We start from the raw sequence: 57,671 nt of genomic DNA, 5'->3' as shown, positions 1-57,671 counted from the left end.
CGTACGGCCCAGGTACTCCAGGTTCCCGTCGCCCGCCCAGCGGGCCAGGTCGCCCGTGCGGTACATCCGCGCACCGGCCGCCCCGAACGGATCGGCCACGAACCGCTCCGCCGACAGACCCGGACGGTTCAGATAACCCCGCGCCACACCCGCACCCGCGAGATAGAGCTCTCCCGCCACACCCGGGGCCACCGGCCGCAGCCGCGCATCCAGCACATACGCACGCGTGTTGTGGACCGGCCGGCCGATGGGCGCGGTGGCGGGCCACTCGTCGGTGTCGGCGGGCAGGGTGCAGCCGGTCACCACGTGGGTCTCGGTGGGCCCGTAGTGGTTGTGCAGCCGCCAGCCGCCGCGCCGGTGCGCGGCCCGGAGCCGGTCGCCGAGCACCAGGGCCTCGCCGGCCTGCGACACATGGGTGAGCGCGGGCAGTTCGCCGTCCGGTCCGAGGGCGTCGAAGAGCGCGTCGATGACCAGGTTGGGCGCGTACAGCTCCTGCACCCGGTGCCGGCCGAGCCAGTCGGCGAAACCGGCCGGGTCGCGGCGCACCGCCTCGTCGGGGACGACCAGGCACTTGCCGTGCAGCAGCGTGGAGAGGATCTCCTGCGCCGACACGTCGAAGCTGAGCGCGGTGAACTGCGCCGTCCTGGTGCCCTCGCCGCCCGGCACCGCCCCGGTGTGCCAGGCCATCAGGTTGACCATGGCCGAGCCGGGCATGACGACGCCCTTGGGGCGGCCGGTGGAGCCGGAGGTGTAGATGACGTACGCGGGGTGCTCCGGCCGCAGCGGGCGGGTCCGCTCGTCGTCGGTCAGGTCGCTCCCGTCGTACGCGTCGAGCCCGTACAGCTCGTCGAGCAGCACCGGGGTGGTGGCCGATGTGCACGCGTCCGGCAGCCGGCCGGCCGTCGCGGACGTGGTCAGCAGCAGTGCGGGCGCCGCGTCGGTGACCATGTGGGCCAGCCGTTCGGCGGGGTAGTCCGGGTCGAGCGGCAGGTAGGCGGCACCGGCCTTGAGCACCGCGAGGAGCGCGACGATCTGGTCCGTCGAGCGCGGTACGGCGAGGGCGACCAGGCTCTCCGGTCCGGCCCTCCGCCCGGCCAGCAGCCGGGCCAGCCGGTTGGCGCGGGCGTTGAGCTCGCGGTAGTCCAGCGCGCCGTCCTCGGCGAGCACCGCGGTGGCGTCCGGGGTGCGGGCCGCCTGTGCCTCGAAGAGCGCGGGCAGGGTGACCGGTGCGAGCGGGCGGGCGGTGTCGTTCCACCCCTCCAGCACCTGGTGGCGCTCCTCGGGGGTGAGGATCTCGATCCTGCCGATGGACCGGTCCGGGTCGCCGGCCGCCCCTTCCAGCAGGCGGATCAGCCTGGCCAGCAGGGTGTCGACCGTCGACCGGTCGTACAGGTCCGTGCTGAACTCGACGGTGCCCTCCAGGCCGGCCGCCCGGCCGTCCGCCGCCCGCTCCTCCGCGAACGCGAAGAACAGGTCGAACTTGGCGACGCCGGTGCCGACCTCCACCGGGCGTGCGGTGAGGGCGGGCAGCCGGAGTTCGGCCGTCTCGTTGTTCTGGAGGGTGACCATCACCTGGAACAGCGGGTGACGGGAGAGCGAGCGGGCCGGGTTGAGGACCTCGACCAGCCGCTCGAACGGCACGTCCTGGTGGGCGTACGCGGCGAGGTCGGTCTCCCGGACCTGCTCCAGGAGCTTGCGGAAGGTGGGGTCGCCGGAGGTGTCGGTGCGCAGCACCAGGGTGTTGACGAAGAAGCCGACCAGGTCCGCCGTGGCGTCGTCGGACCGGCCGACGACAGGGCTGCCCAGCGGGATGTCGGTGCCCGCGCCGAGCCGGGTCAGCAGGGCCGCGACGGCGGACTGGAGCACCATGAACAGGCTGACGTTGGCCTCCCGGGCCAGCTCGGTGAGCCGCTGGTGCAGCTCCGGGCCGAGCCGGAAGGACAGGGTGTCCCCGCCGAGCCCGGCCACGGCGGGCCGCGGCCGGTCGGTGGGCAGGTCCAGCTGGTCCGGGAGACCGGCCAGGGTGGTGCGCCAGAACTCCAGCTGACCGGAGATCAGGCTCTCCGGGTCGTCCTCGTCGCCCAGGAGTTCCTGCTGCCACAGGGTGTAGTCGGCGTACTGCACCGGCAGCGGCTGCCACTGCGGGGCGGCGCCGTCCAGCCGGGCCCGGTACGCGGCCGACAGGTCCCGGCCCAGCGGGGCGAGCGACCAGCCGTCGGTGGCGATGTGGTGGAACAGCAGCAGCAGGACGTGCGCGTCGGGGCCGGTGCGGAACAGGGTGGCGCGCAGCGGGGCCGCGGACGCCAGGTCGAAGCCGCGGGCCGCCTCGGCGGTCATCGCGGCCGTGAGCCCGTCCTCGGTGATGTCCACGACCGGCAGGGCGGGCCGGGCCCCGTCCGCGTCGAGGACCCGCTGGTACGGGGTGCCGTCCTCGGCCGGGAAGAGGGTGCGCAGCGTCTCGTGGCGTTCGACGACGTCACCGAGCGCGGCGTGCAGGGCCTCGGTGTCCAGGTCGCCGGTGAGCCGTACGGCGAGCGGCACGGTGTACGCGCCGCCCGGTCCGTCGACCTCGTTGATGAACCAGAGCCGCCGCTGGGCCAGGGACAGGGGTATCCGGTCGGGGCGGGGCTGCGGGACGAGCGGCGGGCGGGCGGTCTCGGCGCCGTCCAGCCGGGCGGCGAGTCCCGCCACGGTCGGGGTCTCGAACAGGGCGCGCATGGGCAGTTCGGCGCCCATGACCGAGCGGATCCGGCCGACCAGCCGGGTGACCAGCAGCGAGTGGCCGCCGAGGTCGAAGAAGCTCTCGTCGATGCCGACCTGCGGGACGCCGAGCACCTCGGCGAACAGCCCGCACATCAGCTCCTCGCGGGGCCCGCGCGGGGCCCGGCCGCCGGTGCCGGCGCCGAGTTCGGGGGCGGGCAGCGCGGCCCGGTCCAGCTTGCCGTTGGGGGTGCGCGGGAAGTCGTCCACGACGACGAAGGCCGCGGGCACCATGTAGTCGGGCAGCGCCCGGGCGGCGTGGGCGCGCAGGTCCTCGGCGCGGGGGGCGGGGCGCCCCTCGGCGGGCACCGGGTAGGCGACGATCCGCCGGTCCCCGGGCCGGTCCTCGCGCACCACGGCCAGGGTGCGGGCCACGTCGGGGTGGGCGGTGAGGACGGTCTCGATCTCGCCCAGCTCGATGCGGTAGCCGCGCACCTTGACCTGGTCGTCGACGCGGGCGACGAAGCGCAGTTCGCCGTCGGTGCCCCAGCGGGCCAGGTCGCCGGTGCGGTACATGCGGGAGCCGTCGGCGGCGAACGGGTCGGCCACGAAGCGGCTCGCGGTGAGTCCGGGCCGGTTCAGGTAGCCCCGGGTCACATGGGTGCCGCTGATGTACACCTCGCCGGGGACGTCCGGGCCCACCGGGCGCAGGGCGCTGTCCAGGACGAGGATGCCGGTGTTCCACGAGGGGCGGCCGATGGGGACGGCGGCCTCCGGGAGGTCGTCGTCGGGGCCGACCCGGAACTCGGTGCAGCCGACGGTCGTCTCGGTCGGGCCGTACTCGTTGACGATCGTGATGCCGGGCCGGGCCGCGCGCCACAGCCGTACGGCGTCCGCGGTCAGCAGCTCGCCGCCGACGACGAGCTGCCCGGTCGGCGAGAACTCCTCGGGCAGTTCGGTGAGGATCGGGATGTGGCTGGGCGTGCCCTTGACCAGGGCCGGGCGCCGGGTGGGCGGCCCGTCGGGGGCGCCTTCGCGCAGCTCGACCAGGTGGGCGCAGCCACCCGTGGTCAGGGGGACGAAGAGGCCGGTCACCGTCAGGTCGAAGGAGATCGGCGAGTGGACCAGCCAGCGGCCGTCGCCCGCGTCGTAGTGTTCCCGCGCCCAGGCCAGGTAGGCGCTGAGGGAGGCGTGGTCGACGACGACGCCCTTGGGGCGGCCGGTGGAGCCGGAGGTGTAGATGACGTACACCGCGTGGTCGGTGCGCAGCGGGGAGAGGCGGTCGGCGTCGGTGGGCGCGCCGGCCCCGGCGGCGTCGCGGGCGGCCACGGTCGCCGGGTCGTCGAGGACCAGCACGGGCAGGTCCCCGGCGGGCAGCCGGCCGGCGGTCGCGGCGGTGGCGAGCAGCAGCGTCGGCGCGGCGTCGCCGAGCACGAACTCCAGTCGTTCCGCGGGCTGTTCGACGTCGATCGGGAGGTAGGCGGCGCCGGTCTTGACGACGGCGAGGACGGCGGCGACCAGGTCCACCGAGCGTTCCACGGCCACGGCGACCAGCTGCTCGGGGCCGGCGCCGCGTTCGATCAGCAGCCGGGCCAGGCGGTTCACCCGGTCGTCGAGTTCGGCGAAGGTCAGCTCGGTGTCCTCGAACGCCACGGCGGGCGCGTCGGGCGTGCGCGCGACCTGGGCCTCGAAGAGGTCGGGCAGCGTCGCGGCCGGCACGTCGCGGCGCGGGCCCGTGCTGCGGGCCAGCGCGGCCCGGTGCTCGTCGTCGGTCAGCAGGGCCAGCTGTCCGACCGGCCGGCCGGCGTCGTCCGCGGCCTGCTCGAAGAGCTGCCGCATCCGGGCTCCCAGGCGCTCCACGAGCTCCGCGTCGAAGACGTCGGGCCGGTAGTCGAGCTTGAGCAGGATGCGGGCGCCGGGGGCCACGGTCAGGCCGAGCGGGTAGTGGTTGGCGTCCCGGCCCTCGACGTCGCGGATGCGCAGCCCGCCGATGGGCGCGTCCACCGCGTCCGGGTCGACCGGGTAGTTCTCGAAGACGACGGAGGTGTCGAAGAGCGTTCCGGCGCCGGTCAGCGCCTGGATCTCGGCCAGTCCCAGGTGCTGGTGGGGCATGAGCGAGACCTGTTCGTCCTGCACCCGGCGGAGCAGTGCGGACAGCGGCTCGGCCGGGTCGATGCGCAGCCGCAGGGGCAGCGTGTTGAGGAGCAGGCCGACCATGCTGCGGACGCCGTCGAGGTCCGGCGGGCGCACCGAGACGGTGGTGCCGGTGATGACGTCGTCGCGGCCGGTGATCGTGGAGAGCAGCAGCCCCCACACGGTCTGCACGACGGTGTTCAGGGTGACGTCGTGCCGGCGGGCGGCGGCGTTGAGCCGGGCGGTCAGTTCCTCGTCCAGCTCGAAGAGGAAGCGGTCGGGGCGGACCGCGGCGGCCGTCGCGTCCACGGGCGCGACCAGGGTCGGTTCGTCGACCCCGGCCAGCGCGTGGCGCCAGGCCTCCTCGGCGGCGCCGCGGTCCTGGCCCGCGAGCCAGCCGAGGTAGTCGCGGTACGGGGTGACGCGCGGCAGGGCGCTGTCGTCGCCGCGGCTCAGGTAGAGCGCGAACAGCTCCGAGAACAGCAGCGGGGTGGACCAGCCGTCGAGCAGGATGTGGTGGTTGCTCACCACGAACCGGTAGCGGTCGTCGCCGAGCCTGATCAGCAGGAAGCGGATCAGCGGGGCCTTGCCGAGGTCGAACTTCCGGGACCGGTCGAGCTCCAGGATGCGGGCGAGTTCGCCCTCCCGGTCCTCGTCCGTGCGCTCGCGCAGGTCGAACTCGTACCAGGGCAGCCTGATCTTGCGCCGGATGACCTGCACCGGCCGGTCGAGGCCCTCGTAGCGGAACGCGGCACGCAGGTTGGCGTGGCGGCGCAGGAGCGTCTCGGCGGCGGCGCGCAGGGCCGCCGCGTCGACCTCGCCCTCGATGTCGAGGACGATCTGGACGGTGTAGACGTCAGGAGCCTGGTGGTCGTAGAGAGCGTGGAAGAGCAGCCCCTCCTGGAGGGGTGAGAGCGGCAGGATGTCCTCGATCCGAGCGTTCACCGTGCGTCCCCCCAGAATGAGTCCATGTCGTCCTCTTCATCCTCTTCGTCGTCCTCGTCGTCCGCGGCGAGGACTTGATCGATCTGACTCTGCGTCAGTGATGTCAGTGCGACGTCCGACGGGGTCCACCCGCCGGCGTCGGGGTTCTCCGCGTGCGTGGCGATGGCCTCCAGGGCCCGGAGCCAGGTCTCGGCGAGATCCTGGACCTCGGCCTCGGACAGCAGTCCGTCCGGCCAGGCCAGGGTCGCCGAGAGCAGGGTTCCCGCATCGCTCTCGTGGGCAGCGGCGTTGATCTCCAGGGCGTGCGGGAGCCGCGCGCCCGGTTCGGCGTGTCCGGGCAGCGCACCGGTCTCCGGTGCCGCCGCCCACTGGCCGGCCGGGGCCGACGCCCCGAACCTGCCCAGGTAGTTGAATCCGATCTGTGGGGCCGGCCGGCCGCTCAGCTCGGCGGCCGTCTCCGCGTTGAGGTGGCGCAGCAGCCCGTAGCCGATGCCGTGGTCGGGCACGGCCCGCAGTTGTTCCTTGATCCGCTTGAGCGCGCGTCCGGCGGCCTGGCCGGCGGCCAGCGCCTCGGCCACGTCCACCGGGCCCGGGTCCAGCCGCACGGGGTGGCTGCTGGTGAACCAGCCGACGGTGCGGGACAGGTCCACGCCCTCGACGATGTCCTCCCGGCCGTGGCTCTCCAGGTCCAGCAGCACACCGGTGTCCCGGCCGCGGCCGGTGCGGCGGCGCCAGTCGGCCAGGGCCAGGGCCAGCCCGGTGAGCAGGACGTCGTTCACCCCGGCGTGGAAGGCCGCGGGGACCGTCGTCAGCAGGGCCTCGGCCCGCCCGGCGGGCAGTTCGACCGTCACCGAGCGCAGCGCGCCCACGGTGTCCCGCTCCGGGTCCATCGGGCGGCTGCCCAGCTCCGGGTCGGGGCCGGTCAGCATCTGCTGCCAGAAGGGGAGTTCGGCCCGGCGCAGCGGCTCGTGGGCGAGCCGGGCCAGGTGCTGCGTCCAGCGCCGGAAGGAGGTGCCCTCCGGGGCCAGGGCGGCCGGTTCGCCCGCCCCCGCGGCCCGCCACGCCTCGACCAGGTCGGGGACCAGGATGCGCCAGGACACGCCGTCCACCGCGAGGTGGTGCAGGACGAGCAGCAGCCTGCCGGACTCCTGCGGGCCGGCGTCGAACCAGACCGCCTGCGCCATGACGCCCGCCTCGGGGTCGAGCCGGTCGCGGGCCGCCTCGCCCTCCGTGCGGATCAGTGCGGCCAGCCGGTCGCCGCCCGCCCCGGCCGCGTCGACGCGGCGCACCGCTCGCGCGGCGTCGACCGTGCCGGGGGCGGCCACCTCCAGCCGCCAGCTCCCGCCCCGTTCGAGCCGCAGGCGCAGCGCGCCGTGGTGGTCGAACAGGGTCTGCAGGGCGGTGACGAGCCGCTGCTCGCCGAGGTCCGCCGGGACGGTGAGCAGCGTCGCCTGGTTGACGCCGTCGCTCGGGCCGCCGCGTTCGCGCAGTTCCTCGACGATCGGCAGGGTCACCACCTCGCCGACGGCCACGTCCTGCGGGTCCTTCGCCCCTTCGCCGCCGCGTTCCTCGGCCGCCGCGGCGAGGGCCGCGACGGTCTTGTGCCGGAACACGTCCCGGGGGCTGAAGACCAGGCCGCGGGCGCGGGCCCGGCTGACCAGTTCGATGGAGACGATGCTGTCGCCGCCCAGGTCGAAGAAGCTGCTGTCCACGCCGACCTCGTCCAGTCCGAGCACCTCGGCGAAGAGTTCGGTCAGCAGTTCCTCGCGCCGGGTCTGCGGGGTCCGTCCGGCGGCGCCGCCGGAGAGGTCCGGGGCCGGCAGGGCGCGCCGGTCCACCTTTCCGCTCGGGGTGAGCGGGAAGGCGTCCAGCACCACCACGGCGACCGGCACCATGTAGTCGGGCAGGTCGGCCGCGAGCCGGTCCCGCAGCTCGCCGGCGTCGGGGTGGCCGCCGGGCGCGGGCACGGTGTAGGCGACCAGCTGGCGCACCCCGGGCCGGTCCTCGCGCACGACGACGGCCGCCTGGGCGACGCCCGGCTGTCCGGACAGCGCCGACTCGATCTCGCCGAGTTCGATGCGGAAGCCGCGGATCTTCACCTGGTCGTCGGTCCGGCCGAGGTACTCCAGCACGCCGTCGCGCCAGCGCACCAGGTCCCCGGTGCGGTACATCCGGGTGCCGGGCGGGCCGTAGGGGTCCGCCACGAACCGGCCGGCCGTCAGCGCGGAGTCGGCCACGTAGCCGCGGGCCAGCGCGGGCCCGGACAGGTGGAGTTCGCCGGGCACGCCGGGCAGGACCGGCCGCAGCCGCTCGTCGAGCACCCGGGCGGTGGTGCCGGGCACCGGGCGGCCGATGACCGGGCGGCCCGGACCGATCCGTACGACGACGGAGTCGACCGTGCACTCGGTGGGGCCGTACAGGTTGAACGCGGCCAGGCCGGGGGTCTCGGCGAGCTGCCGCCACAGCGGTTCCGGCACCGCCTCGGCGCCCAGGGCGAGCGCCCGCAGCCGGTGCGGGCCGTCCAGCAGGCCGCGGGCCACGAGCTGCGCCGCGTACGACGGCGTGGTGCTCAGGGCGTCCACGCGCCGTTCGGCGAGGTAGCGCAGCAGCGCGTCCGGGTCGGTCCGGGTCTCGTCGTCCAGGACGTGCAGCTCGTGCCCGTCGAACAGCCACAGCAGCTGGTCGACGGAGGCGTCGAAGGAGAACGAGGCGAAGTGCGCGGCGCGCAGCCGGTCCCCGTCCGCCGCCGGTGCGTACACCCGCTCGCGCATGGCGCGGAACAGTCCGGCCATGGAGCCGTGGCTCACCAGGACGCCCTTGGGGCGGCCGGTGGAGCCGGAGGTGTGGATCACGTAGGCGGGCGCGCCCGGGACCTGCGCCGTCCGTGGCGCGTGGTCGGGGGCGGTGGCCGCGGCCGCGGCCAGCTCGTCCGGTCCGAGGACCTCGCTGCCGGCCGTGTCCACGCCGGGCAGGCCGTCGGCGCCGGTGAGCACCAGGGCCGGGCGGGTGCGGCCGAGCATGTACGTCAGCCGGCCGGCCGGGTACGACGGGTCGAGCGGCACGTAGCCGCCGCCCGTCTTGAGCACCGCGAGGAGGGCCGTCACCAGCGCCGCGGACCGGGGCATGGCCAGCCCCACCAGGGACTCGGCGCCGATTCCGCGCGCGGTCAGCACCTGGGCCAGCCGGTTGGCGCGGGCGTCGAGCTCGGCGAAGGTGAGGGTGTCGTCCGCCGCGACGACGGCCGTGGCGCCGGGGGTCCGGGCGGCCTGTTCCGCGAACAGCTCCGCGGGGGTCGGGGCCCCGGCGGGTCCGCCGCGTCCCCGGCCCCAGTCGTCCAGCACCCGTTCGAGTTCGCCGGGCACGGCGATGGCGAGGTCGCCGATGGGCCGGTCGGGGCCGGCCACGGCGGCGTCCAGCAGCCGGGCCAGGCGGTCCGCGATCATCTCGGCCGTCGCCGGGTCGAACAGGTCGACGGCGTACTCGATCATGCCGGTGATGCCGTCCGGTTCCCCGTCGGCGGTCTGCCGCTCCTCCAGGTTGAACGACAGGTCGAACTTGGCGGCGTCCAGACCGATCCGGAGCGTGGTGACGTCCAGGCCCGGCAGCGTCAGTTCGGTCGACTCGGCGTTCTGGAACGACAGCATCACCTGGAACAGCGGGTGCCGGGCCAGCGAACGCGTCGGGTTGAGGACCTCCACCAGTCGCTCGAACGGCACGTCCTGGTGGGCGTACGCGGCGAGGTCGGTCTCCCGGACCCGGTCCAGGAGTTCGGTGAAGGCCGGGTCGCCGGAGGTGTCCGTGCGCAGCACCAGGGTGTTCACGAAGAAGCCGACCAGTTCGTCGAGCGCCTCGTCGGTGCGGCCCGCGATCAGCGAGCCGACCGGGATGTCGGTGCCCGCCCCGAGCCGGGTCAGCAGGGCGGCGACACCGGCCTGCATGACCATGAAGAGGCTGACGTTCGCCTCCTTGGCCAGTGCGGCCAGGTCCCGGTGGAGCGCGGCGGGGATGTGCACGGCGGCACTCTCGCCGCGACGGCTCGGCAGCTGCGGGCGCGGCCGGTCGACGGGCAGCGTGATCTCGTCGGGCAGTTCGGCCAGCGCCTCGTGCCAGTAGCCCAGCTGGCGGGCCAGCGAGCTGTCGGGCTCGGTCTCGTCGCCGAGCACCTCGCGCTGCCACAGCGTGTAGTCCGCGTACTGGACCGGCAGCGGCTCCCACGCGGGGGCGTCGCCCGCCGCACGGGCGGTGTAGGCGGCCGACAGGTCCCGGGCCAGCGGGGCCAGCGACCAGCCGTCGGCCGCGATGTGGTGCAGCACGACCAGCAGGACGTGGTCCCGCTCGCCCAGCCGGAACACCTGTGCGCGCAGGGGAAGTTCGCGGCCCAGGTCGAAGCCGGCGTTGGCGGCCGAGGCCAGTTCGCCGGACAGCTCCTGCTCCTCGATGGTCCGGACGGGCAGCTCCGGCACCAGCGGCGGCAGGATCTGCTGCCGCGGCTGGCCCTGCTCGTCGGGGAAGAGGGTGCGCAGCGCCTCGTGCCGGGCCACGACGTCGCCGAGGGCCAGCCGCAGCGCCTGCACGTCGAAGTCGCCGGAGAGCCGGACCGCCATCGGCACGTTGTACGCGGCCGAGTTCTCCTCGAACCGGTTGAGGAACCAGAGCCGGCGCTGGGCGGAGGAGAGCGGAACGGTCTCGGGCCGGGGCACGGGGGCCAGGGCGGTGCGGGCGCGGGCGGCCTCGTCCAGGACCCGGTCCAGCGCGGCCACCGTCGGGTTCTCGAAGAGCGCCCGGATCGGCAACTCCACACCCAGCACCGACCGCACCCGGCTCACCAGACGCGTCGCCAGCAACGAATGACCACCCAGATCGAAGAACCCGTCCTCGACCCCCACCCCCGACAACCCCAGCACCTCACCGAACAGACCGCACAGAATCTCCTCCCGCGCACTCCTCGGCCCACGACCCCCCACCACCAACTCCGGCTCCGGCAACGCCCGCCGGTCCAGCTTCCCGTGCACCGTCAACGGCAACGCATCCATCACCACGAACGCCGACGGCACCATGTAATCCGGCACCCGCCCCGCAACCACCCCACGAAGCACACCCACATCCACACCCCCACCACCGGACTCGGGCACCACATACGCCACCAACCGCGCACCCCGCACCCCGTCCTCACGCACCACCACAGCCGCCTGCGCAACCCCCGCACAACCAGCCACCACAGCCGACACCTCACCCGGCTCGACCCGGAAACCCCGAATCTTCACCTGATCATCAGCACGACCCACAAACTCCACCTGACCATCCGCCAACAACCGCACCACATCACCCGTGCGATACATCCGCGAACCAGCCGGACCATACGGATCCGCCACAAACCGCGAACCCGTCAGACCCGCACGCCCCACATACCCACGCGCCAACCCCACACCCGACACATACAACTCACCCGCAACACCCGGAGCCACCAAACCCAACGACCCATCCAGCACATACACCCGCGTGTTCCACACCGCACGACCGATCGGCGGAGTGGTGTCGCCGGTCAGCGGCTCGGTCATGGTCGTCGCGACGGTCATCTCGGTGGGCCCGTAGGCATTGACGACCTTGCGTCCGCCCCCGGCCCAGCGCGCCACCAGTTCGGCCGAGCACGCCTCGCCGCCCGTGACGACGCAGCGCAGCGTGTCCAGACCGGCCTCCGGGATCGTGGCCAGCACGGGGGCGGCCAGCTGGAGGTGGGTCACGCCGTGGGTGGAGATGGCCTCGGCCAGCTGGTCGCCCACCACGTGCCGCTCCGGGTCGGCGAGCACCAGCGTGGCACCGGCCAGCAGCGCCATCACGGTGTCGGCGACGGACGGGTCGAACGTGGTGGACACCGCCTGCAGGACGCGGCTGTCCGCGTCGATGCCGAGCCGGTCGATGTGCACCGCCGCGAGGTTCCCGATGCTGGCGTGCGTGATCAGCACGCCCTTGGGCAGCCCGGTGGAGCCGGAGGTGTAGATGACGTACGCCGGGTGCTCCGGCCTGAGGACGGCGCCGCGCTCCGCGTCGGTCGGATCGGTGGCGTCGTACCCGGCGCAGAGCCGCTCGCCCTCGGCGATCGGCAGCGTGCGGTACGCCTCGCCGGCCGGCACGCGGGCGTCGTCGCCGGCGGTGAGGACCAGGACGGGCCCCGCGTCACCGAGGACGTGGGCGATGCGCTGCGCGGGCTGGCCGGGGTCGACCGGCAGGTAACCGGCCCCCGCCTTGGAGACGGCGAGGAGGGCGACGAGCCATTCCACCGAGCGCGGCACGGCGACCGCGACCAGGGTCTCGGGGCGCGCCCCGTACTCGATCAGCAGCCGCGCCAGGCGGTTCGCCCGACGGTTCAGCTCCGCGTAGTCGAGCTCCTGTCCGGTGGCGGCGACGACCGCCGTGGCACCGGGGGTACGGGCCGCCCGGGCCTCGAAGAGGTCCGGCAGCGTGCCCTCGGGCAGCGCGTGGTCGGTGTCGTTCCAGCGGTGCAGCACGGTCTCGCGCTCGTCCGTGGACAGCACGTCGAACGCGCCGATGCGGGTGTCCGGTGCCGCCACCGCGGAGGCCAGCCAGCGGGCGAACCGGTCCATCAGCCCCTGCACGGTGCCGTGGTCGAACCGGTCGGCGCTGTAGTGCGCCAGCCCCTGGATCCCGCCGGGGCCGCCGGCCTCGTCCTGGCGCTCGACCAGCTCGATGCCGAGGTCGAACTTGGCGTCGGCGGGGGCGGGCGGCAGCGGGGTGACGTCCAGGCCGGGCAGCCGCAGCGTGCCGTCCGGCGTGTTCTGCAGGGCCAGCATCACCTGGAACAGCGGGTGCCGGGCCAGCGAACGGGGCGGGTTGAGGACCTCCACCAGTCGCTCGAACGGCACGTCCTGGTGGGCGTAGGCCGCCAGGTCCGTGTCCCGGACCCGGTCCAGCAGCTCCCGGAAGGTCGGGTCGCCGGAGGTGTCGGTGCGCAGCACCAGGGTGTTCACGAAGAAGCCGATGAGGTCGTCGAGCGCCTCGTCGGTCCGGCCCGCCACCGGGGTGCCGAGCGGGATGTCGGTGCCCGCGCCGAGCCGGGTCAGCAGGGCGGCGAGCCCCGCCTGGAGCACCATGAAGAGGCTGACGTTCGCCTCCTTGGCCAGCGCGGTGAGTTCGCCGTGCAGCGCCGCGTCGAAGCCGAACTCCACCGATCCGCCGCGGTAGCCGGGCAGTTGCGGGCGGGGCCGGTCGGCGGGCAGCTCGATCTCGTCGGGCAGCTCGGCCAGCGCCTCGTACCAGTAGCTCAGCTGGCGGGCGATCGGGCTCTCGGGCTCGGTCTCGTCGCCGAGCACCTCGCGCTGCCACAGCGTGTAGTCCGCGAACTGGACCGGCAGCGGCTCCCACGCGGGGACGCCGCCCGCCGCACGGGCGGTGTACGCGGCCGACAGGTCCCGGGCCAGCGGGGCCAGCGACCAGCCGTCGGCCGCGATGTGGTGCAGCACGACCAGCAGGACGTGGTCCCGCTCGCCCAGCCTCAGGACCCGGGCGCGCAGCGGCGGGTCGACCGCGAGGTCGACGGGCAGCGAGCCGAAGTCCTGCACGGCGGAGTCGAGCTCGGACTCGGTCACGTCGACGATGCCGAGGCCGGGCACCCAGAAGTCGAGCACCCGCTGGTGCGGGATGCCGTCGTCGTCGGGGAAGACGGTGCGCAGCGCCTCGTGCCGGGCCACGACGTCGCCGAGGGCCAGCCGCAGCGCCTGCACGTCGAGTTCGCCGGAGAGCCGGACCGCCAGGGAGACACTGCCCCCGGCGCCCTCGAAGCGCTCCAGGAACCAGAGCCGGCGCTGGCCGAAGGAGAGCGGAACGGTCTCGGGCCGGGGCACGGGGGCCAGGGCGGTGCGGGCGCGGGCGGCCTCGTCCAGGACCCGGTCCAGCGCGGCCACCGTCGGGTTCTCGAAGAGCGCCCGGATCGGCAACTCCACACCCAGCACCGACCGCACCCGGCTCACCAGACGCGTCGCCAGCAACGAATGACCACCCAGATCGAAGAACCCGTCCTCGACCCCCACCCCCGACAACCCCAGCACCTCACCGAACAGACCGCACAGAATCTCCTCCCGCGCACTCCTCGGCCCACGACCCCCCACCACCAACTCCGGCTCCGGCAACGCCCGCCGGTCCAGCTTCCCGTGCACCGTCAACGGCAACGCATCCATCACCACGAACGCCGACGGCACCATGTAATCCGGCACCCGCCCCGCAACCACCCCACGAAGCACACCCACATCCACACCCCCACCACCGGACTCGGGCACCACATACGCCACCAACCGCGCACCCCGCACCCCGTCCTCACGCACCACCACAGCCGCCTGCGCAACCCCCGCACAACCAGCCACCACAGCCGACACCTCACCCGGCTCGACCCGGAAACCCCGAATCTTCACCTGATCATCAGCACGACCCACAAACTCCACCTGACCATCCGCCAACAACCGCACCACATCACCCGTGCGATACATCCGCGAACCAGCCGGACCATACGGATCCGCCACAAACCGCGAACCCGTCAGACCCGCACGCCCCACATACCCACGCGCCAACCCCACACCCGACACATACAACTCACCCGCAACACCCGGAGCCACCAACCCCAACGACCCATCCAGCACATACACCCGCGTGTTCCACACCGCACGACCGATCGGCGGGACGGACGGGGAGCCGTCGGCGGAGAGCGGGTCGCTCATGGTGGCGCAGACGGTGGTCTCCGTCGGGCCGTAGGCGTTGATCATCCGGCGGTCCCGCGACCACCGCTCGACGAGCGCCGGGGAGCACGCCTCGCCGGCCACGGTCAGCACCATGCCCGGCGGCAGGCCGTCCTCGTCCAGCGCGGCGAGGGCGGCGGGCGGGATGGTCGCGTGGGTGACCCGCTGACGGTGGGTCAGCTCGGTGAGGGACCGGCCCGGCAGCAGCCGGTCGGCCGGCGCCAGGACGAGCGTCGAGCCGGACAGCAGGGCCAGGCACAGCTCGGAGAAGGCCGCGTCGAAGCTCGGCGAGGCGAACTGGAGCACCCGGCTCCCCTCGTGCACGGCGAACCGCTCGATCTGGCTGCCCGCGAGGTTGGCCACCCCCCGGTGGGTCACCAGCACGCCCTTGGGGTTGCCGGTGGAGCCCGAGGTGTAGATGACGTACGCCGGGCTGTCCAGCATCAGCGGGGCGTGCCGGTCCGCGTCCGTGGGGCTGTGTCCGGGGCGCTCGGGGGCGATGTCACCGCCGAGGACCAGGGCGGCCGTGCCGGTGCCGATCTCCGGCAGCCGGTGGGCGGTGTCCCGGTCGACCAGCAGCAGCGCGGGCCGGGCGTCGCCGATCACGTACGCGATCCGCTCGGCCGGGTACTCCGGGTCGATGGGCAGGAAGGCGCCGCCCGCCTTCGTCACGGCGAGGACGGCCACCACCTGGTCGACGGAGCGGGGCAGCAGCAGGCCCACGACGGACTCGGGGCCGATGTTCCGCGCGATGAGCAGGTGGGCGAGGTGGTTGGCCCGCTCGTCCAGCTCGGCGTAGGTGAGCTCGGTCGAGGGCCCCTCCGGCTCGTCGTACACCACGGCCGTGGCGTCCGGCGTACGGGCCGCCTGGGCCTGGAACAGCTCGGGGAAGACGTCGAACCGCACGTCACGGGTGGTGCTGTCCCACTCGGTCCGCAGCCGGTCCGTCTCCTCGGCGGTGATGACGCCGACCCGGCCGACCGGCCGCCCGGGCTCCGTCACGATCAGTTCGAGCAGTCCGCGCAGCCGGTCCCCGAGCAGCTCGGCCCCGGCAGCGGTGAACGCGTCCGGCCGGTGGTCGAAGCGCAGCTCCAGGCGGGTGCCGGGGACGACGGCCAGCGAGAGCGGATAGTGCGCCGCGTCCCTGACCCGGGCGTCGACGGCGCGCAGACCGGTGCCGGGCAGGTCCAGGACGCCCGGGTCCAGCGGGTAGTTCTCGAAGACCAGCAGGGTGTCGAAGAGTTCGCCGAGTCCGGTCGACGCGGTGACCTCGGAGAGGCCGACGTGCTGGTGCTCCATGAGGCCGGCCTGTTCGTCCTGCAGCCGGGCGAGCAGGTCCGCCAGCGGCTCGGCCGGGTCCAGGACGAGGCGTACGGGCAGGGTGTTGCTGAACAGGCCCACCATGCCCTCGGCCCCCGGCAGGTCGGCGGGGCGGCCGGAGACGGTGGCGCCGAAGACGACGTCGTCGCGGCCGGTGAGCCGGGCCAGCAGCAGGGCCCACGCCCCCTGGAGGAGCGTGTTCACGGTGAGGCCGTGCGACCTCGCCCAGGCGTGCAGGGTCGCGGTGAGGTCCTCGGACAGCCGGACGGAGTGCCGCTCCGGTGTCGTCGGCAGGTCCCCGGACCCGGCGGGCGCGAGCAGGGTGGGCTCGTCGAGTCCGGCCAGGGCCTCGCGCCATGCCGTGCCGGCCGCGGCGCGGTCCTGGCGGGAGAGCCATTCCAGGTGGTCGCGGAACTGCGGGGGCTCGGGCAGTGCGAAGCCGTCGCCCCCTTGCGCGTACAGCTCGAACAGTTCGCGTACGGCGATGGGCACCGACCAGCCGTCCCACAGGAGGTGGTGGTTGGTCAGCACGAGCCGGTGGCGGTGGTCGCCGAGCCGGATGGCGGTGAAGCGCAGGAGCGGCGGGGCGGCCGGGTCGAAGCGGCGGGCCCGGTCCTCGTCGAGGACCCGGGCGGCCTCCGTCTCGCGGTCGGCCTCGTCGAACCCGGTCAGGTCGACGTCCTGCCACGGCACCTCGGCGGAGGCGGGGATCACCTGGACCGGGCGGCCGGACTCCTGGTGGACGAAGGCCGCCCGCAGGTTGGGCCGGCGCTCCAGCAGGGTCCGGGCCGCGGCGCGCATGGCCGTGGCGTCGAAGTCGCCCTCGAGGTCGAAGACGAGCTGGATGGCGTAGAGGTCGGGGGCGTCGGACTCACCGCCGTAGACGGTGTGGAAGTGGAGTCCTTCCTGGAGGGGGGAGAGCGGGAGGACGTCGACCAGGCCCGGATACGCGGTCTCCAGCGTCTCGATCTCGTCCTGCGTCACCTCCACCAACGGAACGTCCGACGGCGTCAGACCACCCGCACCCGGCTCACCCGCCGCCACCACCAACGACTCCAGGACCTCCACCCACGCACGGGCAAGCCCCTCCACCTCACCCTCACCGAACAACCCGCCCGGCCACGCCCACACCGCCGACAGCACCGAACCCTCCGCACCGTCCAGCGTCAGCGCATTCACCTCCAGCGCATGCGGCATCCGCATCGACGGATCCACACCCCCACCCACACCACCGGCCTCACCCACCGGCGACCAGTCACCACCCTGAGCAGCAAAACGACCCAGATAGTTGAACCCCACCTGCGGCTCCGGCAACGACGCCAGAACCCCACCCGCCACCGGATGCAGATACCGCAGCAAACCAAACCCCATACCCCGGTCCGGCAACCCCGCAGCACCTCCTTCACCCGCTTCACCGCACCCACCACACCCACCCCGTCCACATCCAGCCGCACCGGATACCGGCTCGTGAACCACCCCACCGTCCGCGACAGATCCAGCCCCTCCACCACCTGCTCACGCCCATGCCCCTCCAGATCCACCAACAGACCCCCACCACCCGCACCACGCCCCGCACGCCACCGCGACACCGCCACACCCAACGCCGCCAGCAACACCTCCTCCACACCCGCCCGGAACACACCCGGAACCCACGTCAACAACGCCGACGTCACACCCGCCGGCACCTCCACCGACACCGAACACGACGAACCCGCCACATCCACCACCGGATCCAGCGCACGCGACGACAACAACACATCACCACCCGACAACACCCCCTCCCACAACCCCAACTCACCCACACGACCCTCCGCCAACCCCGGCAGAAGACCCGCCCACGCCCGATACGACGTCCCCACCGGCTCCAGCACCGGCACCTCACCCGCCACCACCGCACGCCACGCAACCTCGAGATCCGGCAGAATCACCCGCCACGAAACCCCGTCCACCACCAAGTGATGCACCACCACCAACAACCGGCCCGAACGCCCAGCCCCCGCGTCGAACCACACCACCTGCACCATCACCCCACCCTCAGGATCCAACCGCTCCCGAGCCGCATCCGCCTCCACCCGCACCAACTCCGACAACACACCACCATCACCACCCGACACATCCACCCGACGCACACACCCACCAGCAGAAACAGACCCCACCTCCCCCACCACAAGACCCCAGCCACCATCACCCGCAACCTCAAGCCTCATCCGCAACGCATCATGACGATCCACCACCGCCTGCACCGCACCCACCAACGCACCCACACCCACACCCGCCGGCACCGACACCAGCACCGACTGATGAAAACCACCCACACCCGACCCCAACTCACGCAACCAATGCACGATCGGAGCCGACACCACACCACCCACACCACCACCGGGGGGCTCGATCACCGCGGCGGCCGGGGTGTCGCCCTGCTCGTCGAGGGCGGCGGCGATGGCCTCCACGGTCCTGAGCCGGAAGACGTCGCGGGGACGCACCGACAGTCCGGCCCGCCGGGCCCGGCCGGCCACCTGGATGGACATGATGCTGTCGCCGCCCAGGTCGAAGAAGCTGTCGTCCGCGCCGACCTCCTCCAGACCCAGCACCTCGGCGAACAGCCCGCACAGCACCGCCTCGCGCTCCGTGCGCGGAGCCCTCCCCCGCACCACACCACCGAAATCGGGCGCCGGCAACGCCCGCCGGTCCAGCTTCCCGTTCGGGTTCAGGGGCAGGGAATCCAACGACACGAACGCCACCGGAACCATGTACTCCGGCAACCGCTCCGCCACGAAACCACGCAACACCCCACCATCCACCGGCACCCCGTCCACCGGCACCACATACGCAACGATCTGCCGCGACCCCGGCTGATCCTCACGCACCACCACGGCCACCCGGCCCACACCCGGACACGCCCCCACCACCGACTCGATCTCACCCAGCTCGATACGGAAACCACGCACCTTCACCTGGTCATCCGCACGCCCCAGATACTCCAGCTCACCCCCCGCCGACCAACGCACCACATCACCCGTCCGGTACATCCGCCCACCCGCGACACCGAACGGATCCGCCACGAACCGACCCGCCGACAACCCCGCACGCCCCAGATAACCCCGGGCCAGTCCGGGCCCGGCGATGTAGAGCTCTCCCGTGACCCCGGGGGGCACGGGGCGCAGGCCGGCGTCCAGGACGTAGACCCGGCGGTTGGTGATCGGCCGGCCGATCGGCGGGATGCCGTCCGCGGAGCCGTCGCCGGAGAACCAGGCGGTCGAGTAGACCGTGGCCTCGGTCGGCCCGTAGATGTTGGCGACCCGGGTGCCCGGCATGGTCCGCCGGATGTCGTCCATCAGCCGGGCGGGCAGGGCCTCGCCGGCCAGGACGACCAGGTCCGCGCGCACGCCGAGGCCGCCGTGGGCCAGGAGCTGGTCGAGGGCGGACGGCACGGCGCTGATGAGCGTGCCGGACCAGGTGTCGTACGGCGCCTCGGTGAGCGCGAGCACATCGCGCACGACCTCGACGGAGCCGCCCGACAGGAGGGGGCCGAAGACCTCGAAGACCGACACGTCGAAGTTGAGCGAGGTCGCGAACAGGACCCGGGACAGCCGCTCGGGGCCGATCTCGGTCGCCGCCCAGGCGGCGAGGGCGACCACGCTCTCGTGGCTGACGACGACGCCCTTGGGGCGGCCGGTGGAGCCCGAGGTGTAGATGACGTACGCCGGGTTGGCGGGCCGCAGCGGTGCGACCCGGTCGGCGTCCGTCGGGGCGTGCGCGGGCAGGGAGTCCAGTTCGGCGGTGATGTCCTCGCCGTCCAGGAGGAGGCGCGGCGTGCCGGTGCCGGGCAGGCCCCCGGCCACCTCGGCGGTGGTCAGGACCAGCACCGGGGCGGCGTCCCGGAGCAGGAACTCGATCCGCTCCGCCGGATAACCCGGGTCCACCGGCAGGTACGCGGCCCCCGACTTGAGCACCGCGAGGACGGCGACGAGCAGGTCGGCCGAGCGCGGCAGGGCGACGGCGACGAACTGCTCGGGGGCGGCGCCGCGGCCGATGAGCAGCCGGGCCAGTCGGTTGGAGCGCTCGTCCAGCTCGGCGTAGGACAGACCGGTCCCCCGGAACGTGACCGCGACGGAGTCGGGGGTGCGGGCGGCCTGCTGCCGGAACGCGTCGGCCAGGGTGCCCGCGGGCACCGGGGCGGCGGTGTCGTTCCAGTCGACGAGGACGCGGTCCAGCTCCGCCGCCGGCAGCAGGTCGATGCGGCCGACCGGCCGGTCCGGGTCGGCGACGACGGTGTCGAGCACGGAGAGGAGGGCGGCCAGGATCCGCTCGGCGCGGTCCCGGTCGACGACGCCGGGGCGGTACCCGAGGCGCAGTTGCAGCCGGTCGCCGGGGACGGCGATCAGGGTGAGCGGGTAGTGGGTGGTGTCGCCGCCGTCGACGCCGGTGACCCGCAGCCGGCCGTCCGCGCTGCCGAGGTCGAGCGCGTCGATCGGGTAGTTCTCGAACACCGCGATGGAGTCGAAGAGTTCGCCGTGTCCGGTCAGCCGCTGCACATCGGCGAGGCGGACGTGCTGGTGCGGCATGAGCCGGGCCTGCTCGTCCTGCACGGCCCCGAAGAGGCCGGACAGGCTGTCGCCGGGGCGCACCCGCACCCGGACGGGCAGGGTGTTGATGAACAGCCCCACCATGTCCTCGATGCCGGGCAGGTCGGCGGGGCGGCCGGAGACGGTGGCGCCGAAGACGACGTCGTCGCGGCCGGTGAGCCGGGCGAGGACCAGGCCCCAGCAGCCCTGCACCACGGTGTTGAGCGTGATGCCCAGGGCGCGGGCCCGCGCGCTCACGGCCTCGGTCAGCTCCGCCGTGAGTTCGGTCCGGATCTGCTCGGGCGCGGCGGCGTCGGCGGTGTCGTGGGAGGAGGCGAGCAGGGTGGGTTCGTCGAGTCCGGCCAGGGCCTCGCGCCATGCCGTGCCGGCCGCGGCGCGGTCCTGGCGGGAGAGCCATTCCAGGTGGTCGCGGAAGGGGGTGACGCGCGGCAGGGCCGCGGTGTCGGAGCCGGAGGCGTACAGCGCGAAGAGCTCGCGGACCAGGACGGCCGTCGACCAGCCGTCGAGCAGCAGGTGGTCGTAGGTGAGGACGAGCCGGTGGCGGCGGTCGTCGAGCCGGATGGCGGTGAAGCGCAGGAGCGGCGGGGCGGCCGGGTCGAAGCGGCGGGCCCGGTCCTCGTCGAGGATCCGGGCGACGGCGGCGTCGCGCGCGCCGGGGGCCAGGTCCGCGAGGTCCTGCTCGGACCAGGGCAGCGGAACCGCTGCGGTGATCACCTGGACCGGTGCGTCGAGTCCTTCGTGGACGAAGCCCGCGCGCAGCCCGGCGTGCCGGCCCAGCAGCGTCCCGGCGGCCCGGCGCATGGCCGTGGCGTCGAAGTCGCCCTCGAGGTCGAGGACGATCTGGACGGTGTACGCGTCCGAGCTCGCGTCCTCGTCGAGGGCGTGGAAGTGGAGTCCTTCCTGGAGGGGGGAGAGCGGGAGGACGTCGACCAGGCCCGGATACGCGGTCTCCAGCGTCTCGATCTCGTCCTGCGTCACCTCCACCAACGGAACGTCCGACGGCGTCAGACCACCCGCACCCGGCTCACCCGCCGCCACCACCAACGACTCCAGGACCTCCACCCACGCACGGGCAAGCCCCTCCACCTCACCCTCACCGAACAACCCGCCCGGCCACGCCCACACCGCCGACAGCACCGAACCCTCCGCACCGTCCAGCGTCAGCGCATTCACCTCCAGCGCATGCGGCATCCGCATCGACGGATCCACACCCCCACCCACACCACCGGCCTCACCCACCGGCGACCAGTCACCACCCTGAGCAGCAAAACGACCCAGATAGTTGAACCCCACCTGCGGCTCCGGCAACGACGCCAGAACCCCACCCGCCACCGGATGCAGATACCGCAGCAAACCAAACCCCATACCCCGGTCCGGCAACCCCCGCAGCACCTCCTTCACCCGCTTCACCGCACCCACCACACCCACCCCGTCCACATCCAGCCGCACCGGATACCGGCTCGTGAACCACCCCACCGTCCGCGACAGATCCAGCCCCTCCACCACCTGCTCACGCCCATGCCCCTCCAGATCCACCAACAGACCCCCACCACCCGCACCACGCCCCGCACGCCACCGCGACACCGCCACACCCAACGCCGCCAGCAACACCTCCTCCACACCCGCCCGGAACACACCCGGAACCCACGTCAACAACGCCGACGTCACACCCGCCGGCACCTCCACCGACACCGAACACGACGAACCCGCCACATCCACCACCGGATCCAGCGCACGCGACGACAACAACACATCACCACCCGACAACACCCCCTCCCACAACCCCAACTCACCCACACGACCCTCCGCCAACCCCGGCAGAAGACCCGCCCACGCCCGATACGACGTCCCCACCGGCTCCAGCACCGGCACCTCACCCGCCACCACCGCACGCCACGCAACCTCGAGATCCGGCAGAATCACCCGCCACGAAACCCCGTCCACCACCAAGTGATGCACCACCACCAACAACCGGCCCGAACGCCCAGCCCCCGCGTCGAACCACACCACCTGCACCATCACCCCACCCTCAGGATCCAACCGCTCCCGAGCCGCATCCGCCTCCACCCGCACCAACTCCGACAACACACCACCATCACCACCCGACACATCCACCCGACGCACACACCCACCAGCAGAAACACACCCCACCTCCCCCACCACAAGACCCCAGCCACCATCACCCGCAACCTCAAGCCTCATCCGCAACGCATCATGACGATCCACCACCGCCTGCACCGCACCCACCAACGCACCCACACCCACACCCGCCGGCACCGACACCAGCACCGACTGATGAAAACCACCCACACCCGACCCCAACTCACGCAACCAATGCACGATCGGAACCGACACCACACCACCCACACCACCACCGGGTTCGGCGCCCCAGACGGTCCGGTCCCGGCTGTCCTCCTCGGCGGCCTCGGCCAGTGCCTCGACGGTCTTCAGCCGGAAGACGTCGCGCGTGGTCAGGACGAGACCGGCGGTGCGGGCGCGGCTGACCAGCTGAATCGACATGATGCTGTCGCCGCCCAGGTCGAAGAAGCTGTCGTCCGCGCCGACCTCCTCCAGACCCAGCACCTCGGCGAACAGCCCGCACAGCACCGCCTCGCGCTCCGTGCGCGGAGCCCTCCCCCGCACCACACCACCGAAATCGGGCGCCGGCAACGCCCGCCGGTCCAGCTTCCCGTTCGGGTTCAGGGGCAGGGAATCCAACGACACGAACGCCACCGGAACCATGTACTCCGGCAACCGCTCCGCCACGAAACCACGCAACACCCCACCATCCACCGGCACCCCGTCCACCGGCACCACATACGCAACGATCTGCCGCGACCCCGGCTGATCCTCACGCACCACCACGGCCACCCGGCCCACACCCGGACACGCCCCCACCACCGACTCGATCTCACCCAGCTCGATACGGAAACCACGCACCTTCACCTGGTCATCCGCACGCCCCAGATACTCCAGCTCACCCCCCGCCGACCAACGCACCACATCACCCGTCCGGTACATCCGCCCACCCGCGACACCGAACGGATCCGCCACGAACCGACCCGCCGACAACCCCGCACGCCCCAGATAACCCCGGGCGAGCTGGACGCCCGCGAGATAGAGCTCTCCCGGCGCACCCGTGGGGACCGGCCGCAGCCCGGCGTCCAGGACGTACACCCGGGTGTTCCACACGGGCCGGCCGATCGGCACCGACGGGCTCTTGTCCTCCGGGCCGCACGCCCACCAGGTGACGTCGACGGAGGCCTCGGTCGGCCCGTACAGGTTGTGCAGTCCGATCTCCGACGGTCCGGCGAAGACGGCGTGGAAACGGTCGCGCAGGGTGGCGGGCAGCGCCTCGCCGCTGCAGATCACCCGGCGCAGTCCGGTGCACTCGGCCGCGGCGGGCTCGGCCAGGAACGCCTGGAGCATGGAGGGTACGAAGTGCGTGGTGGTGACGGCCTGTTCACGGATGAGCCCGGCCAGGTAGACGGGGTCCTTGTGGCCCTCGGGGCGGGCGACGACCAGGGTCGCGCCGGTGATGAGCGGCCAGAAGAACTCCCACACGGAGACGTCGAAGCCGGAGGGGGTCTTCTGCAGGACGCGGTCGTCGGCGGTGAGCCGGTAGTGGTCCTGCATCCACAGCAGCCGGTTGACGATGCCCGCGTGGGGGACGATCGCGCCCTTGGGGCGGCCGGTGGAGCCCGAGGTGTAGATGACGTACGCCGGGTTGGCGGGGGCGGCGACGGGCAGGGCGATGCCGCTGTCCGGTCCGTGGCCGGCCAGCAGTTCCGCCGTGCCGGGCGTGTCCAGGAGCAGCTGCGGCGTCTCGGTGCCGGGCAGCCCCTCGGCCACCTCGGCAGTGGTCAGGACCAGCACCGGGGCGGCGTCCCGGAGCAGGAACTCGATCCGCTCCGCCGGATAACCCGGGTCCACCGGCAGGTACGCGGCCCCCGACTTGAGCACCGCGAGGACGGCGACGAGCAGGTCGGCCGAGCGCGGTACGGCGACGGCGACGAAGCGCTCGGGGCCGACGCCCTGGGCCACGAGCAGCCGGGCCAGCCGACCGGCCCGCTCGTCCAGCTCCGCGTAGGACAGACCGGTGCCCTCGAAGACCAGGGCGGTGGCGTCCGGGGTGCGCAGGGCCTGGGCGTCCAGCAGCGCGGTCAGGGTGGTCGACGGCACCGGGTGGGCGGTGTCGTTCCACGCCTCCAGCACCTGGTGGCGCTCCGCGTCGTCCAGCAGGTCGATCTCCCCGACGGCCCGGTCCGGTCCGCCGTCCGCGAGCTCCGCCAGGAACCGCAGGAAGCGGTTCAGGTGGGCGTCGATCTCGTCGGGGGTGTACAGCTCCGGGTTGGCGTCGAGGTCGATCTGCAGCCCCTTGCCGTCCCCGCGGTCGTAGACGACGACGGCCATGTCGTCGGCGGGCCCGACGGAGAGGTTGTGGACGACGGCCCGGTGCCCGGCGAACCGCAGGTCGTAGTCGAACATCATGATGTTGACCTGCGGTCCGACCAGCTTCTGGTCGTCGGCGAGCAGGTTCAGGTCGCGGCGCAGGTCCTCGTAGCGGTAGCGCTGGTGGCGGAGGTCGGCCCGCATCGCGGCGGAGGTGTGGCGCAGCAGTTCGCCGACGGTCATGTCGCGGGCCGGGGCCAGGCGCAGCGGCAGGACGTTGGAGACCATGCCGGGCACGGAGCGGGCCGCGCGGCCGAGCCGGGTGGTGACGGGGAGCCCGAGCATCACCTCGTCGGTGCCGGTGCAGCGCTGGAGGTAGGCGGCGAAGGCGGCGGCCAGCACCGGCGGCCAGGACACCTCGGCCGCCCGCGCGAGTTCCCGCAGCGCCCCGGCCGTGGTCCGGTCGAGGTGGGCGGTGCGGCGCACCAGGCGCCGGGCCGTGCCGGGCCGGCCTCCGGACGGGCCGACCGGGCCGGGTGCGCTGGCGAGCCGGTCCGTCCAGTAGGCGCGGTCCTTGGCGAACCGCTCGGAGGCGCGATAGGCCAGGTCGGCCTCGACGAGGTCGCTCAGCGGGGCGAAGGGGCAGGCGCCCGCCTCGATGCCCTCGGCCAGCGCGGTGTAGACCTCGGCGACGCGCTGGGCCACGAGCGCCACGGTGAAGCCGTCGACGGCGCTGTGGTGGTAGGCGTGCAGCCACAGGTAGCGGTCGTCGGCGATCCGGAACAGTTCGAAGTCGAAGAGGTGGTCGTGCCTGATGTCCTTGGGGGTGGCGAGCAGGTCCCGCATCCGCAGTTCGGCCGCCGCGCGCGGGTCCGGTGCGGCGGACACGTCGGTGACGGGCAGCGACCAGTCGAGGGTCGGCTCGATCCGCTGGCGGGGCCCGTCGGGCGTGTCCACGAAACGCACCCGGAGGCACTCCGCCTCGGCCAGCACCTGCCGCAGCGCCGTCTCGAACAGCGGGACGTCGACCTGGCCGTGGATCTCCAGGTACTCACCCGCGTTGTAGATGACGTTGGCAGGGTCGAGCTCCTGCGCGAACCAGATGCCGGACTGGGCAGCGGTCAGAGGCAGAAGAAGGTCCTGGACGTCGGACAACGGGAACCACCCTCGGTCGTGTTCTGGGACACCGGCATGCGGCGGCGGGGCGGGGCCCTGCCGCCGTCGGTCGTCACGGCGAAGCGCGCGGGAGGCGCGCGAGTACTCATCCTGACTCGCGCAACGGACAACTCTCGCAGGAGTGCACGTTGTTGCAGACCGGACGAAGAGCCACGCCGTGCCGGGTGCACTGGGAGAGTTGTCGAGCCAGTGATGACGTACGACGGAGGTAGAGGGATGTCCGAGCAGACCGATGTGTGGTTCCGCCGCTTCAAGCGGGTGCCGCGGCCGCGGCTGCGGCTGGTGGGCCTGCCGCACGCGGGCGGGGCCGCCAGCATGTTCCGCAACTGGCCGCAGTGGCTGCCGGACGACGTGGAGCTGCTGGGCGCCTGCTACCCCGGGCGGCAGGACCGGCTGGGCGATCCGTGCGTGACGCGGATGGGCGAGCTCGCCGACGCGCTCACCGAGGCGCTGCTGCCGGTGACGGAGCAGCCGCTGGCGCTGTTCGGGCACAGCATGGGGGCGTCGGTGGCGTTCGAGGTGGCGCACCGGCTGGAGCACCGGCACGGTGTCGTGCCGGCCGTGGTGTTCGTCTCGGGCCAGCAGCCGCCGGCCCGTTACCGCAGCAACCGGGCGCACCTGGGCGGGGACGCGGGACTCCTGGCGGAGGTGGAGCGGCTGGGCGGCGACGGCACGAAGTTCCTGGACAGCCCCGAGATGCGGGAGCTGCTGATGCCCGCGATCCGGGGCGACTTCGCCCTCATGGGGAGCTACCGGCCCGACCCCTCCCTGCGGATCACCGCCCCGGTGGAGGCCTGGGTCGGCGACGCGGACTGCGACGTCACGGTCGAGGAGACCCGGGCGTGGTCCGACACCACGTCGGGCTCCTTCAACCTCCGGGTCTTCTCCGGCGACCACTTCTATCTGACGGCCGACACCGAGGAGTTCGGACGCCGGGTCGACGAGCGGCTGTCCCTGACGGCGGTCGGCACGCACTGAGCGCGGCCTGCATGCACTGAGCGCGGCCGGCACGCGCTGCGCGGACCCTCCGCGACGACGGCGGCCCCGGAACCCTGCTGGGTTCCGGGGCCGTTCCCCTGTCCTCGTGCGCCGTGCCGGTGTGACGGCCGTGGTTCCGTCACACCGGTACGGCGCCGCGCGGACGGTCCGTCACGCGGCGGGGCTCTCCATCGCCGCGACGAGGCTCTTGGGCCGCATGTCGGTCCAGTTCTCCTCGATGTACGCGAGCGCGTCGTCGTGGCTGGACTCCTTGAGGGCGACGGTCCATCCGGCCGGCACCTCGGCGAAGACCGGCCACAGCGAGTGCTGGCCCTCGTCGTTGACGAGCACCAGGTAGGTGGCGTCCTTGTCCTCGAACGGGTTGGTCGACATCGTGTGTTCTCCTCGGATCGTGTGCTTCGTGGTTTCGTACGCGGCTCGACGGCGGACCGTCAGCCGCAGCCTCCGGCGTGCCCCAGGTCTCCCGAGGCGGTGGTCGACAGGGCTTCTTCGGGCACCGGCGCGACCGTTCCGGGCCGGGCCGGCGCGGTGGCGCGTACGGCGTCGGCGAACCGGTCGAGCCGGTCCAGGCCCCAGAACTTCTCGCGCCCCGCGATGAGGAAGGGCGGGCCGAACACCCCGTCCTTGTAGGCCGACATGAGCGCCTCGGTGGACCGGGACCGCAGCTCCGGGTCCTCGGCCGCGGCAGCCGCCGCTGCCGGGTCGAGGCCGATCCGCCCGGCCACGTCGGCGATCACCTCGGGGTCCGAGATGTTCCTGCCGTCCTGGAAGCGCGCGCGGTAGACGAGGTCGACGTACCGGGGCCCGAGGCCCCGGTCCGCAGCCAGGTAGTACGCGAGGTGCGAGACCTCCCACACGGGTTCGCGGTCGACGGGCCAGGACACGGTCAGGCCCCGGTCGGCCGCGAGCCTGCGCACGTCGGTCAGCACGTAGAAGTGCTTCTCCCGCGACATCGGGGTGTAGAGGAACGAGCCGCCCGCCCCGGCCAGCGCCTTCTCGCTGCGCGGGTCCGGGTCCCAGTACGGGATCCACTCGACGGCGTCGGCGACGTCGCCGTGCCGGTCCACCAGGTCCCGGTGGGCCAGCCAGGAGTACGGGCTGCGGAAATTGAAGTACCAGCGTGGGCCGCGCTTGGCCATGGCCGTCCTTCCGGTGGCTGGGTACCCCTCCCGGCAGGCCCGGCCCCTGGGGCGGGCGTTGCCGGTCATGGCACTAGATGGTGATTCCGCCGTCGATCTGGAAGACGGAACCGGTGATGTACGCGGCGCGGTCGGAGGCCAGGTAGGCGATGAGGTCGGCGACTTCCTCGGCCCGGCCCATCCGGCCCAGCGGGATCGACTTCAGCGCCCGGTCCTTGACCCCGCCCTGGAGCGCGGAGGTCATGTCCGTGTCGATGAAGCCGGGCGCCACGACGTTGGCGCGGATGCCGTACGGCCCGGTCTCCTTGGCGAGGGCCTTGGTGAAGCCGATGATGCCGGCCTTGGACGCCGAGTAGTTGGTCTGCCGTGCGTTGCCGTAGACCCCGGCGACCGACGAGACGTTGACGACGCAGCCGGACTTCCGCTTCATCATCGCGAAGATGGCGGCCCGGCAGACGTGGTAGACGCCGTCCAGGTTGGTGTCCAGCACGTTGTGCCACTGCTCGTCGGTCATCAGCAGCAGCGGGTTGTCGCTGGTGATGCCGGCCGAGGTGACGAGGACGTCGATCGGTCCGAGTTCGTCCTCGGTGCGCTCGGTCAGGTCGCGCACCGCCTGGGCGTCGGTGACGTCGGTACGGACCGCGAGGGCCCGCACGCCCAGTTCGGACACCTCCTTCTCCAGCGCCTGCGCGGCCTCGGCGTCGGACCGGTAGCAGAAGGCCACGTCGTGGCCGTCCTGGGCCAGGCGCAGCACCGCTGCTCTTCCGATGCCCCGTGATCCGCCGCTGACGAGCGCGACGCGGGACGGCTTGTCTCCCACCCGTTTCTCCTTCTGTGAATAACCGTGACCGGCGCTGGTGTCGTGACCGGCGGACGAAGGACCCTAGGTCCCGGTGGCCGCGCGGAGCTGCTCCGCCGGGCGGAACGCCATCGTGGCCCTCGCGACGGTCATGACCGTTTCGCCGTCCACGAGCGACTCGCCCTCGAAGATCATCGTGTCGCTCAGCACCCGGTAGACCCGGACCCGGTGCTCCACCACGTCACCGGGGAACACGGGCCGTTCGAACCGGGCGTCGCTGACGCCGCCGAACAGCATCACCTGCCCGTTCAGCACGTCCGGGTTGGGGTCGTCCCAGGTGGCCAGGACGCCCGCCGCCTGGCACCACGACTCCACGAGCAGCACCTCGGGGTAGTGGTGGTCCTGCGGCCCGGCGTCCTGCGGGAGCGCGGCGTACCAGGGTTCGTTGCAGGTGACGGCCTTGCGGGCGACCAGTCGCTCGCCGGGCACCAGTTCGTCGACCCGGTCCACCAGCAGCATCGGGAAGCGGTGCGGCAGCAGCCGGCGCAGTTCGACGGTACCGATCACGGCCGGCCTCCCGTTCTGAAGCCCAGCCGGATCGACGCGGCGTCGCCCCGGTCGGTGCGGGCGGTCGCCGTGACCCGCCAGTCCCGTCCTTCGGGGCCGTCGGGCTTCCAGACGAGTTCCATGGACAGTTCGTCGCCGGGCAGCACCGGTCCGCGGAAGCGCGCGGACTCCACCGCGGCCAGCGTGACCGGGCCGGGCGCGGTGGCCAGGGCGCTGCGGCGTACGCATTCGATGACGCAGACCCCGGGGAAGATGGGGAAGCCGGGGTAGTGGCCCGCGAAGATCTGTTCGGCGGGGTCGACGCGGCAGACGGTGGCCGCCGTCAGGCGTCCCCCTTCCTCCGCCGTCGCCGGGCGCACGACGCGGATGCCGGCCGTGACCGGGGAGACCCCGGTCACGGACCCGGCGACGGGTCCGGCGACGGTCACTGCGAGGTCCGCAGCTTCTGCTCCAGCAGGTCGTAAGCCGCCTTCAGGCAGGTGACCTGCTTGAGCTCCTCCTCGCGGAGCTTGACCTGGTAGCGCTTCTCCAGCACCACGACGACCTCCAGGGCCATCAGGGAGTCGATCTCCAGGTCGTCGGCGAAGTTCGTGTCGTCGGCGATGTCCGAGACCTCGACGTCGAGCACCTCGGCGATGAGCGCGCGGAGCTGCTCGAGGTCCAGTGCCTGCACTGCGGATGTCATGGGAGTGTCCTCTCTCGTTGCTGTTCTGGCCGTACGTTCTTGTCGGTGCGGAAGACCGGTACGCAAGACCGGTCAGCCCAGTCGCAGCACCGCGCAGCCCGCCTCGCCGTCCCGGTCCACCGCGGTGACGACCGCGGTCCGGCCCGCGGCCTCGGCCCGCTCGGCGACGGCCAGCACCGCGGCCATCTGGAACATGGCCGCCGCCCCGGCGGTGTCGCCGATCAGCTGCGACACGCGGTTCACCGCCGTGGGGGCGAACCGGGACTCCAGGACGGACTGTTCGGCGTCGCCGAGGGCTCCGCGCGCGCCGCTCGGGGCGACCATCCACACGTCGGCCGGGTCGGTGCCGGACCGCTCCAGCGCCCGGCGCACGCAGGTGTCGAGCACGGGGGCGGCGTTCTCGCCGCCGCCCGCGAAGACCCCCACCTCGACGGCCTGGACGGTCGCCAGCGGGGTGCCCTGCGCCGAGCCCTCGGACTCGATCTGGAGCATCACGCAGCCCTCGCCGTGGATGGTGCCGTGCTCGTCCTCGCCGCGCGCGTGCCGGTCCAGCCAGGCACGGGCGTCGGCGTACTCCTCGACGGCGCCGCACAGCACGGTGCGGGCACGGTCCGCGTTCAGCAGCCGCTGGGCGTACTTCAGGGCGTGCAGCCCGGAGACCCGGCCCCCGGCGATGGTGGTGTTGGGGCCCTTGAGCTGGTGCCAGATGGCGCACTGTCCGGCGGCGCAGTTCATCACCGCGTTGGGGAAGCGCGCCGGGTCGACGAAGTAGGGCTTCTCCGAGACGAGGCCGCCGCGGGTGAAGTCCATCATGCTCTGCACGCTGCCCGAGGTGGTGCCCAGGACCAGCGCGACCTCCTCACCGGTGACGGTGGCGGGGTCGGAGGGCGACTCCTCGATCAGCCGGCCCACCGCCGAGACCGCGAGGCCGGTGGCCCGGTCCATGGCGCGCGTGCCCTTCTTGCCCAGGGCGGCGGCCGGGCTGAAGCCGGGGACGAGGCAGACCTCGTCGTCGGGCGTCTGCCACTGCTCGCGGTCGACCGGGGCGACCGTGGACCGGCCGTCGTGGAATCCGCCCACGAAGGCGTCCCGGCCCATGCCGAACGGCGAGACGGCCGACCACGCGGAGATCACAGTCTTGGTCATGAGAGGTCCATTCCTTGGCTGGAGCGACTGGCGACTACGGGGGCTGGGCGGGGGCCCTGGGCGGCGGGAGGTCCGGGGACGGGGCGGCCGGGGAACGGCCGGGCGTGCCCTGCGGTCACAGGTAGCTCACCATCCGGTACTCCGGCCACCGCCCGGCCATCTCCGCGGCGGGCACCGGGCGGACGGCTTCGTCGAACAGGTCGCCGGGGGTGAATCCGAGGGCCGTCAGGTCCTCCTCCTGCACGAAGATCCGCACCCCGGCGTCCAGCAGCACCCGCAGGTCGTGGCGCGGGTCGGTCAGGGTGTCCAGCACCCGGTCGCCGAACCGCAGGGGGCCGGTCTCGGCCGCCCCCACCGCGCAGGTCACGGCCGGTCCGCGCAGCAGGATGTCCATGCCGCCCAGCTGCCGGTGGAGCTCGACCGCCATGTACAGCACGTCGAAGAACTGCTTCTCCACCGCGCCGCGGTGGGCGCGTTCGACGATGCCGAGGACCCGGCCGTTGTCGGTGGCACCGGCCGCGGGGCCGGTGGTGTGGGTTGTCGTCATGGTCAGAGCACCCCCACGAACAGGGTCTTGTCCGCCGCTGCGACGTTCTCCGCGAAGGCGGAGGGCGCCCGCAGCCTGACTTCGGGGATGTGGGCCACGGCGCCGCGCTCGTCGCTGCAGAACCGGCAGCCGTACCAGTGCAGCCGGCCCGGGTGCGCCGCGAGCATTCCGCGGATCACGGTGAGGGTCGACGGGTAGTCGCCGGACCAGTTCGCGAGGTTGCGCGGCTTGGACTCGCCCAGGCCCTCCTGGGTGAGCATCGTCGCGTAACCGCACGCCCAGACCTGTACGGCGGCGTCCTGCCGCAGCATCTCCTCCACGAGCCGCAGCACGCTGGTGACCATGTCGGAACCGTGCGGCGAACCCATCAGGGTGACCAGTACGTCGGTGTGCGGGATGCCCCTCCTGCCCCTGGCCATGTCAGTGCCACACCACCTTCACCACCGGGTCGAGTACGCTCCCGGCGATCTCGTCCATGTCCACCAGCCGGGCCTCGGGCACCAACTGCTCCTTCTTCAGGCCGCGTTGTACGACCGAGTACCTGTCGACCAGCAGCTCCCCGTCCGCCGCCAGGTAGCCCTCCAGCTCCGGCAGCTCCCCGGGGACCGCGCCCAGGACCCCCTCCTGGAGGAGGAGGAGCCGGGTGCGGTGGCCGCCGCCGGCCAGGGTCGTGGCGTCGCGCACGAAGGACGCGCACTCCCGGCCGGCCCAGGGCCCCTGCGTCTCGATGAGGAGGTGCTGGTTCATGCGTCCGGTGCCGACTCGCCGCGCAGGGCCCGCAGCACGGGCTCGTCGAAGTTCACCAGGTGCCAGTCGGTGCGGCTGTCGATGACGGCGTAGCCGTGCGTGACGTGCCCCGTGGCGGTCTGCACCAGGTGGCCGTCGCGCACCACGTACGTGTCGAACCGGGACCGGTAGAGGAAGTCCTTGAAGACCTCCTCGACCGTGTAGATCACGTACAGGTCCTCCTCCATGAGGGCCTCGTCGAGGATCCTGATGTGGGAGTGCGAGCAGGCCGGGATCCACTTGCGGTCGTCGAGGAGCGTCTTGATCGACAGCCCGCGGTCGGCCAGGAAGAGGTCCACGACCTCCTCCATCTGCCGCAGGTAGCCGGACATCTGGAGCCGCTCGGTGAAGTGGCAGTACGGGTACGGGATCCGCCACTTCCAGCCGAACGCGTTCCTGCCCGCGGTCAGCTGCTCCAGCACCGGGTCGGGCCCGTTGGTGCCGTGGCCCTCGGAGAGGTCCGTGGTCGTGGCGACGGCCGCCGCGGCGCCGGGCTCGGAGGTGCCCAGGCGCTCGACCGCGAGCGGGGCCAGCGGGGCCGGCACCGGCTCGGGCGGGAACGTGGTGTCGATCCGCAGCGCCACCTTCGCCTTGCCGGTCACCGCCTTCACCGACGCGCCGTCGCGGTCGACGCTCAGCGTGACCCGGAAGGCCAGCCCGTCCGTGCCCTCCTTGAAGACCGGCACCACGTCGGCGGTGACCAGGTCGTCCAGGTGCAGCGAGCTCAGGATGCGGACGTCCATCTCCACGAAGTCCAGCCCGAGGCCGAGTTCCTCGTACAGCTTGCGCGTGGACAGGCCCGCGGACCTGAAGTGCTCCAGGATCGCTTCCTCGACCAGGTAGTTGTCGTGCTTGAAGCCGATCCAGGTGCAGATGTTGGAACCCTCGAACCTCGGGCGCAGCTGCACCCGGGTCGGGGTCTGCAGAAGGGTCTTGACCTGGGTCTCGGTCACGTCGCTCATCGGCCCGGCTCTCCAAAGGCTCGGTCGCCGGGCCGGCACCGGCCGGCCCTGGCGGACAGTGTGCTGACGAAGTCGCCGACCACCGCGGAGAACTCCTCGGGCCTCTCGGCCATGAGGAAGTGCCCGCAGTCGGCGAGGATGTGGGTCTGTGCGTCGGGGAGTTCGGCCGCCAGGTTCAGTCCCTCGGCCGGCTCCACCGCGAAATCGTGTTCACCGCCGATGACCACGACGGGTACGTCGATCCGTTCGGCCCGCAGCCAGGGGGTGCGCAGATAGCTGTCCACGAACCGCATCCAGCCGTACGGGCCGACCCGGTCGCACACGCGGCGGGCCATCGACAGCTGGATGTCCGGGTCCAGCCTTCCACCGGAGTGGACCCGGATGCCCTCTTCCATGATCCGCTCGAAGTCGTCCAGGTAACGCGTCATGGCCTCCCAGGTGAAGTCCTCGGGGCTGCGCCGGTAGAACGGGGCGACGAGCGCCATGCCGCGGATGCCGTAGCGGGCGAACGGGTCGCCGCCCGCGTCGAGTTCGCGGTCGATCAGGGACATCAGCTGCATCGCGGAGAAGGAGTGGGCGACGACCACGTCCGCGCCGCCCACCACCCCGGCCAGCGCTTCGGCCAGCCACGGGGAGGCGTCCGGCACGTGGTGCCAGCCGTCCACCCCCGCACCGCGCCACGGCAGGTCGGCCGACCACACCTCGTAGCCCTGCGGGCGGTGGGCCAGGAAGCCGTCCCACACGGTCGCGCTGTTGCCGAGGCCGTGCAGGAGCAGCATCCGGCCGCGCACGGGGCCCCGGGCCGGGTGGCGGTGCAGGATCACCGGCCGCCCGGCGCCGCCGGCCGGGGCGGGCCGGGCGGGCGCCGGGGCGCCGGGGGTGTGGGCGGGCAGCGTGGCCGTGGCCTCGCCGCCGCTCACCCCGTCTCTCCGGGGCTCACCAGGACCAGGCCCGCGGCGGGGCCCGTGTCGCCGCCCCCGGTCACGGCGTACACCGGACCGGCGCCGCCCGCGGCGAACCAGCCGGCCGACGCCGCGCACTGGAGCACGCCCAGCGCGCCCGACGCCCCGCGCCACTGCTGTGCCAGTCCCAGGTCCCGTACGCCTTCGAGGAGGCCGGCCGCGCCGGCGGGCGCGGTGTCCGGTGCCTGCCAGGCCGCCGGGACGCGGGCGTCCTCACCGCCGAGCGCGGCCAGGCAGGACGACAGGTCCGTGCCCCGGGCGTGCCCGTCGATGCCGGCCCGCGCCCGGGCCCCGCGGGACGCCGCGGTGCGCTGCGTCTCCAGGACCAGCGCCGCCGCGCCGTCGAAGGCGGTGTCCAGCCCGGACAGCCTGCGGGCCGGTTCGGTGTCCGGTTCGGCCCCCAGGACGAGCACCTGGTCCGCGCGGCCCGAGCCGAGCAGGGCGAGCGCCCAGCGCACCGCGTCGGTGCCCGAGGTCTCCCCGTTGCACAGCATCAGGTTGGGCCCGGTCAGGCCGAAGCGGATCGCCACCGAGGAGGCCAGCACGTTGCTGGAGGCGTTGGGCAGGTCCATCGGGCTCGCGGCGGACGCGGTGTCGGCCGCGATGGTCTCCACGGTCCGGCAGATCGTGTCCAGGTTCCCGTAGTTGGAGCTGGCCACGACGGCGATCCGGTCGCCCCGCGGGGCGCGGTCCTCGTCGTCCAGGAGCCGGGCCTCGCGCAGTGCGTCGCGGGCCGCGCAGTAACCGAGCTGGGTGGCCCGGTCCTTGTAGCGCAGTCCCTTGCGGCCGAGCCGTTCCCTCGGCTCGACGGGGGTGCTCCCCTCCGGCTTCGGCCGCAGCAGATCGTCGGGGGTCTCGACACCTGCGACTGCGATGCCGATCCCGGTAACCAGCGTGCTCAACGGACCGCCTCCACGACCGCGACGGCGTTGATGCCGCCGAAGCCGAACGCATTGATCTGGGCCACCGACATCTCGCCGACGGCTTCCTCACCGGTGACGAACCGGAATCCCGCGGCCTCCTCGACCGGGTGGGAGAGCCCGAGGGTGGGCGGTACCCGCCCCTCCTCCAGCGCCCGCATCGCCGTGATCATGCCGATCAGTCCGGACGCGCCCGAGGTGTGGCCGGTCATCGACTTGATCGCGGTCATCAGCGGCCTGCCGACGTGCGGTCCGAAGACCTCGGCGACGGCGGTGGCCTCGGCCTCGTCGTTGAGGAGCGTCCCGGTGCCGTGCAGCATCACCAGGTCGATGTCCTTGGGCTTCATGCCGGCCAGGTCGTGTGCCTGCCTGATCGCCGAGGCGATGCCGGCGTCGTCGGGCGCGGTGGCGTGGTGCGCGTCGCAGTTCAGGCCGACCGCGCGCAGCCGTCCGTGCGCCCTGCCGCGCCGGTTCCCGTCGTCGCGCCGCAGCACGACGGCCGCGGCACCGTCCCCCATGACCGCGCCCGTGCGGTCGCGGTCGAAGGGCCTGACCCGGTCCGGCGGCACCGGGTGGACCCGTTCCACCAGGCCGTACATGCTCTCGGTGAGCACGTCCACCCCGGCGGCGATCACCGTGTCGGCCTCGCCGAGTTCGAGCAGGTCGGTGCCCATCGCGAGCGCGTACAGGGAGGCCGAGCAGGCGTTGGCGAAGGTGTACGTCGCCGTCGTGTCGAACCGTTCCCGCAGGGCGCGGTCGAAGTGCAGCCGGTCCGCCTCCATGGGGGTGCCGTCGCGCCACCACAGCTCCACGGAACGCAGCTCGCGCAGCCCCGTGCCGATCAGGACGGGCACGTCCGAGAGGTCCTCGCCCAGGCCCGCGTCCCGGGCGGCCTGCCCGACCGCCTCCAGCAGCCACTTGGTGGCCCGGCCGGGCACGTCGGCGCCCGGCACCGGCCGGTCGTCGATCTCGTACGCGTACCGGGCGGCGTACCGCGAACGGTCGAAGCCGCGCAGCTCGGCGTGGGCGCTGCGGCCCGCGCAGAGACCGTCGAAGAGTTCCCGGGGGTCGCGGCCGACTCCGGCGACCGCGCCCACTCCACCGACCAGCCAGCTCATCGCACCTGCTCCTCGTATTTCCCGAGGGCGACGACGGCGTTGTTCCCGCCGAACGCCAAGCCGTTGTTGAGCACGACACGGAGGTCGGCCTCGACCGCCTCGTTGGGTACGCAGTCCACGTCGCACTCGGGGTCGGTGCGCACGTGGTTGATGGTCGGGGGAATGAAACCGTGGACGATCGCCAGGGAGCAGGCGATCGCGGACAGGGCGCTGGCGGCGCCCATGGTGTGCCCGATCATCGACTTGATCGAGACGGTGCGGGGCGCCTCGCCGAACACCTCGCGGATGGCCTGGGCCTCGGTGACGTCGTTGGCCTTCGTCCCGGTGCCGTGCGCCGAGATGAGGTCGACCTCCTCCGGCTTGACGCCGGCGTTGTCGAGGGCGAGCCGCATGGCCCGGCCGACGCTCGCCCCGTTGGGCGCCACCTGGTGGTGGGCGTCGCAGTTGAGTCCGTAGCCGAGGACCTCGGCGTAGATGCGGGCGCCGCGGGCCCGTGCGGAGGCCAGGCTCTCCAGCACCAGGACGCCCGCGCCCTCACCGGTGAGGATGCCCTTGCGGTCGGCGTCGAAGGGCTGGCAGCGCTCGGGGGCGATGGTGCCCAGCCGGTAGAAGCCGGCGAACGTCTTGCGGCACAGGGCGTCGGCGCCGCCGCACAGGGCGAAGTCCACCTCGCCGGCGCGCACCGCGTCGTAGCCGTAGCCGATGGCGTAGTTGCCCGCCGCGCAGGCGGTGGGGATGGTGACGGCCTCCACGTCGGTCAGGCCGAGTTCGTGGGCGATGGCCGTGGAGAGCCGGCCGGCCCTGACCCGCCGGGCGACCGTGGGGTCCATGTCCTGGGGTCCGGTGCGGATCTCGGTCTCCACCAGGCCGTCGAGGTCGCGGGACTCCCCGTCGGTGGTGCCGATCGAGATGAGTCCGCGCCTGGTGCGCAGTTCCTCGGGTGCCAGGCCGGCGTCCTCGGTGGCCATCCTGGCGGCGGCCACCGAGAACCGGGCGGCACGGCCCAGCTGCTCGAGCTCCTGGTTACGGATCCACCGGCCGGGGTCGAAGTCGCTGACCTCGCAGCCGTTGGCGTAGGCGAAGCCGGTGGTGTCGAAGCTGGTGATGGGCTTGGCGCCACTGCGCCCGGCCCGCAGCCCCTCGGCGAATGCGTCCGCGCCGATACCGATGCTGGAGAACACCCCGAACCCGCTCAGGACCACTCTCTGCGCACTGTCCGGCTCGTCCGTGGAGAACGACGTCATGAAATCTCCCCAACCCGTCTCGATGGTCCGTCGTGTGGTGGTTCGGATTACCAGCCGGCTATGTCGGAGACGACCTGGTAGACGCTCTTGAGGTTGACCATCCGGCCCAGCTCGGCCTGGTCGATCTCGATGTGGAACTCCTTCTCCAGCGACGCGAGGATCTCGATGGCGCGCAGCGAGTCGGCGTCGTGGTCCTCCTTGAAGAGGCTGGTCTCCGTGACGTCCTCGGGCTCGATCTCCAGGATGTCGCAGACGATGTCCTTGATCTTTTCCTGGCGCTCGGCGACGACAGTGCTCACTTGGTTCTCCTCGTTCGGATGTGATGTCTTGCCAAAACTCCGGCGGCGCCAACACTGGCGCATCCCATGGCACTTGGGCAGATCCGGTGCACCTTGTTGCAATGCCCTGGAAAACCGGCACCTCCCGGCAGGCCGGGGGGCCGGAGACCGCCCGGCGGGGGCCGGAGCCTGCCGGGCAACCGGTCGGGGCGGCCCGGCGGGCTCCCGGCGGCCGTTTCGGGGGCTCTCAGGCGGCGCTGGACTGCACGTGCCCGTCGCCCGCCCGGCGCGGCCGGGAGCGGCGCAGGTCGAGCTGGACGAAGGCGCGCTGGAGCCAGCGGTCGCGGCCGTCGTAGCGGGGGCGGAACGCGGTACGGCCGTGCAGGGCCAGCCGGTTGTCGACGTAGGCGAGGTCCCCGGGCTCCAGGATGAGGGTCTTGCGCACCTCGACGAACACCTCGCCGAGCTCCGCCATCGCCCGCTCCGCCTCCGGGTCCAGCGCCTCGGTGCTGGTGAAGTCGACCTTCACGTCGGGGTCCTCCGGGTCGCCGCTGAGGATTCCGTGCGGCTCGGGCAGCGACTGGAGGCCGCCGAACGAGGCGGGGGGCGCGGTGACGAAGCGCGGCTCGTGGAGCACCCGGCGGGTCTCCTCGGAGAGCAGCGGCAGGGCGTTGCGGATGGAGGCGATCCGCAGGCCGGCGACGTTGTCGTGGTCGTTGCGCAGGCACATCAGGCCGACGAGGTCGGGGCGCAGGGGGTGGAAGGCGTTCTCCACGTGCATGGTCAGCTGGGTCGCGCCCGCGTTGCCCTGGAAGTCCTCCATGCCCGGGACCGGCACCACGTCCTGCACCAGGGCGCCGCCCTTCTCCTCCCGGAAGGCCATCAGCTCGCCGAGCTGGAGGGAGATGAGGGCGAGCACGGAGGCGGGCAGGGTGCTCGTGCGCTGCACGGAGCCGGCCTTGCCGGGCGTGTCCGGGAGGGACTCGGGGGCCACCGGGAGGTTGCGCAGGAGCAGCATCGCGTCGGCTCCGGGGTCGCGCACGAACCGGCGCAGCGTCTGCCGCAGCCTGACCGGGAGGAGTGCCGAGAGGTCCCTGGCCGAATCGATCCAGAACCGGTCGTCCACCGCGCGCGGCTGGATTCCGCTGACGTGGGAGGCGACTATCTCCAGCTCGGTCTTCTCTTCCTCTGTGAGCACGATGCCGGTCTTGCGGTCCAGCACGTTTCCGACGTCGACAGACATGAAACTCCTCGTCTCCGGGAGGTGGCTCGGGAAATGGGGCCGCGCTGCCGGCGAGCCGTCCGGCGCCGTCATCAGCCTGACAAGCGGTGGGCGCCGTGGGGCTCGCGTTGCAGCAACTGGCAAGATTCGAAAGGGGGTCGGGAGGGAACGGGGGCGCGCGGCCGGTGGCCTGCGCTCAGGGCCCGTCGGGGGCCTTCGGCCGGAGGGTCCGGCAGGCGTTCAGAGCAGTCCCATCTGGGCGGCGCGGACGCCGGCCTGGAAGCGGCTGCGCGCGTCGAGTCCGAGCATGGTGGAGGCGACGTCGTTGCGCACGGTGCGCACGCTGACCCCGATGCGGCGGGCGATCGCGTCGTCGGTGAGGCCGTCGGCGAGCAGCCGCAGGATCTGTTCGCGGCGCGGCCGGGTCGGCTGGGCGGGGACGGAGGACAGCGCCTGGCGGACCTCCATGCTGCTGTCCCACAGCCGGCGGGCGAGCTTCTTCAGGGAGTCGAGCGCGGTGCCGCCGCGCAGCACCCGGGCGCCGCCGCTCTCGTCGAACAGGACGCCCACCGCGCCGTCGATGACGACCGCGCGGGTGGGGACGTGCGGGAGGGTGCAGGGGGCCGCTCCCTGGCCGCCGAGCCACCGTGCGTGCTCGACGACGGCGGGCAGGTGGAGGAAGGAGGCGCCCCACACCTGGCGGAGCGCGGCGTCGCGGCGCAGTACCGCGTCGGCCACGTGCCGGGAGAACTCGAAGGAGCCCGGGCAGTGTTCGGGCACCAGCATGACCACCTCGTGGCGCACCGTGGTGGCCAGCCGCTCCACGAGGGCCGAGGCCTCGTCCACACTGCCGGTCTCGACCGGTTCGGCGATCCGGTCCGCGGCCCGTTCGTGCAGGGCGATCAGCCGCTCCACCGCGACCGCTCCGGGCAGCCCGCTGCCCTGGGCGTCCTGGAACCTGCGGGTGGCGAGCGCCGGCAGGGCGAGGGACGGTTCGACGGCCCGGATGGCCTGGTCGTCGTCGGCCGAGGCCGCCACGAGCCCTTCCTCGCGCAGTCCCTCGATGATGCGGCCCAGCGACTCCTCGCTCACGTCGAGGACACCGCACAGTTCCGACATGCGCCACCGGCGGCGGCGCAGCAGCATTCGGTAGACGAACTCGGTCTGCCGGTCAAGTCCTATGGCCCGCTCTCGTTCCATTCCTGCCTGCCCCCGTGAAAAATCATCAAACTGCAAAGGCGCGTAGCCGTACATGAATGGAGCCTCCCCGAAGGTGCACGAACACGCCCTGCACAGGACCTCGTCAGCGAATGGAGAACACGTAATCGCTGATTCGAGACACGCCGCATCCCCGAGTGGCCCGAGAATGCGGGAGACGGGACCTCACCCATTTCCGGATCGTTCCGCAGTGGGTGGGTCGCAACGTTATTCGCCGACAATGGCCTGCCGGTGCGAATTCATGCCCCATGTCTATCCGGTGCGGGCCGGGAGAGGCAATGGCGGCTACAGGAAGCTGCCACGGGAGGAGGTTTCAACGCACGAGTCCCGCACCTAGCTGCACCGCCGCGTCGACGACGGCAGCACCATGCCGCCGTCCGGGGGTCCTGCCGAGCCGGGCCACGGGGCCCGAGACGCACACCGCGGCCACCACCCGGCCGCCGGGGCCCCGCACGGGAACGGCCACCGAGGCGGTCTCCCAGTCGCGCGTGCCGACGGTCTGCGCCCAGCCCTGCCGGCGCACACAGGTGAGGGTGGCCGCCGTGAAGCGCGCCCCGCGCAGGCTCAGGTAGAGGTTCTCCGGGGTCTCCCAGGCCACCAGCACCTGGGCGGCGGCCCCGGACTTCATCGGCAGGGCGGCCCCGAGCGGCACGTCCTCGGGCGGGCCGCTCCCCTCCACGGCGGCCACACAGACCCGCAGGTCACCGTGGCGGCGGTAGAGCCGGGCGCTGGCCCCGGTCCGGTCGCGCAGCGAGGTCAGTACGGGTCCGGCCGAGGCGACGAGCCGGTCCCGGCCGGCCTCCTCCGCCATGTCGCCGAGCCGCGGCCCCAGCACGAACCTGCCGCGCCGGTCCCGGGTGACCAGCCGCAGCCGCTCCAGGGCGGTCGCCAGGCGGTGCACCGTGGGGCGCTTCAGTCCCGTGCGCTCCACCAGCTCCGTGAGGGAGGCGGGCCCCACCTCCATCACCTCCAGCAACAGGGAAGCCTTGTCCAGGACCCCGACGCCGCTCACCAGTCGCGTCCGTTCGGGAGCTGAGGCGGTCATTCCCGAAACCCCTTTCTCCGGGCATGGAGGAGCTCTTCGGAAGAGCTCGTCGGAAGGAAGAGTTCGACCGGAGGGTCCGGGGCCGCCGAAAGGGCTCCGGACCCTCGTGCCCCGGCGGCATTCGGGGGGGGGTGGCCGCCGGTCAGTGAGGCTTCGCTTCGAGAGGGAAAGCACTGCACCTGGCGACCATGCAATCCCCCGGGACAGCACACGGCAATGGCTCCTACAGGAAGCTGCCAGACGACCGGCAAATGATCACTCGCTGTGCTTCCCGGGCCAGGAATATAGAGGAGGGATAGATATCTCTCCAATCCTGTGTGCTACGACCCGCGGGGGAACCGGCTCGAAAAGGAGGAGACCATGAGTCATGACACTGCGCCCGATCTGGCGATGGTGTCGGAGGGGGAGTTCCAGACCCGGCCGCGGCGGGAGGAACCGGACTGGACGGACGCGCAGATGTACGCGCGGGCGGTGAACACGTCCTGTCTGGAACCGTGGCTCGCGGAACGCGCCACCAGCCTGGGCGACCTCTCCGTCGCCGACGACCAGGGCATGCGGTGGGCCAGTCTGCTGGCGGCCTTCATCGACGGCATGAACAGCACCTCGCTGCCGCCCGAACGCGAGAACTGATCAGCGCTGTGTCCATGAGTGCCGGAGAGCCCGGGGGCCGGGTCGTCCGGCACTCATGGACACAACGACGACCACGGACCCGGCGCCCGCCCGGTGGACACCGCGCACCGGACGGGCCCGGGGCCGCCCGGATCCCGCCGGGCTGCCCCCGACCCGCCGGCCGCGCCCCGGCGGGGTCCGCCCGGCAGGCCCTCAGCGGGCGAGCAGTCTGACCAGGGGGGAGCACCGGTACGTGCAGGGCCCCGCGTCCGGGCCGTACCCGGCGTCGACCTCCAGCAGCCACACCTCCGCCAGTGCGTCCAGCGCCGTCTGGGTCCGCTCCTCGGACCACCCCAGGTGTTTTGCCGCCTCCGCCGCGGTGAAGGGACCGGGGTCCGCGCGGGCCAGCACCCGCAGCACCGGGCGCAGGCCCGGTTCGAGCTGGAGGACGCTCGTGCGCAGCGCGGCACGCAGGTCGAGACTGCCCTCGGACCACTCCTCGTGGCGCGCCTGCCCCTCCCCCGGGTCCAGCCGGTCCACCAGCCGGGCCACGGGCCACTGGGGCCGGGCCGCGAGCCGGGCCGCGCAGATCCGCAGGGCCAGGGGCAGCCCGTCGCACAGCTCCACCAGGCGTCCGGCCGCCACGGGTTCGGCGTCGAGCCGGGCCGCGCCGAGGACCGACTCGATCAGCTGCCGGGCCGCCGCGTCGTCGAGCCGGCCGACCGGCACCGCCCGCACCCCCTCCAGCGAGGCCATCGCGCTGCGGCTGGTGATCAGCATCCGGCAGCTCTCGCCGCTGGCCAGCAGCGGGCGCACCTGACGGTCGTCCACCGCGTTGTCGAGCACGACCAGGACCCGGCGCCGCGCCAGCACGCTGCGGTACAGCTGGGCCCGCTCGTCCAGGGTCTCGGGCAGGTCGCCCCGTACCGGGATCAGCGCCCGCAGGAACGAACCAAGCACGTCCAGCGGGTTCTTGGGGCTGCCGTCCTCCCGGCGCAGGTCGATGTAGAGCTGCCCCTGGCGGAAGTCGTCCCGGCAGACGTGCCCGGCGCGCACGGCCAGGACGGACTTCCCGGCCCCGGCCGCGCCGACCAGCACGACACCGCGGTGGGAGCCGCCGGAGCCGCGCAACCCCTCCAGCACCTCGGCCAGTTCGGCGCCGTGCCCGACGAAGTCGGTGGTGTCCATCGGCAGCATGGCCGGCACCAGTCCGGTCCAGGGGCTCGGCGCCCCGTTGCTGGCGACCGTGAGCGCCTCGGCGGCGGCGGGCGCGGCCAGCTCCTCCAGCAGCACCGACCGGTGCAGTTCGCGCAGCACGGGCCCCGGGTCCACCCCCAGTTCCTGCTGGAGGACCTGGCGGCCCTGCTCGTACACCCGCAGCGCGTCCATCTGCCGGCCGCAGCGGTACAGGGCGGTCATCAGGTGGCCGCGCAGCGACTCCCGGGTGGGGTGCTCCGCGACCAGCCGGGTCAGTTCGGGCAGGGCCCGGCTGTGCCGCCCCAGTTCGAGCTCGGCCTCCATGCGGTTCTCGACCACGGTCAGCCGGGACTCCTCCAGGGCGGGGAGCTCGGCGCGGGCCAGGAACTCGGTCACGTCCGACAGGGCGGGCCCGCTCCACAGCTCCAGTGCCGTGCCCAGGCAGGCGGACGCCTCCGCGTAACGGCTGTTCAGCAGGTCGTCGCGGCCCTGCTCGGCGAGTTGCCGGAACACGTCCCAGTCGAACCAGGCGTCGCCCAGCGCCAGGTGGTAGCCCCGGTGCTTGCGCGCCAGCCGCAGGTCGGGCCCGCAGATCCGGCGCAGCCGCGAGATGTACGTGTAGAGCTGGGCCGACCGGGTGGCGGGGGGTGCGGCGTCCCACAGCAGTTCGCTGAGCCACAGGTCGGAGACGAACCGGCCGGGAGAGATGAGGAGGGCCGCGAGGACCGTGCGTTGTTTGGCGGCGGTCAGCGGGATGCGCACCCCGGACGCCCACATCTCGGTGGGCCCGAGAATCCTGAACTCCAGCTCGGATCCGGTGCCTTGTCCGAGTGTCATTCAGCAGACCACCCGCCCGCAGGAGGCAGGGGTCACGTGTCCGACGCCTCCCCGAGGCGCAGCGCCGCGTCGATGACCGCGCTGCCGTACTCCCGGGCCGGCTCGTCGGTGATCAGCCCGACCGGGCCGGACAGGCAGAGCGCGGCGACGACCCGGCCGCCCGGTCCGCGCACCGGGGCGGTCAGTTCGGCGGAGCCCCGGCCCCGTTCCCCGAAGCTCTGCGCCCAGCCCCGGCGGCGCACCCCGGCGAGCACGGTGGCGGTGAAGCGGGCGCCCACCAGTCCCCGGTACAGCACGTCCGGGTCCTCCCAGGCCAGCAGCACCTGGGCGACCGAACCGGAGCGCATCGGGAAGGCCGTGCCCACCGGCACCGTGGCGGCGATGTCCGACGAGGTCTCCGCGGCGGCCACGCACAGCACCCGGTCGTCGCACCGGCGGTAGAGCCGGGCGCTGGCCCCGGTCCGGTCGCGCAGCCCCGTCAGCACGGGGCCGGCCAGGGCGAGCATGCGGTCGCCGTGCTCGACGACCGCCATCTCGCTCAGCCTGGGCCCCAGCAGGAAACGGCCCCGCGCGTCGCGGGTGACCAGCCGCAGCCGTTGCAGCGCCAGGGCCAGCCGGTGCGCGGTGGGACGGGTCAGCCCCGTGACGCGCACGATCCGCGACACCGAGGCCGGGCCGTCCTCCAGCACGCTCAGCAGCAACGACGCCTTGTCCAGTACGGCGACCCCGCTGTCGTGGTCGAGGACCGGCGACGGGGCGGGGGACGGGGAGGACGGGGAGAGCGACATGGTCATCGGGCACCGGCCAGGGATCCGCCGATGGCCCCGATCAGCGCGTCGCGCCGGTCCGCGAGGTAGAAGTGCCCGCCGGGGAAGACCTGCTGGGTGTATCCGTGGGGTGCGACGTCGGCCCAGGCCGTCATCTCGGTCTCGGTGATCGAGGGGTCCTTGTCGCCGACGTAGCCGTGCACCGGGCAGCCCACCGGGACGGCGGGGCGCGGCCCGTAGGTGCCCACGATCGTGAAGTCGGCGCGGATCGCGGGCAGCACCATGGCGCGCAGCGCGGGATCGTCCAGCGGGACCCCCTCCGTGCCGCCGAGCCGGTGGACCTCGGCGACCAGCGCGTCGTCGTCCTCCCGGTACAGCGAGGTGGGGGTGAGGCGGTGCGGTGCCTTCCGGCTCGACACGTGGAGCCCGGCGGGGCGCACCGAGTGCCGCGCCTCCAGCCGGAGCGCCACCTCGTAGGCCAGCGAGGCGCCCATGCTGTGGCCGAAGAGCGACAGCGGCAGGTCCAGGAACGGCAGCAGGGCCCCGGTGACCGCGTCCGCCAGCTCGTCCATCCGGAGCACGAAGGGTTCGTCGATCCGGACGTGGCGTCCGGGGTAGCGGGCCACCAGCACCTCGGTGTCCTCGCCGAACGCCCTTCCCCAGCGGTGGAAGTACGCGGCGGAACCGCCCGCGTGCGGCAGGATCAGCACCCGCCCGCGCGGGGCCACCGCTTCGTATCTGCGGAACCATCCGCTGTCGATGCCGGACTTCATCCCTACTTCGCACCTCGCGTCGGCGGTACATCAAACGGTCCGCGGCCCGATGGCCGTCCCGTGGTCCCCAGTGGGCGCACGGGACGGCCCTCGGGACGGATCCGAGTCAACAAACCTGTTCTAATACCCGGGTTCCGCACCCGACAACCGGAACTACAGGAAGCTGCCAGCACCGGACGCACGGACGCCGTCCGGCGGCACGTGTGCACGGCGCCGGACGGTGTCCGCGAAGGGGCGGCCGCGCCACGTCGGCGCGCGCCCGCGGGAAGGCGGCGGGATGCCGTCCCTCAGGCTCCCGGTGTGTCGATGGATCCGAGTAACCCCAGTTCCGCCGCCCGTACCCCGGCCTGGAAACGGGAGGTGGCACCGAGCAGCGTCATGATCTCGGCGACGTACCTGCGGTAGGTGCGCACGGAGACCGTGAGTTCGCGTGCGGCCACCTCGTCGGTCACACCGGCCCGCAGCGCCCCCAGGATCTGCCGCGCGAGCTCGGCGCGCGAGTGGTCCCCGAAGGCTATGTGCCCGTCGGCGGGAACGGCGTTGCGCCAGACCCCCTCATAGAGGGTGTTGAGCGTACGGATGACATCGGGGACACGGATGAGCGAGGCCCTGCGGCCGGTGGGCGACTCGGCCGAGACCAGCCCGACCGTGCCGTCGACGATGAGCCCCTGGAGGGGTGGTACCCGCGCCACCCGGACCTCGGCCGGCTGCTCCCGGGCGCGTTGGGCCCGGACGAAATCCTCGTCGATCATGACCGGCGTGCACAGCAGCCGGATGTGGATCGTGTCCGGCACCGCGCGGAGCAGTTCGTGCAGCGCGCGTTTGGACTCGGCGCCGCAGCTCGGCCCCGCGGCCAGCACGACGTCGATGTTCGTCCGCGCCTGGCGCACCAGTTTGCGCGCCTCGGCGACGATCGTTTCCTTGCTGTCGTCCACGGCGGTGATCAGCTGATCCCACGAGACACGGTCCCGGTGCTGCTCCACCGTCATCTCGATCATCGCCCGGACCTCCAGCAGGGCCCGCTCTATGGCGTCGGCGTGCGGCTCGCTCCCCGGGATCCTGCCCGGTCGCGCCCCAGGGGTCCTCGGCCCCGGCACGGACGGCTCTCCTGTCGCCCCGGCGTGTTCCCGGTCCCACTCCTTCGTTCCGTCCCCGGCCGGTATCGACCACGTCTCTGATGTCCTGCTCATCCCCGTTGCCCCCGATGTTTTTCCACACTTCGGAGTTACTGCGTCATGCGGTTGTTCAGCACCGTTCCAGCAACCCCAGTTCCACAGCGCGCACACCCGCCTGGAAGCGGGAGTTCGCCCCGAGTTCACGCATGATCTCCGCGACGTGCCGTCGGTACGTACGCAGGGACACATCTATCTCGCGGGCGGCGACATCGTCGGTGTGCCCCTCCCGCAGCTTCTCCAGGATCCGGCGCGCGAGAGCGGTGCGCAGGCTGCGGTCCAGGCGGAGTTCGTCGGCGAGGGGGCGGGCACTCGTCCACGTCCCGGCGAAGAGCAGGTCGAGCGCGCCGACGGCGGCCGGATCGGTGATGATCGCGGCATGCCTGGCGCCCGTCTCGGCGCCCGACTGCACGAGGGCGGTCCGGCCGTCGACGATCAGCGCCTCGCGCAACTCGCCCTTCGTGATGCGGATCTCCAGGTTCGCCGCGCCGAACGAGTCCCCGAAGTTCGACGGCAGGTGGAGTGCGCCGCCGGCGGCCAGCAGCCGCACGGCGAGCCGCCCCCGGTCGCCGCGGTCCGCCGGGGCCGGCGGCATGTCCGCGACGGACGCCGCGAGGGCGGAGCAGACCGCGGCCGAGTGCGCCCGGTCCCCCGTCACCGCGACGTGGGCCGAGTAGCGCGCGCCCGCCATCAGCTGCCTGATCGCCTCGCCGATCGACCGGTCGTCGGCCCGTACCACCAGCGAGGCACCCCCGGGTCTCTGCCGGTGCAAGGACACCGAGGATTCGATCAGGGCACGGGCCTGCAGGAGCGCCCGCTCCACGTAATCCGTGTGTTCCAGGTCTTCCGGAGCATCCGCCACCATACTCATTTTCGGCCACCCGTCCCCTACTGCGCTGTCCCGGGATGCCAGTTGACCTCGTCAGATTTCATCCGCCTCATGGAAGACCCTCAACCCGGATAAGGTTGAATCGGAAGCCAATTAACACAAACCCGAGCAACACATATACGCCACGATCAACTTGACTCGACATTAGATCGCCAGGTGTGAACCAGTCAACGGCGGTCCAGTCCAAGCGGACCGGAAGGGTCCGCACCATCCCTCTTCTCCACCCTGCCGAGGGCCCCTCCTCGGGAAAATGTCAGCAAGCTGCACCCCGGGCCCGAAATCGCACGGCCAACGCTCCACTTACGCTGCGGTATGAAATCGTTCAACTCCGGAGCGCAGTCGCCGCTGTCCCATAGCGGTCACCGTTCCACCTGGAATGGGGGCGCGACCTAGGCTCGCCCCGTGACCGAGCCCCTCGCCCCCACCGCGTCCGAAGCACTCGTCCACTGGTGGCACATCCCGAGCGGTCGACCCGATCCAGCCGCTCTCGAACTGCTCGACGCCGGCGAGCGCGAGCGCCTGGACCGCATCAGCCATCCCGGCCAGGCGACCCAGTTCGCCGGCAGCCGCGCGGGGGCCCGGCACGTACTGGCCCGACTACTTCAGGTCAGTCCCCGCGAAATCAGGTTTGGACGTGACTCCTGCCCGGAATGCGGCAGTTCGCACCACGGTCCGCCGATCATCGCGCACCCCGCGACCCCCTTCCGGATCAGCCTTTCGCACTCCGGGGGCTGCTGCCTGCTCGCGGTCGCCCGGTTCCCGGTCGGGGTCGACGTGGAGGGCGTACGGGAGATGGACACCGAAGAACTGGGACATGTCGCCCTCACCCCGGCCGAACGGCGTCACATTCGCGCCCTGCCGCCCGGACCGGCGCGCCACCGGGCCTTCCTGCGCTGCTGGACCCGGAAGGAGGCGGTGCTGAAGGCCGTCGGCACCGGCATCGCGGGGGACCTGTCCGCCATCGAGACCCACCCCGGCTCCCCCGACTCCGCGACGGTGACGGCGGGCGTCCCCGGCACCCCCGGGAGCTGGACCGTGACCGACCTCGACACGCCCGGGAAGTGGGTTGCAACCGCGGCGCTGCCCTCGCACGTCCCTGTGACCGTGAGACTCCATCGGCCACCGGCGGTTCCGATTTCAATTTCTTCGATTTCCGACCAATGAAACAGAGCCGGGCGCTCCCCGGTCCCGACCAACAACATGGCCCGGCATGCGGCGCGCGACCCGCATACCGGGTTCCGTAATGTCGCGTTCCTCGGACGTACGACAGAAAATCATCCCGCCGACGACCACAGTCATCATTCACGGGAAGGATTGATGCGGAACTTCTCCGTTCCTTGCCCGAGAGACAATGGACCGGCGCACAATCAATTCAACCGACCTTTTTTCCGTGGGGAATTGAAGATCGATACGGGTTACGCAATTAATTCTCCGTCCGGCCACCGGACGACGCGGATCGGCAGGCGCGAACCGGCATGAAGGACGCGTTCCGGCTGGGGACCGGCCGCGAGTCGGGCCGGATCGGGGCCGAAAACGGACTGGCCGCGGACCCGGACCGGGGCCAGGGCATGACCGGTCACGGACCGGGGTCGCCGCGAGACCGGTCACGGACCGTGTCGAGGTCTCCTCGGGGCCGGATGCGGAGCGGCCGCGGACCGGGTCCGGTCCGCGGCCGGTGACGAGGGCGGGAGCCCCGGACGGCCGGGGCGCCCCGCGCTCCCGCAGTTCCGCGCTCCCACGGTTCCGCGCTCCCGCAGTTCCGCGAGCCCCTCAGACCAGGGTGCCGGACGCCTTGAGGTCGTCGAAGAGCAGCTGGTCGACCGGCGGGACGAGCGGCCGGTCGGCATAGGAGAACCAGGCCATCTCCTCGATCTCGTTGCTGACGGTCAGCGTCCCGCGGTAGTCCCCGGCGTAACAGCTCATCCGCACCACCACCCCGTCCGGGTGGCCGTGCGCCTGCGCCTCGTACGTCCCCATGTGCGACACCGTGGCGGGGAGGATGGCCACGGCCAGTTCCTCCTCGACCTCACGGAGCAGGGTCTCCAGATCGGTCTCCTGCCCCTCCCGCTTCCCGCCCGGGATGTAGAAGACGTCCTTCCCCCGCGAACGCGCGCAGAGGATCCTGCCGTTCTCCACCCGCACCCATGCCACCGTGTCGATCAGGCCCGACATCACTCCGCCTCCGTTCGTGCGCCACCCGGCCGGACAGGACCCTAACGGGACGGGAACCCACCGCACGAACGGGGCCGCAGTGCGCGGACGAGGTGGGGTACCGGGGGCAGTGCGCGGACGGCACGGGCAGTCGGCCGGACCACAGTGCGCGAGCGGGGTCGCGGCGGCACACGGATCGGGGCGCGGTGCGCGGGCGGGCATGGGAAGCCGGCGGCGGCGCGGTACGGGCGGGAGCACGGCGGGATGCGGCCGACGGGCGGCCCGGTACGCGAACGGCCCCCGCCGTCACGCGCTCCACCGCGCGCCGGAGCGCGCCACCCCCGCCCCGCTCCCCGTGCCGGGGTTACGGCCGGCTGCCCTGCCCGACGCGTTCCACCCAGTAGAGCTGTTTGTGTCCGTGTTCATCGAGCTTGTCGGCCATCTTCTGGGCTTCGCCCCGTGTGGCATATCTGCCGACGCGATAGCGATTGCCGTTGTCGTCCTGCCGTATCACCAGCCATGGGAGCACGGCACCGCTGTCGCTCATCGCTCCCCTCCCGAGCATTGCGCCCCTTCCTCGAACGGCATGCACGTCTCCAAAGATCCCCAGGAATCCGCAGTACGCATATGCCTGACCCTACGCCTGACCTTCACGCAACGGATACGTAATTACACAAAGAGGTACCGAATCGGCCAGCAAGAAGGGGCGCACCCGACCGGATGCGCCCCTTGGGGGGTCGAAACGCCCCTCCCTACCCCACCCGCCCCGCCCCTCTCGAGGGGAAGAGCTGGACATGACAAGCCGGAGCGAAGGGCGAGGGCACCACCCCCACCGGAACGGTCCGCGCCGCCACTGGCACCGACCGCCCCCTCACCGGAACCACCCGCGCCGCACCGCCCGCGCCGCGCACGGTCACCTGACCGGGAGGTGGTAGGCGATCCGGAAGCGGTCGGCGGGCACCACCACGTCCGCCGTCTCGACCGGCTGGCCCGACGCGTAGTACGTCCGCTCGATCACCATCACCACGTGCCCCGGTACACCGCCGAGCGCCAGGAGCTCCTCCGCCAGCCCCGGGCGCGCGCCGACCTGCTCGGCCACGTTGTCCACGACGACGTCGATCGCGGCCATCCGCTCGACCACCCCGCAGCCGCCCAGGGGCCCCTCCTCCGGCAGCATCACCGGCGTGCGCCCCGTCACGGCGAGCGGCTCCCAGGAGGTCGAGAGCATCATCGGCTCCCCCGCCTCCCGGAAGGTGTACCTCGTCCGCATCACCCGGTCTCCCGGCTCGATGCCGAGCCGTTCGGCGACCTCCGCACTCGCCTCCTCCTGCTCGCTGCGGGACTCCCACGTCCCGCGCACCCCTTCCGCCGTCTGCTCCTGACGGAACGGACTGGCGCCGGTGGCCGACCGGTAGCCGGAGCGGGCGATCCGCCGCGGCACGGGGCGCTCGCGCACATACGTGCCGGAGCCCGAGCGCCCCTCCACCAACCCCTCGGCCATCAGCACCTTGCGCGCCTCCAGCGCGACGGTGTCCGAGACTCCATACTCCTCGCGGATACGGGCCTGCGAAGGCAGGCGCGTATGCGGCGGCAGCAAACCGTTGACGATCTTCTCCCTCAGATCGCTTGCAACGCGCAGATACGCGGGCTGCTCACCGAAAGTCACAGGCCACTCCCAACAGGTTGACAGTCTGCGACAGCCTGACAACCGTCGGTTGTGGACCGCAAGTGCAGGCCAAAGATTCACCTGATGTGATGATTCGCAGCCCATCCATGCATATCCGGCCGTCGACCGCCAGAAGGATCTCAGCCCTTCCCGATCCTCCCGCCCCTTCCTTCCCTCTCCCCCTTTACCGCAATCCCCGCCCCCTCCGAGCCCCTTTTGGTCCAGACCAATAACTGCCTCTCCCCGGCACGCGATTCGCGGCACACGGTTCGCAGCACACAATTCGCGGCCCCTGGTGCGCGGCACGCAGTTCCCCTCACACGGTTCGCAGCCCGCAGTTCGCAGCGCACGGTTCACCGCACGACTCCGGCATCCCTGGCGGGCGGCCACCGCCGGAGCCCCGGAGCGGGAAACGCGGCGGGGCGGCTGCCCGAGCAGCCGCCCCGCACGGTCGGTGGATCACCGACGGAAAGTCATCAGAACTGCAGCGACCAGGCGTTGATCTTCCCGGTGTCGCCGTACCAGCTGTCCCGGACGCTCAGCTTCCAGGTGCCGTTGGCCGTCTCGGACGAGGCGTCCACCGTGTACGTCTTCTTCACGTCGTCGGCGCTGCCGCCCTCACCGCCGGCCTTCAGGTTGTAGACCGAACCGTCGGGCGCGACCAGGTCGATCGTCAGGTCGCCGATGTAGGTGTGCGAGATGTCGACGGCCACGCTCAGCGAGGCGGGCGCCTTGCCGGTGACACCGGAGACGGTGATCGGCGAGGTGGCGGTGGAGTTGTCGCTGATGGTGTAGCTCGTGGTGTTCTCGAACTTGTCGCCACCCGGCGGGGTGGTCGAGTCGCCGCCGACGTTCAGCAGACGGTTCGGCGAACCCGATCCCGGGTTGGTCACCACACCGCTGCTGGCCGCGGCGACCAGTCCGGCGGAGACCTGCGCGGGGCTCTCGCTCGGGTGGTCCGCCAGGTAGAGGGCCGCGGCACCGGCGACGTGCGGGCTCGCCATCGAGGTGCCGGAGATGGTGTTGGTGGCGCTGTCGCTGGTGTTCCAGGCCGAGGTGATCGAGGAACCCGGCGCGAAGATGTCCAGCGTGCTTCCGTAGTTGGAGAAGCTGGAACGGGCGTCGGAGTTGGTGGTGGAGCCGACCGTGATGGCCTCGGCGACCCGCGCCGGGGACTTCGTGGAGGCGTCGGTCGACTCGTTGCCCGCGGCCACCGCGTAGGTCACGCCGGACGCGATGGACTTGCGGACGGCCTCGTCGAGCACGGAGTCCGCACCGCCGCCCAGGCTCATGTTGGCCACGGCCGGCTTGACGGCGTTCGCCGTCACCCAGTCGATGCCCGCGACGACCTGCTCGGTCGTGCCGGAGCCGCTGTCGTCGAGGACCCGGACGGCGACGATCTTCGCCTTCTTGGCGACACCGTACGAGTTGCCGGCGACGGTGCCCGCCACGTGGGTGCCGTGGCCGTGGCCGTCCTGCGCGGTGTTGTCGTTGTCAATGGCGTCGTAGCCGTTCGAGGCCCGGCCGCCGAAGTCGCTGTGGGAGATACGCACACCGGTGTCGATGATGTACGCGGTGACACCCTCGCCCGCCTTGTCGGGGTAGGTGTAGCTCTGGTTCAGCGGAAGGGACTTCTGGTCGATCCGGTCCAGGCCCCAGGAGGGCGGCGAGGGCTGGGTGCCGGTCACCTTGAAGACCCGGTTCTGCACCACGGTCTTGACCGCCGGGTCGGCGGCGAGCCGCTTCGCCTGCTTCTCCGAGAGCTCCACCGAGTAGCCGTTGACGGCCGAACGGTAGGTCCGCTTGATCTTGGCGCCGTACTCCTTGGCCACCGCGCGGCCCGCCGAGGAGCCCGCGTCGGGGGCCGACTCGTCGAGCGTGACGATGTAGCTGCCGCTGATGGTGCCCGGGGCGCCCGCGTTCTGAATCAGCCCCTCCGCCGGCTGATCCGAGGCGGAGGCGGGGAACACCGCGGCGCTGGAGAGCGCGAGGGCCGCACCGGCTATGACACTCGCCGCGGCCAGTCTTCGACGTGCGTGGGGGGTGTGACGCATCACTGACATGTGGGGGGATCCTCCTCGATCACGATGCATGGGTGGGGGGTTGCACGTGCTACTCAGAACGGAACAGGCACCGTTAAACATGGGCATGACAATCAGCTGTTGAAAGTTCCGTGCTTGCCCACGGTCCTGACCGACAGCGAAAGATTGACCGATTCTTGGGAATCGCACAAGGGTCCAACAGGTGCGCCACGCCTTCGTCATGCCGTCGCCACACGCCTGACATGCTGTCGGGCATGCCCACCTACTTCTGCCCGCAGGACGGCACCCGGGCCGACACCACCGCTCTCACCTGGTGTTGTCCCGTCTGCCGCGGCCCCTGGGACCTCGACTTCGGACCTTCCGCCGCTCTCTCGCCCAACTCCCTGAGGAAACGCGTCAATTCACTGTGGCGTTACGAGGAGGTGCTGCCGCTCGACTCGCCCGTGACCACGCTCGGCGAGGGCCGCACCCCGCTCGTCCCGCTCACCGGTACCGTCTCGGCCAAGCTCGACTTCCTGATGCCGACGCTGTCCTTCAAGGACCGCGGCGCGGTGATGCTCGCCGAACTGGCCCGCCGCCTCTCGCCCGAGCGCGTGGTCGCGGACAGCAGCGGCAACGCGGGCACCTCCGTCGCCGCGTACTGCGCCCGCGCCTCGCTCCCCTGCACGGTGTACGTCCCCGAGGGCACGTCCCCGAAGAAGACCGAGCAGATCCGGGCCCACGGCGCCCGGCTGGAAATCGTCCCCGGCGACCGCGAGGCCACCGCCCTGGCGGCCCGGGCCGCCGCCGACGCCCCCGGCACCTTCTACGCCTCGCACGTCTTCAACCCGTACTTCCTGCACGGCACGAAGACCTACGTGTACGAGCTGTGGGAGGACCTCGGCGGCCGGCTGCCGGACGCCCTCGCCGTACCGGTCGGCAACGGCACCCTTCTCCTCGGCGCGGCCCTGGCCACCGCCGAACTCCACGCCTTGGGGCTGATCGAGGAGCGCCCGGCGCTGATCGCCGTGCAGGCCGAGGCCGTGTCGCCGCTGGCCGCCGCGTTCCGCGCGGACGCGGCGGAGCTGCTCGACGAGCCGGCCGGCCCCCTCTCCCCCACCCTCGCGGAGGGCATCGCCATCCCCCGGCCGCCGCGCGCCCGCGCCATCCTGGCCGCGGTGCGCGAATCGGGCGGCACCTTCCTCACGGTGACCGAGGAGCAGATCCGCGCGGCGCAGCTGGACCTGGCCGCGCGCGGCTTCTACGTGGAGACGACGGGCGTCGCCTGCTGGGCCGCGGTCGGCGGCTGGACGGACCGGAGCGTCGTCGTGCCGCTGTGCGGCGCGGGCCTCAAGACGGGCCTCGCGAACTGACCCGGTGAACCACCCCGGCGTTCCGGGACGGACCGGGCAGGTGTGCGGGACGGACCGGGCGGGGCGGACCAGGCGGGGCAGGGCGTGCGGGACGGACCGGACCAGGCGGGGCGGGGTGTGCTCCGGGGCATCACGGCCCCCGCCGCACGCCCCTCTCCGCACCGTCCCGCCCCGGCCCGTCCGTCGTTCGCCCCGCGCGCCCCGCGCGCCGCGCACCACCGCGCGGGGCCCGTTTCCTACCGTCGTACGGTGAGCCCTTCGCGCATCCGTCTCCTCACGTCCTTCTCCGCCCTGGCCGCGTGCGCCCTGGTCACCGGGGCCCTGGCCGCGCCGTCGGCCCCCGCGGCGCACACCTCGCCACGTCCGGCCGCCGCCACGCCCCCCGCCGCCCCGGCCTGCGGGCGGGACACCGACCCCGCCTGGGCGCCGGCCTCCACCCGGTTCGGGGAGGCGGCCGGTTACGACCCCTACGTCGGCAACGGCTACCTGGGCCACCGGGTCCCCGCCACGGGCGCCGGCTACGCCTCCTCCGGCGAGCGGACCGGCTGGCCGCTGTTCACCCCGCGCTACGACGGCGCCTTCGTCTCCGGCCTGTTCGGACGCGAGGCGGACCTGGCCGGGGGTCGCGAGGTGATCGCCGCGCTGCCGAGCTGGACGACCCTCGACGTGCGCGTCGGCGACGAAACCTACGGCACCGGCACTCCCCCCGGCCGGATCTCGCACTACCGCCAGACCCTCTTCCTGCGCTGCGGCCTGGTGCGCACGTCGCTGCGCTGGACCACGGCCGACGGCCGCGCGACGGACCTGGTGTACGAGGTGCTCGCCGACCGCTCCGACCCGCACACGGGCGCGGTACGGCTGCGCATGACACCGCACTGGAACGGCACCGCGACCGTCACCGGCCGCCTCGACCCGCGGGGCGCCCGCCGGATCGCCCTGGCCGACGACGGCACGTTCCGCACCCTGGGCACCGGGACGGCGGGCGCGATCGTCCAGACCCTGCGCACCGGCGCCCCCGGCGCCCGCACCCCGGTCGCGGCGCGCAGCACGCACCGGATGTGCGCGGGGCACACGTACACCTTCGAGAAGTACGTCGGGGTCGACACCGCCCTCACCTCGTCCGCCCCGCGCACCACCGCCCGCGACGCGTCCCGGCGCGCGGCCCGGCGCGGCTGGTCCGGGGTCCTCGCCGCGAACGCCGCCGCCTGGCGGCGCGTCTGGGCGGCCGACGTCCTGGTGCCGGGCAGGCCCGAACTGCAGAAGTGGCTGCGGTCCGCGCAGTACGGGCTGGCCGCCGCCACCCGTGCCGGTGCCCGCGACAGCATCGCACCGGCCGGCCACACCAGCGACAACTACGCGGGCATGGTGTTCTGGGACGCCGAGACCTGGATGTACCCGGGGCTGCTCGTCACCCGCCCCGAACTGGCCCGCACGGTCGTCGAGTACCGCTACCGCACCCGCGGGGCGGCCCGCGCCAACGCCCGGGAGCTGGGCTTCGAGGGGCTGTTCTACCCGTGGACGAGCGCGAGCCGGGGCGATCTGCACTCCGAGTGCCAGAGCTGGGACCCGCCGCACTGCCTCACCCAGAACCACCTCCAGGGCGACGTCTCGCTCGCCGTCTGGCAGTACTACCTGGCGACCGGGGACCGGGCCTGGCTGGCCGGGCGCGGCTGGCCGCTGCTCAGCGGGATCGCCGACTTCTGGGCCTCCCGGGCCACCGCGAACGGCGACGGCAGCTACTCGGTGAGGAACGTCGCGGGCCCCGACGAGTACAGCAACGGCGTCACCGACGGCGTCTTCACCAACGCCGTCGCGGCCACCGCCCTGCGCCACGCCACCCGGGCGGCGCAGGTGCTCGGACACCCCGCGCCGGCCGAGTGGCGGCAGGTCGCGGACGGGCTGCGCATCCCGTACGACCCCGAGCGGAAGATCTTCCTCCAGTACGTCGGCTACAACGACTCGACGATCAAGCAGGCGGACACCGTACTGCTGGTCTATCCGCTGGAGTGGCCGATGGAGCCGGGCGCCGCCGCGGCCACGCTCGACCACTACGCGGCGCTCACCGACCCGGACGGCCCGGCGATGACCGACTCGGTGCACGCGATCGACGCGGCCGCGATCGGGGAGCCGGGCTGCGCGACGTACACCTATCTCCAGCGGGCCGTCCGCCCGTTCACCCGCGGCCCGTACGCCCTGTTCAGCGAGGCCCGGGGGGCGAAGGCGGGGGCCCAGGACCCGCTGGCGGGCTTTCCCGCCGACGACTTCCTGACCGGGAAGGGCGGCTTCCTCCAGGTCTTCACGCACGGCCTGACGGGGCTGCGGCTGCGGGAGGACGGGGTGCGTCTCGATCCGATGCTGCCGCCGCAGCTGGACCGGGGCGTCACCCTGAGGGGCCTGCGTCACCGGGGCAGTACGTACGACATCGTGATCGGGCCCCGGACGACGACGGTGCGGCTGACCTCCGGCGCCCCCTTCACCGTCCACACCCCCGCGGGCCCGCGCACCCTAGAGCGCACGCTCGCCCTCCCCACCCGCCGCCCCGACCTCGCCCGGACCTCCGACGCGGCCCGCTGCCGCCCGGCG

35 protein-coding genes and 1 pseudogene (2 of these 36 running past the window's edge) are annotated in these 57,671 nt (G+C 72.6%); 5 read left to right on the top strand and 31 right to left on the bottom strand.

Features of this window, described 5'->3' with window-relative positions; all coding sequences use genetic code 11:
- The 3 genes and pseudogenes from OCT49_RS23240 to OCT49_RS23230 form a co-directional block, all read right to left on the bottom strand.
- A protein-coding gene (locus OCT49_RS23240; RefSeq protein ID WP_283853770.1) for a non-ribosomal peptide synthase/polyketide synthase crosses the window boundary here: on the bottom strand, nucleotides 1-5,778 show its 5' end (the start). It extends 13,506 nt beyond the left edge of the window; only the first 5,778 of its 19,284 coding nucleotides appear in the window; its start codon is at nucleotides 5,776-5,778; its stop codon lies off the left edge, out of view.
- The gene (locus tag OCT49_RS23235; protein ID WP_283853769.1) at nucleotides 5,775-17,213 is read right to left on the bottom strand and encodes a non-ribosomal peptide synthetase; all 11,439 of its coding nucleotides are present in this window, start codon (nucleotides 17,211-17,213) and stop codon (nucleotides 5,775-5,777) included. The genes OCT49_RS23240 and OCT49_RS23235 overlap by 4 nt, the downstream gene beginning before the upstream one ends.
- Before the next feature lie 29 nt (nucleotides 17,214-17,242).
- Nucleotides 17,243-26,293 (bottom strand): annotated as a pseudogene (locus tag OCT49_RS23230) (amino acid adenylation domain-containing protein); the annotation flags it as partial.
- Here OCT49_RS23230 and OCT49_RS23225 point away from each other — a divergent pair.
- Nucleotides 26,213-26,974 (top strand): thioesterase II family protein, encoded by a 762-nt coding sequence (locus OCT49_RS23225; RefSeq protein ID WP_283853768.1) that lies wholly within the window; start codon nucleotides 26,213-26,215, stop codon nucleotides 26,972-26,974. The pseudogene OCT49_RS23230 and the gene OCT49_RS23225 overlap by 81 nt on opposite strands.
- 171 nt (nucleotides 26,975-27,145) lie before the next feature.
- Here the strand turns inward: OCT49_RS23225 and OCT49_RS23220 are convergent, their stop codons facing one another.
- From OCT49_RS23220 to OCT49_RS23130, 19 genes are all read right to left on the bottom strand, one after another.
- Nucleotides 27,146-27,367 carry an MbtH family protein gene (locus OCT49_RS23220; RefSeq protein ID WP_148836728.1) on the bottom strand — a complete coding sequence of 74 codons (222 nt, stop codon included), beginning with the start codon at nucleotides 27,365-27,367 and terminating at the stop codon, nucleotides 27,146-27,148.
- Between the two features lie 59 nt (nucleotides 27,368-27,426).
- Nucleotides 27,427-28,134, bottom strand: coding sequence for a 2-hydroxychromene-2-carboxylate isomerase (locus OCT49_RS23215; protein ID WP_283853767.1), 708 nt, complete (start codon nucleotides 28,132-28,134; stop codon nucleotides 27,427-27,429).
- Between the two features lie 73 nt (nucleotides 28,135-28,207).
- Nucleotides 28,208-28,954 (bottom strand): 3-oxoacyl-[acyl-carrier-protein] reductase, encoded by a 747-nt coding sequence (gene fabG / locus OCT49_RS23210; RefSeq protein WP_283853766.1) that lies wholly within the window; start codon nucleotides 28,952-28,954, stop codon nucleotides 28,208-28,210.
- Nucleotides 28,955-29,017: 63 nt separating this feature from the next.
- Complete coding sequence (locus OCT49_RS23205) at nucleotides 29,018-29,500, bottom strand: 3-hydroxyacyl-ACP dehydratase FabZ family protein (RefSeq protein ID WP_148836725.1); 483 nt, start codon at nucleotides 29,498-29,500, stop codon at nucleotides 29,018-29,020.
- Complete coding sequence (locus tag OCT49_RS23200; RefSeq protein ID WP_283853765.1) at nucleotides 29,497-29,928, bottom strand: 3-hydroxyacyl-ACP dehydratase FabZ family protein; 432 nt, start codon at nucleotides 29,926-29,928, stop codon at nucleotides 29,497-29,499. Before OCT49_RS23200 ends, OCT49_RS23205 begins: the two co-directional genes overlap by 4 nt.
- Nucleotides 29,925-30,185: an acyl carrier protein gene (locus tag OCT49_RS23195; RefSeq protein ID WP_283853764.1), complete on the bottom strand. Its 261-nt coding sequence runs from the start codon at nucleotides 30,183-30,185 to the stop codon at nucleotides 29,925-29,927. Before OCT49_RS23195 ends, OCT49_RS23200 begins: the two co-directional genes overlap by 4 nt.
- Nucleotides 30,186-30,257: 72 nt before the next feature.
- Nucleotides 30,258-31,331 (bottom strand): beta-ketoacyl synthase N-terminal-like domain-containing protein, encoded by a 1,074-nt coding sequence (locus tag OCT49_RS23190; protein ID WP_283853763.1) that lies wholly within the window; start codon nucleotides 31,329-31,331, stop codon nucleotides 30,258-30,260.
- 115 nt (nucleotides 31,332-31,446) lie between these two features.
- A complete protein-coding gene (locus OCT49_RS23185; protein WP_283853762.1) occupies nucleotides 31,447-31,878 on the bottom strand; it encodes a hypothetical protein in 432 nt (143 codons plus the stop codon).
- 2 nt (nucleotides 31,879-31,880) lie between these two features.
- The gene (locus OCT49_RS23180) at nucleotides 31,881-32,297 is read right to left on the bottom strand and encodes a hypothetical protein (RefSeq protein ID WP_283853761.1); all 417 of its coding nucleotides are present in this window, start codon (nucleotides 32,295-32,297) and stop codon (nucleotides 31,881-31,883) included.
- 1 nt (nucleotide 32,298) lies between these two features.
- Nucleotides 32,299-32,625, bottom strand: a complete 327-nt coding sequence (locus OCT49_RS23175) for a hypothetical protein (RefSeq protein WP_283853760.1) — start codon at nucleotides 32,623-32,625, stop codon at nucleotides 32,299-32,301.
- The gene (locus OCT49_RS23170; protein WP_283853759.1) at nucleotides 32,622-33,626 is read right to left on the bottom strand and encodes a hypothetical protein; all 1,005 of its coding nucleotides are present in this window, start codon (nucleotides 33,624-33,626) and stop codon (nucleotides 32,622-32,624) included. Before OCT49_RS23170 ends, OCT49_RS23175 begins: the two co-directional genes overlap by 4 nt.
- A complete protein-coding gene (locus OCT49_RS23165) occupies nucleotides 33,623-34,546 on the bottom strand; it encodes an alpha/beta fold hydrolase (protein WP_283853758.1) in 924 nt (307 codons plus the stop codon). Before OCT49_RS23165 ends, OCT49_RS23170 begins: the two co-directional genes overlap by 4 nt.
- On the bottom strand, nucleotides 34,543-35,490 hold the full coding sequence (locus tag OCT49_RS23160; RefSeq protein ID WP_283853757.1) for a beta-ketoacyl synthase N-terminal-like domain-containing protein: 948 nt from the start codon (nucleotides 35,488-35,490) through the stop codon (nucleotides 34,543-34,545). The genes OCT49_RS23165 and OCT49_RS23160 overlap by 4 nt, the downstream gene beginning before the upstream one ends.
- Nucleotides 35,487-36,626, bottom strand: a complete 1,140-nt coding sequence (locus tag OCT49_RS23155; protein WP_283853756.1) for a beta-ketoacyl synthase N-terminal-like domain-containing protein — start codon at nucleotides 36,624-36,626, stop codon at nucleotides 35,487-35,489. Before OCT49_RS23155 ends, OCT49_RS23160 begins: the two co-directional genes overlap by 4 nt.
- The gene (locus OCT49_RS23150) at nucleotides 36,623-37,870 is read right to left on the bottom strand and encodes a beta-ketoacyl-[acyl-carrier-protein] synthase family protein (RefSeq protein ID WP_283853755.1); all 1,248 of its coding nucleotides are present in this window, start codon (nucleotides 37,868-37,870) and stop codon (nucleotides 36,623-36,625) included. The genes OCT49_RS23155 and OCT49_RS23150 overlap by 4 nt, the downstream gene beginning before the upstream one ends.
- A gap of 47 nt (nucleotides 37,871-37,917) precedes the next feature.
- Nucleotides 37,918-38,169, bottom strand: a complete 252-nt coding sequence (locus tag OCT49_RS23145) for an acyl carrier protein (RefSeq protein ID WP_148836714.1) — start codon at nucleotides 38,167-38,169, stop codon at nucleotides 37,918-37,920.
- A gap of 226 nt (nucleotides 38,170-38,395) precedes the next feature.
- Nucleotides 38,396-39,391: a TauD/TfdA family dioxygenase gene (locus OCT49_RS23140; protein WP_283853754.1), complete on the bottom strand. Its 996-nt coding sequence runs from the start codon at nucleotides 39,389-39,391 to the stop codon at nucleotides 38,396-38,398.
- Between the two features lie 219 nt (nucleotides 39,392-39,610).
- Nucleotides 39,611-40,570, bottom strand: coding sequence for a helix-turn-helix transcriptional regulator (locus OCT49_RS23135; protein ID WP_283853753.1), 960 nt, complete (start codon nucleotides 40,568-40,570; stop codon nucleotides 39,611-39,613).
- A gap of 331 nt (nucleotides 40,571-40,901) precedes the next feature.
- Nucleotides 40,902-41,633 carry an IclR family transcriptional regulator gene (locus OCT49_RS23130; protein WP_283853752.1) on the bottom strand — a complete coding sequence of 244 codons (732 nt, stop codon included), beginning with the start codon at nucleotides 41,631-41,633 and terminating at the stop codon, nucleotides 40,902-40,904.
- Nucleotides 41,634-41,993: 360 nt separating this feature from the next.
- Between OCT49_RS23130 and OCT49_RS23125 the strand changes: the two genes are divergently transcribed.
- The gene (locus OCT49_RS23125) at nucleotides 41,994-42,263 is read left to right on the top strand and encodes a hypothetical protein (RefSeq protein WP_283853751.1); all 270 of its coding nucleotides are present in this window, start codon (nucleotides 41,994-41,996) and stop codon (nucleotides 42,261-42,263) included.
- A 192-nt stretch (nucleotides 42,264-42,455) separates the two neighbouring features.
- On the opposite strand, the gene OCT49_RS23120 is transcribed toward OCT49_RS23125, so the two are convergent.
- The 5 genes from OCT49_RS23120 to OCT49_RS23100 form a co-directional block, all read right to left on the bottom strand.
- Complete coding sequence (locus tag OCT49_RS23120; RefSeq protein ID WP_283853750.1) at nucleotides 42,456-44,276, bottom strand: AfsR/SARP family transcriptional regulator; 1,821 nt, start codon at nucleotides 44,274-44,276, stop codon at nucleotides 42,456-42,458.
- 32 nt (nucleotides 44,277-44,308) lie between these two features.
- Nucleotides 44,309-45,070 (bottom strand): IclR family transcriptional regulator, encoded by a 762-nt coding sequence (locus tag OCT49_RS23115; RefSeq protein WP_391730911.1) that lies wholly within the window; start codon nucleotides 45,068-45,070, stop codon nucleotides 44,309-44,311.
- The gene (locus OCT49_RS23110) at nucleotides 45,067-45,816 is read right to left on the bottom strand and encodes a thioesterase II family protein (RefSeq protein ID WP_283853749.1); all 750 of its coding nucleotides are present in this window, start codon (nucleotides 45,814-45,816) and stop codon (nucleotides 45,067-45,069) included. The genes OCT49_RS23115 and OCT49_RS23110 overlap by 4 nt, the downstream gene beginning before the upstream one ends.
- A gap of 287 nt (nucleotides 45,817-46,103) precedes the next feature.
- Complete coding sequence (locus OCT49_RS23105; protein ID WP_283853748.1) at nucleotides 46,104-47,006, bottom strand: helix-turn-helix domain-containing protein; 903 nt, start codon at nucleotides 47,004-47,006, stop codon at nucleotides 46,104-46,106.
- 55 nt (nucleotides 47,007-47,061) lie between these two features.
- Nucleotides 47,062-47,859 (bottom strand): helix-turn-helix domain-containing protein, encoded by a 798-nt coding sequence (locus tag OCT49_RS23100; RefSeq protein ID WP_283853747.1) that lies wholly within the window; start codon nucleotides 47,857-47,859, stop codon nucleotides 47,062-47,064.
- Between the two features lie 420 nt (nucleotides 47,860-48,279).
- Between OCT49_RS23100 and OCT49_RS23095 the strand changes: the two genes are divergently transcribed.
- Complete coding sequence (locus tag OCT49_RS23095) at nucleotides 48,280-49,041, top strand: 4'-phosphopantetheinyl transferase family protein (RefSeq protein ID WP_283853746.1); 762 nt, start codon at nucleotides 48,280-48,282, stop codon at nucleotides 49,039-49,041.
- A 606-nt stretch (nucleotides 49,042-49,647) separates the two neighbouring features.
- Here OCT49_RS23095 and OCT49_RS23090 read toward each other — a convergent pair.
- From OCT49_RS23090 to OCT49_RS23075, 4 genes are all read right to left on the bottom strand, one after another.
- Nucleotides 49,648-50,049, bottom strand: coding sequence for an NUDIX hydrolase (locus OCT49_RS23090; protein WP_283853745.1), 402 nt, complete (start codon nucleotides 50,047-50,049; stop codon nucleotides 49,648-49,650).
- Nucleotides 50,050-50,392: 343 nt separating this feature from the next.
- A complete protein-coding gene (locus OCT49_RS23085; protein ID WP_283853744.1) occupies nucleotides 50,393-50,575 on the bottom strand; it encodes an SPOR domain-containing protein in 183 nt (60 codons plus the stop codon).
- A 366-nt stretch (nucleotides 50,576-50,941) separates the two neighbouring features.
- Nucleotides 50,942-51,694, bottom strand: coding sequence for a GntR family transcriptional regulator (locus tag OCT49_RS23080; protein WP_283853743.1), 753 nt, complete (start codon nucleotides 51,692-51,694; stop codon nucleotides 50,942-50,944).
- A gap of 476 nt (nucleotides 51,695-52,170) precedes the next feature.
- Entirely contained in the window at nucleotides 52,171-53,757 is a 1,587-nt protein-coding gene (locus OCT49_RS23075; protein ID WP_283853742.1) for a S8 family peptidase, read from the bottom strand.
- Between the two features lie 233 nt (nucleotides 53,758-53,990).
- Here OCT49_RS23075 and OCT49_RS23070 point away from each other — a divergent pair, with 233 nt between their 5' ends.
- Complete coding sequence (locus tag OCT49_RS23070) at nucleotides 53,991-55,088, top strand: threonine synthase (protein WP_283853741.1); 1,098 nt, start codon at nucleotides 53,991-53,993, stop codon at nucleotides 55,086-55,088.
- A 249-nt stretch (nucleotides 55,089-55,337) separates the two neighbouring features.
- Nucleotides 55,338-57,671, top strand: partial view of a discoidin domain-containing protein gene (locus OCT49_RS23065; RefSeq protein WP_283853740.1) — the 5' portion only. Its footprint extends 318 nt past the window's final position; the window shows 2,334 of its 2,652 coding nt (coding positions 1-2,334); the start codon lies at nucleotides 55,338-55,340; its stop codon lies off the right edge, out of view.

Source organism: Streptomyces sp. ML-6, from assembly GCF_030116705.1.
In the GTDB taxonomy this organism is placed as follows: Bacteria; Actinomycetota; Actinomycetes; order Streptomycetales; family Streptomycetaceae; genus Streptomyces.
Note: the sequence above shows the minus strand (reverse complement) of the source record. Positions and strands in the feature narration are given on the sequence as shown.

Bases quoted from the DNA above. Each gene is read 5' to 3' on its own strand.
- OCT49_RS23085 (WP_283853744.1), bottom strand. From the start codon at position 50,575: ATGAGCGACAGCGGTGCCGTGCTCCCATGGCTGGTGATACGGCAGGAC.
- OCT49_RS23120 (WP_283853750.1), bottom strand. From the start codon at position 44,276: ATGACACTCGGACAAGGCACCGGATCCGAGCTGGAGTTCAGGATTCTC.
- OCT49_RS23135 (WP_283853753.1), bottom strand. From the start codon at position 40,570: ATGGAACGAGAGCGGGCCATAGGACTTGACCGGCAGACCGAGTTCGTC.
- OCT49_RS23130 (WP_283853752.1), bottom strand. From the start codon at position 41,633: ATGACCGCCTCAGCTCCCGAACGGACGCGACTGGTGAGCGGCGTCGGG.
- OCT49_RS23225 (WP_283853768.1), top strand. From the start codon at position 26,213: ATGTCCGAGCAGACCGATGTGTGGTTCCGCCGCTTCAAGCGGGTGCCG.
- OCT49_RS23070 (WP_283853741.1), top strand. From the start codon at position 53,991: ATGCCCACCTACTTCTGCCCGCAGGACGGCACCCGGGCCGACACCACC.
- OCT49_RS23180 (WP_283853761.1), bottom strand. From the start codon at position 32,297: ATGGCCAGGGGCAGGAGGGGCATCCCGCACACCGACGTACTGGTCACC.
- OCT49_RS23190 (WP_283853763.1), bottom strand. From the start codon at position 31,331: ATGACCAAGACTGTGATCTCCGCGTGGTCGGCCGTCTCGCCGTTCGGC.
- OCT49_RS23140 (WP_283853754.1), bottom strand. From the start codon at position 39,391: ATGTCTGTCGACGTCGGAAACGTGCTGGACCGCAAGACCGGCATCGTG.
- OCT49_RS23100 (WP_283853747.1), bottom strand. From the start codon at position 47,859: ATGAGTATGGTGGCGGATGCTCCGGAAGACCTGGAACACACGGATTAC.
- OCT49_RS23155 (WP_283853756.1), bottom strand. From the start codon at position 36,626: ATGAGCTGGCTGGTCGGTGGAGTGGGCGCGGTCGCCGGAGTCGGCCGC.
- OCT49_RS23125 (WP_283853751.1), top strand. From the start codon at position 41,994: ATGAGTCATGACACTGCGCCCGATCTGGCGATGGTGTCGGAGGGGGAG.
- OCT49_RS23185 (WP_283853762.1), bottom strand. From the start codon at position 31,878: ATGACGACAACCCACACCACCGGCCCCGCGGCCGGTGCCACCGACAAC.
- OCT49_RS23215 (WP_283853767.1), bottom strand. From the start codon at position 28,134: ATGGCCAAGCGCGGCCCACGCTGGTACTTCAATTTCCGCAGCCCGTAC.
- OCT49_RS23115 (WP_391730911.1), bottom strand. From the start codon at position 45,070: ATGACCATGTCGCTCTCCCCGTCCTCCCCGTCCCCCGCCCCGTCGCCG.
- OCT49_RS23220 (WP_148836728.1), bottom strand. From the start codon at position 27,367: ATGTCGACCAACCCGTTCGAGGACAAGGACGCCACCTACCTGGTGCTC.
- OCT49_RS23105 (WP_283853748.1), bottom strand. From the start codon at position 47,006: ATGAGCAGGACATCAGAGACGTGGTCGATACCGGCCGGGGACGGAACG.
- OCT49_RS23235 (WP_283853769.1), bottom strand. From the start codon at position 17,213: ATGGGGTTTGGTTTGCTGCGGTATCTGCATCCGGTGGCGGGTGGGGTT.
- OCT49_RS23075 (WP_283853742.1), bottom strand. From the start codon at position 53,757: ATGTCAGTGATGCGTCACACCCCCCACGCACGTCGAAGACTGGCCGCG.
- OCT49_RS23175 (WP_283853760.1), bottom strand. From the start codon at position 32,625: ATGAACCAGCACCTCCTCATCGAGACGCAGGGGCCCTGGGCCGGCCGG.
- OCT49_RS23195 (WP_283853764.1), bottom strand. From the start codon at position 30,185: ATGACATCCGCAGTGCAGGCACTGGACCTCGAGCAGCTCCGCGCGCTC.
- OCT49_RS23090 (WP_283853745.1), bottom strand. From the start codon at position 50,049: ATGTCGGGCCTGATCGACACGGTGGCATGGGTGCGGGTGGAGAACGGC.
- OCT49_RS23150 (WP_283853755.1), bottom strand. From the start codon at position 37,870: ATGACGTCGTTCTCCACGGACGAGCCGGACAGTGCGCAGAGAGTGGTC.
- OCT49_RS23110 (WP_283853749.1), bottom strand. From the start codon at position 45,816: ATGAAGTCCGGCATCGACAGCGGATGGTTCCGCAGATACGAAGCGGTG.
- OCT49_RS23170 (WP_283853759.1), bottom strand. From the start codon at position 33,626: ATGAGCGACGTGACCGAGACCCAGGTCAAGACCCTTCTGCAGACCCCG.